Below are 57,671 nucleotides of genomic sequence, written 5' to 3' on the forward strand. Positions count from 1 at the left end.
TCTTCTAAATGCATCCAATCATTGTTTAAGGATGCCATACCATAAATGTTTTGGCTAGAGATTTTTACATGTAATTCAATAATAGTTTTGAGTTTATCAATGCATGTGTTTTGAGACGACTGGATTAATTTCATTCCTTCTGTGAACTCTTCAGCTAATGAAATTATAATGGCATTTAATATATCTTGCTTTGAGTTAATATGATTGTAAAGGCTTGCAGCTTTTATACCCATTGCCGTTGCCAAATCGCGCATAGTAACAGCACTATAGCCTTTTTCTTTGAATAGTTTAGCAGCTACTCTTACGATTTCTTCTTTACGGGTTTCTTCTTTCATTTTTTATCTAAAGCACTAAAATAGAAAGATTTTTAAGTTCTGAGTAAATCTAATGTAACTTTGGTTACTTATTATGCCAAGTAGTTTTCGGAATTTTACTTTAAAAAAAAATACAATGGGACTATTAAATGCTTTATTTGGGAAATCGACTATCAATGTAGCTGAATATATTGAAAAAGGTGCTATTATTTTAGATGTTAGAACGCAAAGTGAATATGACGATGGACATATAAAAAATGCTTTACATATTCCAGTTCAGGAAATAGGCAATAGATTTAATGAGGTTAAAAAACTAAACAAACCTCTTATCGCTTATTGTGCGAGTGGTATGCGTTCTGGTAGTGCCACGAGTATGCTGAAATCTAAAGGCATCGATGCTATTAATGGAGGCGGAATGGGAAGTTTGAAACGGAAGTTAGGCTAAAGACTAATCCAAAATACCCTCTAAATTATTAAGTTGATTCAAGTCCTCAATAGGATTTTCATTATACTGCAATTTCCAACCCAAGGAATTAGTTAGAATTAAGAATTTTGAAAGCTCACTAATGAGTCGATTTTGTGCATTAGATTTTAAGTCTGAAGCTTCAATCTTTTTCATTATAGATTTATTGACAGTTTTCTTAATTTCGTTATAGTCTTTAGCTTCAAATTGATTTAAAAAATCCGCTTGAATATCATAATATTCAAAATCTGGACTAATTTTTATTTCTTCTTTCGGAATACTTACAATGTTTAACGTTTTAGTTGTTTCGTCTATTTCATATTCAATCTTACTTAAATCATATGCAATTGTCACATCTGCATTCACTATAACAATAGCGCGTTTTTCTACTTCTAACAAATCACCAAACACGAGTTTAGAGTTTTTATAGGTAAACACTTCACTAAAATGACCTTCGGTAACGACAAGCTTTCCAACGTTTTTAACCTGTTCTTGTATTAATGCCGTATTTTCTTGTAGTACAATTTTATCCTCTGTCTTATCTCCACAATATTTAAAAGTGAAGAGAACAATTAAAGTAATTATAACCCCAAATAGTATTTTTCGCATAGGCTAATTTAATAAAAATAGAACTTTATACTAGAAATTAATATCTTTAGCTTGCTTAAAGATATTCTAATATATAAATCAATTTATATGAAATCAAGATTTTTAATTTTAATTACTACAGCGCTAATGGTTTTTAGTCTTTTAGCCTGTTCGAACCCTAAAAGCGAGTTTGCTACCCTATTAATTTATGGTGGTACAATATATACTGTAGAGTCAACATCTGAAACCGTAGAAGCAGTGGCAACAAAAAATAATAAAATTCTTTTTGCGGGAAGTTCAGCTGAAGCTGAGACCTACAAAAATGAGCAAACTAAGGTTATTGATTTAAAAGGCAAAACCATGACACCAGGCTTAATTGAAGGTCACGGACATTTTATGGGCTTGGGCTATAACGAGCTAAACCTAGACTTAATGAACACGACAAGCTACCAAGACATTGTTGACGCTGTTGCAGCACGTGTTAAAACGGCGAAACCAGGAGAATGGATTACAGGACGTGGGTGGCACCAAAGCAAATGGGATAGTATGCCTTCAGAAACTGTACACGGTTTTCAAACACATCACTTACTAAGCGAAGTATCACCAGATAATCCCGTTTATCTTAGACATGCAAGTGGTCATGCTGGATTTGCCAATTCTAAAGCAATGGAAATTGCAGGACTCCAAGCATTAGTTTTAGATGGCACTAAAACATATGATGTAGAAGGAGGGGAGGTTCTTGTTGATGCTCTAGGAAGACCTACTGGTGTTTTTAATGAACGTGCTCAAAGCCTAATTACACAACATATTCCAGGAAAAACTCCAGAAACAGATATTAAAGCCTTTGAATTGGCAGTTGAAGCTTGTCATAAAAACGGAATCACAAGCTTCCACGATGCAGGAATTGGAAAAGAAACAATTTTGCTTTTCGAAAAAATGAAAGCAAAAGGAAAAATGAATACACGTATTTATGCCATGTTAACAGGTTGGGATGAAGACTTGCTTAACGAATGGTTTGCTAAAGGTCCGATGGTAGATACTGAACATCTTATGACTATTAGATCTGTAAAGTTAAATTGCGATGGTGCTTTAGGCTCTCGTGGAGCATGGCTTTTAGAACCTTACAGCGACAGACCTGACCATTTTGGGCACGAAACACTACCTATGGAGTTTGTTAAAAAAACTGCCTTAAATGGTCTAAAAAACGGTTTCCAAGTCTGTGCGCATGCAATAGGAGATAGAGCAAATAGAGAAATTCTAGATCGTTATGAAGCAGCCTTTAAGGAATTACCTCATTTAACTTCAGATCATAGATATAGAATAGAACATGCGCAACACCTGCACCCAGATGATATTCCTCGTTTTGCTGAACTGAAAGTTATTCCTGCAATGCAAGCCGTACACATGTCATCTGACCGACCTTGGGCGATTGATCGCTTAGGTAAAAAGCGCATCAAAGAAGGTGCTTACATGTGGCAAGATTTATTAAAAAGTGGAGTGCCTATTATTAATGGAACAGATGTACCTGTTGAACCTATTAACCCTATTGCTAGTTTTTATGCAAGCGTGAGTAGAAAAACCTTAAAAGGAATGCCCAAAGGAGGTTACGAACCAGAGCAAAAAATGACTAGAGCACAAGCTTTAAAATCGTATACACTAGATGCTGCATATGGTGCTTTTGAAGAAGATATTAAAGGCTCAATACAAGTTGGAAAGCTAGCTGATTTTACAATTTACAACCAAGATTTAATGACTGTTGAGGAAGATGAAATTCTGGACACCAAAGTTGTAATGACCATATTTGGTGGTAAAGTCGTTTATACTAAAAAATAAAAAGCATTAGTTTTCTTATCATAAAAAGCCTAGCTAATGCTTAAATAAAGATTAAAAGCAACGCAAATTTACTTAATACTTAAAGACTCTTTATTAATATAATATTAGGGGATATGTTAAGGTTATAATTAATTAAAAATTTTAAGCCTTACTACTCTACGACTTGTATGGCATATTTTTTCGCAAATCTAGACAAGTCGCTAATTAGCTAAATGTGTATATGGTAAAGAATCTTTCTAAAATAGACATTATTTAAAAACAGTTTAAACAAAACTAGAGATACGCTCTTCTTAAAGAGAACGATCTATTGATAGGGTTTAAATCTTTAATAGTGATTTTGAAAAAAATTTTGATGTAAAAATTAAAAAAGCTAAAATACCCTATCAGATATTCTTGTTGTTAGATTTGTAACAGAAATAAAACTTCATGATAAATTAATAATTATTACACTTTTAAGGCATGAACCTATAAATGAATTAATAAATATTGAAAATAACCCTGTTTTAGCTTCCCTCACATAAATCAAAAAAAGAAGAGAAAAAAGAAGAACAAATCACAACAATCATTAATACTAACACAATTACTTCAGATAACGAGACTAAATATAATATGGAAGGGGTTTTAACTGCTAACAGTAAATTTGTAAAACCAGCTGATAATATAAGACACTCTTACTGGATTATACATGAAATTAATAATGGTCATGGATCTCGAAAATTATGAGAATGGGCGACCTAGGATTTGTTTACCATATGATTGAACAAAAAAAAGTAGCCTTAAGGACTAAGTTAAGGAAATACAATCAATTAACCGTTTGGTAAGTTTATAATAGTTCTAAATTCTTTAGATATAAAAGAAGAGATCCTAATTTAAAGGAAGTGTCAGGATTTGACTTCTTTAGTTCTACTCCCTTATATAAATCTACTGGAACTATTTAAGAACTTATAACCTATTCTTTTTTTAGCTCTAGTTTCTCAGCAAAGTAATCACAAAAATCTTTCATAGTAGCTGTCATTTTTTCATCTTGAGTGGCGCGAAAAAATGTGTCGCTCATGGTCACCAAAGTTTGATGAAAAAAGAGTTTCATCTCATCTACTGGCATATCTTTAGTCCATAAATCAATTTTTAAAGTCTCTTGCGCCTTGCTGTCCCAAACTGATAACATTACCGCTTTAGCCTCTTCGTTATCTACACCACCATCTTGTGCAGTCCAATTTAACTTTTCTGGCACGCGGTTTTCGTCAAGTTCTACGTTTAGTTCTATTTTAGATTTTATAATCTTAGACATTACTTTTTTGGTTTAAATTTTGATTTTCTAAATAATTCTTCAGGTTCTGTTTGCATTATTTGCATCATATCTTTTCCTGATGTTTCTGCATAAGCTCTTAAAATTTGCCACCCAATATATTGCCCTAATCTCCCAGGTGATTCATTATCTAATTCTAAATAAAATTTAGTAAATGGAGCATCTGCAATAAAACGATTTGAGAGTTTACTATCTGTACTGTACAATAATTCTTTTTCAATAAAATAAGACCAAATTGCACTTTCGTTTGCACCTGCCCATTTCATTTGTTCTTCAGTATAGCCTATTCTCTCTGCTTCTGTTTTAAGCGGAAGTATTACATCCTTAAAATATAATAGTTTACCAAAATAAATCATCTCATCTAATAAGGTCTTTCTGTTTGTTTGAAAGATATATTTTTGACCATAACCGTTAGTCATGTCTACTACAATTTGCTCCTTTCTAAAGTTTTTAGCTAAATATGACGGAATGTTGCCATTTACATAAAACTTATGATCTTCTCCCAAATAATTATCTAATGCTATCAAAGCTATAGTATCTGTTATAATTACTTTATCTCTATATTGAACAGTATTAGTTAGTGTTATAACCCTTGGTATTGAGAACACTTTATCATAGTATTTAATATGCTGAAACATAAGCTCCAACTCCTCTTTTGTATCTTTAAAATTTTCAAAGGTTTTGTTAACCTCTTGCAAAATTTCATTCTGTAAAGAATCATTTAATTTATTTACCCAAATTGAATCTGGTGTATGCTTAGAAAATAAAAATGGGTAGGCTTCTTTAAGTCTTGGTAAATCTTTTGATGTTGCCTTTGAAGATGCAATATCAAAACGTTCTACGACAAAATCAGCTTCAATCTTAGCAATATCATTTTCTAGCTTAGAATCATCATCACAAGAGACAAAGCATATTGCCACTATTAAAATAAAGTAAATTCTTAAATGCATTTTATAAAACATTTTTAATCCTAACACTATTAAGCTATTTTTGTTTTGCAAAGGTACACTTCTTTAAATTAAATTATAAATATTATGCAAATAGAAAAGGTCGTAAATCACATTGTAGATTGGCTAAAAGATTATGCCACAAACGCTAAAGTTAATGGTTTTGTAATAGGAATTTCTGGTGGTATTGATTCTGCAGTAACCTCAACACTTTGTGCTAAAACAGGTTTAGAACTTTTATGTATTAAAATGCCTATACATCAGGCAGAAAGTCATGTAACAAGAGCAGAAGAACATATTACACAATTAAAACAACGATTTACTAATGTAAGAGATACTAGAGTCGATTTAACACCTGTTTTTGAAGAATTTAAAACCGAAGTCACTTTAGAAGGCAAACAAACAACTGTAGATATGGCTCTAGCAAATACAAGAGCACGTTTAAGAATGGCTACACTCTACTACCATGCTGGCTTACAAGGCTTATTAGTAGCAGGTACAGGGAATAAAGTTGAAGACTTTGGTGTTGGTTTTTATACAAAATATGGTGACGGAGGTGTCGATTTAAGCCCTATTGCTGACTTATTAAAATCTGAAGTTTATAAAATTGGTGAATACCTAAAAGTACCTGACTCTATAATGAAAGCAGCACCTAGTGACGGCTTATTTGGAGATGCACGTAGTGACGAAGACCAAATTGGAGCCTCTTACCCAGAATTAGAATGGGCAATGCAAATGAAAGATGAAGGTAAAACTGCAGATGATTTTGAAGGACGACAAAAAGAAGCTTTTGAAATATTCCTTAGATACAATACGTTAAACAAACACAAGATAATACCTATACCAATTTGTGATATTCCTAACAATTTGAGATAAATCGTGTAGTTTATCGATTAAATTGTGTGAAATTCTTAATTTTTAGTTATTTTTGTTTAACGAACCCCTTGATTTTCAGTATCTAGCTCAGTTACAAACCCTAACCATAACCAAAAATCAATTTTAATGATACAAATTTTGATTGTTGACAATCATCCTATCGTAAGAACTGGATTAGAATTATTTTTAAATAGTAAACCCGATTTTAAAGTCGTAGGTAAATTAAGCAGCGGAATAGAAATTTTTGAATTTGTTAGACGCCATAATGTAGACGTTATCATTTCTGAAATTGACTTACCAGAACTAAATGGTATTACTGCATTACGCGCTATTAAAAAAGAAAACAACTCTGTGAATGTCTTAATGTTTAGCCATCAACCAGAAGAAATTTACGCTATTAGTACATTAAAAGCTGGAGCTTCTGGCTATTTAAATAAAACTGCAGACCTAGAAACTATTGAAGCAGCTATTAGAAAAATAAACCATGGGGAAATTTATTTAAGCGAAAAGATGGATAAGCACTACCGTTACGAAGATACTCGTAAGAGTAGAAGTCGCTTGTTTAAAAAACTATCTACGCGAGAAGTTGAAGTTCTAAAACTACTATCTATAGGTAGAAAAAATAAAGAAATTGCACAAGAACTAGATATCAACGAAAAAACGGTAAGTACCTATAAAGCAAGACTGTTTAAGAAGTTAAATGTAACTAATATTGTAGATTTAATTCACCAAGCGAAACATCATAACTTGGCTTAATATTTCCTTACCCAATTACTTTACCAAGTTTACGAGATAACAACATCTTTAAACCAACATAATCTTTTACGTCCTCTATTATAGTGTGTGTGTCTGATGTGCCGTTTAAAGTTTCATTTTTGTATTCTGCCACTTTCTGATCTATAAGATGACATCTTAAGCTCAATATGGTCTGACTTACTAACTGCGATACAGAATGCTCTTTTTCTTTTGGAATGATATTATTACGATGCCAATCATGCAGGTTATATTTTTCGTCATCCATCAAAATGGTTGTAACCATACTTGCAGATTCTTGGTCTAACTGATTGATAAAGTTCTTAGTTGAAAAATCTTTATCTTGATTTAATTTATCAATTATAGAATAATATAATATTTTAAACTTTTCATTAGTAAACTGCATTTCATCTTCTTGAAGATCTAAATACAATTTTTCAAAGACACGTGTTTCGTGTATTGTAGGTTCTAATACTAAATCACCAGAAACTTCATCTTCCTTTAAGATTAAATCTTCAAATTGCTCAGTCTTATCGCCATAAAGCATTAATATTTCAATAATTTTTCTTTCTAATTCGTACTGAATATCAATCTTTTGCTTGGGTTGTTCAACATTTTTTACGACCTCAAATGCTTTCTGTTCTTGTTTATAGCTTTTATTAGCTTCTTGAGCATCCTTTTTATTAATTTGAGCTAAAGTACTAAACAACACATTTTCACTAATATCCATAATGCGCCCACATTCTTGAATATAAACTTCGCGCTTTATCTGGTCTGGAATTTTAGAAATACTATTTACAATTTCGCGAATTGTTTCAGCCTTTTTTATTGGATCATTATTTGCCTCTTTAACTAATAACCCAGCTTTAAATTGAATAAAATCTTTAGCATTTTCAGTAAGATATTCAGTAACTTCTTCTAATGTATTAGATTTTGCAAAACTATCTGGATCTTCACCATCTGGAAACATACAAACCTTAACGTTCATACCTTGTTCTAGAATTAAATCTATACCTCTTATAGAAGCTCTGATACCAGCAGCATCTCCATCAAAAAGGACTGTAATATTATTGGTAAGACGATTAATTAATCGAATCTGATCTGAAGATAAAGCAGTACCAGAAGATGATACTACATTTTTGACTCCTGTTTGGTAAAACTGAATCACATCTGTGTAGCCTTCTACCAAATAACAATTGTCTTCTTTAGCAATGGTCTGCTTTGCAAAAAACAAACCATAAAGCACCTTACTCTTATGATATATTTCACTCTCTGGTGAATTAAGATATTTAGCTGCTTTCTTATCGTTAGTTAAAATACGTCCACCATAGCCAAGAATACGACCACTCATACTATGAATAGGAAACATAACTCTACCTTTAAATCTATCAAAACGCTTTTGGTCCTTGACAATAGTAAGACCTGTTGCTGCTAAAAAGTCTAGGTTATAACCTTTACCTAAAGCATCATCTGTAAAGGCTTGCCACTCATCTAAAGAGTATCCTAATTGAAATTTTTTAATAGTCTCTTCAGTAAATCCACGTTCTTTAAAATAGCTTAAACCAATGGCTTTTCCTTGATCTGTTTTATGCAATACTTTTTGAAAGTATTCATTCGCATATTCACTGACTAAATATAAACTTTCTCTAGCATCTTGTTGCTCCTTCTCTTCGTCAGTACGTTCAGTTTCTTCAATTTCAATATTATACTTTTTGGCTAAATACTTTATAGCTTCCGGATATGTAAAATGCTCGTGTTCCATTAAAAAAGTAACAGCATTGCCACCTTTACCACTAGAAAAATCTTTCCAAATTTGCTTTACAGGAGATACCATAAAACTAGGAGATCGTTCATCACTAAAAGGACTTAGGCCTTTAAAGCTGCTTCCTGATTTTTTGAGCTGCACAAAATCACCTATAACCTCCTCTACGCGAGCGGTTTCAAATACTTGTGCTATGGAGTTTTGTGAGATCATATTATTTCCTGCGAAAACAAGAATCTTATTAACGTTTTCTAAATTTTATATATCACTGCATGAGCAAAATAACATATTTGTAAATTTAAGATAAACAATTTGTTTTAAAAATTTATAGCCTAAATTAACTTGACTTTCTCATTTGAAACAACGAACTTATTGTAAAGCTTGATAAAAAACAGTGAAACGCTTTTTAATCAGAAAACTAATAGAAACTAAATTAATTAAAAAGCCTTAATCCAGATATAGGTTAAGGCTTTTTAAACTCAAATATTAATTAGTTTAGTCTAAATCCCATCTTAGACCTAATGAAATATTATTTTGATCGAAGGCTTGGTCTTTAAACAATGGACTTAAGTCGTACTTAGCATATATAGATAAATCTCCTACACCAATATAACCACTTAAACCATAAACGAAGTTAGAGGTATTAAAGTTGCGTTTTTCTTTAGTCCTAACTCTGTCACCATCCTCATCTTCATAAGTTATTTTTTGTAGCGAAGCCAATCTTACGCCTCCATAACCACCTAAACCAATTTTAAAGCTATTGTCTGTGTGATATCTGAGTTTATCTTTAAAGTCGCGCTTTTTTGAAGGTCCGAATTCAAAATGGATTGGCAGTACTAAATTTGTGACTCTAAACTTTGCTTTTTTAATATCTAACGGAAATTCTTGTAGTGTAGTCTCGTCTCCATTTTGCACAAAATATTTATTATTTTTAATATCTAACTTATTCCACTGAAATGAGAACCCGTAGTTAAGTCTTAAAAAATTGGAATCCTTAAGTAAGCGTGTTTGCCATACCCAACCAAGCTCTACAAATCCAGAGCCTCCTAATTTATAAGGAGAATCTTCTAAACTTTGTTCATCTCCAATTGCATTATTAAATCCTATTGCTAGAAATAGTTTGTTAGTTGTTCTGATATCATATTTGGGTGGTTTATCACTTTCCCCTAGACTAAGACCAATAGAAAAGCTCCCTTTTCCATTTTCTCTAACACCAATAAAAGAATCCCCATTATCTCCATAACTATCATAACCATTTCGTTGTAATAAATCAATCCTGGAGTCTATAATTGCAATTCTATTTTCAATATTTAAGGCAGCTATTTTTGATGCTTCTTTTTTCAAATCTTCTGCTTCAGAAGCCGTAATTTCTTTATTATCTAATTTTTTATTAATCTCTAAAATTCTAAATTTTAAAGCTGATTTTTCTTTATTTTCAATTTCAATTTTCTCATCTTCTAAAATTTTGATTTTATAATCTTTTGTAGCTTTCTGAATTGAATCTTGTTTTGCATCTTGCCCTTGCATTGAAGCAAAGCTGAATGAGATAATTAAGTACACTACTAGTCTTGTAATTGTATTCATAACTGTTCGTTTTTTGATTTATTGATGTTAATTTGATTTTTGTTTTAATTCTTGCGGTCTACAACTGCTGTTTTAACAGTTTTGTAACCACCCTTTAACGCCTCAAATACTTTACTTCTAAACGATTGCCCCATGTCTTCTTCTACACTTAATAGTAACGCATTAGCATCAACCGTTTTTATTGTTTTCTTTTTTAATTCATTCTTAAAGAGTTCTTTACTTGCTACTTTTAATAATGAATCTACTTCTCTATCTAGAACCAATTCATTTTCTGATTTAAATTCTTTTAAAGTAGTTGCAACTACTTTTTTAAGTATTGATACGCTAGTTATTTCTTGAGGCTTCATAACACTTATATCATTAATAACTTTGCTGTTATTAGTGGTTAAATTACTACCTTCTACAAGACGCTTTTTAGCCTTAGACGTATTATACGTTACTTTTTTATAATCTATAATTTGTGATTGCTCTACCGATGATTTAATCTCTTTTTCTACTTCAATCGCTTCTTCTTCAATTGCTAACCCAGTACCTTTTAAATCTTGTTGCTTTAACTCTTTACCCTTTAATTGCTCATCTTTAACTTGTTCTTCAACAAGTGCTGGCATTATTTTTTGAGTTTCATCTTTATTAAAAAACTGAATAGAAACTGCTAGCATAATTATTAAACCCGCTGCTATACTCAGCCACCAATACATTGGCTTTTTAGATTTATTATTATCTTCATCTAAACGGTCAGACAATTTAGACCAACCACCTGCTGATGGATACAAGGTGCGCTTATCTAGCTTGTCTTTTAATTGTTCTTCAAATTTAATTGGTGCCATAACTCGTGTTATTTAATTCCTTTATTTTGTTTTGTAGCATCTGTCTCGCTTTAAACAATTGCGATTTCGATGTTCCTTCAGATATTTTTAATAATTCACCAATTTCGTGGTGTTTGTAACCCTCTATTGCATACATCACAAATACCATCTTGTAACCTGCTGGCAAACTGTCTATGACCATTTGTATTTCGGCAACTTCGATATTTGTTTTTATATTGTTTGTATAATCGTGTTCTAAATACTCATCTTCTCTAGCAAACTCAATATTTTTTTTCTGTCTTAAATATGAGATTGCTTCTCTGACCATTATTCGTCGTACCCAACCTTCAAAACTCCCTTCATTCTTAAATGTTTTTAAATATTTAAATACTTTAAAAAACCCGTTTAACATCACCTCTTCTGCCTGGTGCACGTCTTTAATATAGTATCTACAAACACTCAACATTTTAGGCGCATGTAACTCGTACAATACATGTTGTGCTTCGCGATTTTGTTTCGCAGCTCTCTGTATAAGTTTAGTTTCGTTTTTATGAAGTTGAATAACTTTCATTGTATTGTTTACGATTGTACCTCTATTTATAAAGACGCAAAATTACTACCAAAGGTTGTCTGGGACAATAAAAAATAGTATAAATTATTTATAACTATCTGAAATAGAAGTTTTTAATTTTATTTTTTTCTGTCAATCACGTAGTCCACCATAAGCTTTAGAGATGCTTTATATACAGATTCAGGGTAAGTACTAAGCAGTATTAAAGCTTCCTTTTGAAATGCTTTCATTTTTGAAACCGCATAGTCTAAACCTCCATTTAGTTTTACAAAGCTAATAACTTCCTTAACGCGTTTCTTATCTTTATTATGATTCTTAACAGAATTGATTAACCAAGATTTTTCTTTCTTTGTAGAGTTATTAAGAACATATATTAAAGGCAATGTCATTTTTTGTTCTTTTATATCTATACCTGTAGGCTTACCAATAGCTTCTTGTCCATAATCAAATAAATCATCCTTTATTTGAAATGCCATCCCAATAAGCTCACCAAATTTTCGCATTTTTTCTACATCTGACGAATTTGGTTTAACAGATGCTGCTCCAAGACTACAACATGCAGCAATAAGTGTTGCTGTTTTTTGTCTAATAATCTCATAATAGACGTGTTCTGTAATATCTAGTTGTCTGGCTTTTTCAATTTGAAGTAATTCACCTTCGCTCATTTCTCTTACTGCAACAGAAATAATCTTTAGCAAATCAAAATCATTATTATCTATAGAAAGTAGTAATCCTTTTGAGAGTAAATAATCTCCAATAAGAACAGCAATTTTATTTTTCCAAAGTGCATTGATAGAGAAAAAACCACGTCTTCTGTTACTATCGTCAACAACATCATCGTGCACTAAGGTTGCAGTGTGTATTAACTCTATAACCGAAGCACCTCTGTAAGTTCGCTCACTCACCTCACCATTATTCATCATTTTAGCTACCAAAAACACAAACATAGGTCGCATTTGTTTGCCTTTACGATTTACAATATAATGTGTAATTCTGTTGAGCAGTGCTACTTTACTCGCCATAGACAATTGAAACTTTTGTTCAAAAAGTTCCATTTCGTAGGCTATGGGTTTTTTTATCTGTTCGGTTATTTTCATTAATAATATAAAAGCTCTACTATTAGCACATAATTACAAATAAAGGCTATTCTTTATTGCGAAAGATTGAATAATGCCGCTTTAACACTTTTTAAGAACTAATATGTGTAATTTTAGAGCATTAATTCAAAAAACTAAAATCATGAAAAAAATTACTTTATTAACATTTGCTTTGTTTACTCTAATATTAAGCAATGAAGCTAATGCACAATGTACAGATTTCTCTGGAGGAGGTCCGTACACCAATTTTAACAGCCTTTTTGGTGGAGCACCTTGTGATGATGGCACTGGTTGTCCTTTTAATGAAATAAGCACATTTGAAGCATGGGCTGATGAGTCTTATGTAATGGACAATATAGTTGTAGGTCACACCTATACATTTAGTCTTTGTAACGGACCAGGAGCTGGTACATGGGTACCTAGTTTTTCAATTATAGCACCATCTGGAGCTATTGATGCTTTTGGTTTAGATGTTGGTTCAACCTGTTCTTTAACTTGGACAGCTACAGAAGCCGGGACATATACCATTGGTATTTCTGAAGCAGGCGTACCTTGTGACTCATCAACAAACGCTACTACTAATAATGGATTTCCTGCAATTACTTGTACGAATGGAGATACATGTGAGGCATGTATTGTAAGTGCACCAGATGCCGTTGCTTCTGCTGTATTACCAGCGGATGGAGCTACAGATGTAGAAATTGCATATGGTGAGGCAAACAACAATTTGGGTCCTTTTGAGTGGTTAGCTGCAACTACAGGTGATCCAGCAGACGATTTTAATATTAGCTTTGGAACTAATCCAGCAGCTGATAACATTGGTGGACTATCCGGTTTTGCTAGTGGCGGAAGTATTAACTTTGGTTGGTTGCCGAATACGACTTATTTCTGGACTATCGAAGCCGTTAATTGCGCAGGTTTAACACCAGGTCCTATTTGGAGTTTTACAACTTCTGCATGTACAGATACTGCAGCTCCTGCTGGAGTAAGTGCACCAGTTCCTGCTGATGCAGCACCTAACGTTACACTTAATGCAGATGGAAATGCTTTATTATTTAATTGGACTGAAGGTGATCCTAATGCTACTTTTACTTTAAACCTTGGTGTCACTAATCCACCAACTCAACCTTTTGTTAATTTTGAAAATGGAGCACCTATAACAGGTTTAGCTGAAAACACAACATACTTCTGGTCTGTAGATGCTGTAAATTGCTTTGGAACAACAGCTGGAACAGTTTGGAGTTTCACAACTGGTATTGCCTTATCCGTAGAAGAAAATCAAATTGAGACGTTTAGTGTTTATCCTAATCCAACTTCTGCTGTTTTAAATATTAAGACAACTAAAGAGATTGATAATGTTACAGTTTTTAACCTTTTAGGTCAGAGTGTTGCAACGTATAGTAAGAGTGATCTTTCTAACGATTCAATAGATTTATCTAAATTATCTAATGGTTTATATTTAGTTAGAATATCTGCTGAAGGTACAACGCAAACAATCCGTGTTACTAAAGAGTAATTACGTATTTATAATTATAAAAAAAGCGGCCTATGGCCGCTTTTTTTATGTCTAAATTTAATTATACTGTAAGTTTTAACTTTTATTAGCCAACTGCCCACAAGCGGCATCAATATCTTTACCTCTGCTTCTCCTTACAGTAACTGTAATATTATTAGCTTCTAGCACATTCACATACATATCTAAAGCTTTTGTATTGGCTTGCTGAAACTCACCATCATCAATTGGGTTGTATTCTATAATATTAACCTTGCTTGGCGCAAATTTGCAAAATTCAACTAAAGCATCTACATCTTTTCGTTGGTCATTAATACCTTCCCAAACAACATACTCATACGTAATTCTGTTCTTTGTTTTTGCATACCAATATTCTAAAGCTTCACGCAAATCATTTAAAGGGAACGTCGCATTAAAGGGCATTATTGAAGTTCTTATCTCATCTATTGCAGAATGAAGCGATACAGCCAATTTAAACTTTACCTCATCATCTGCCATTTTCTTTATCATTTTTGGCACTCCAGATGTAGAAACTACAATACGCTTTGGCGACATGCCTAAACCTTCTGGTGAGGTTATTTTGTCTATAGCTTTAATAACATTATTGTAATTCATGAGTGGTTCACCCATACCCATAAATACAATATTACTTAATGGTCTATTATGATATAAACGGCTTTCATTATCTATTGCGACTACTTGATCGTATATTTCATCTGGATTTAGATTACGCATGCGCTTTAACCTAGACGTTGCACAAAATTTGCAATCTAAACTACAACCAACCTGAGAAGACACACAAGCCGTTGTACGAGACCCTGTTGGTATTAACACAGATTCTACAATTAAATCGTCATGTAATCTTACAGCATTCTTTATAGTACCATCAGAGCTGCGTTGCATCTGATCTACCTTAATATGATTAATCACGAAGTTATCCTCTAAAACTTGACGCGTTTCTAAGGACACATTAGTCATATCCTCAAAGCTGTATGCTGACTTTTTCCATAACCACTCGTAAACCTGATTACCTCTAAAAGCCTTATCTCCTTGCTTTACAAAGAATTCTCTGAGTTGCTCTTTAGTTAGTGCGCGTATGTCTTTCTTTTTAACTTCCATCTGTTGCAAAAATACTTAAATGCATTGGTTTACTTCACAAATAAAAAAAAGCCTCAATTAAGAGGCTTCTTTTATTCTTTATAATTCTTAATTAAATGATAAGCATAGCATCACCATAAGAATAAAATTTATACTTTTCTTTTACAGCTTCTTCATAAGCCTTTTTCATAAAATCATGACCTGCGAAAGCAGATACCATCATTAATAAAGTAGACTTTGGTGTGTGGAAGTTAGTAATCATAGCATTAGCAATACTAAATTCATATGGAGGAAAAATAAATTTATTAGTCCATCCTTCATAATCATTTAATCTACCAACAGATGATACCGCACTCTCTACAGTTCTCATAGATGTTGTACCTACTGCACAAACACGTCTCTTGTGTTCAATACCATTATTGACTATAGCTGCAGATGCTTCTGTAATAATAATTTCTTCACTATCCATTTTATGCTTAGATAAATCTTCAACCTCAACTGGGTTAAATGTACCTAAACCTACATGTAAAGTTACTTCTGCCAGTTCTACACCTTTAATTTCTAACCGTTTTAACAAGTGCTTAGAAAAATGCAATCCGGCTGTAGGAGCTGCTACTGCACCTTCATTTTTTGCATATATAGTTTGGTAACGCTCTTCATCTTCTGGCTCAACCTCTCTATTTATATATTTTGGAAGAGGTGTTTCACCTAATTCCGTCAATTTTTTTCTAAAATCATGGTAAGAACCATCATACAAGAAACGCAATGTACGTCCTCTAGACGTTGTATTGTCAATAACCTCTGCTACTAAAGTTTCGTCTTCACCAAAATATAACTTATTACCAATTCTAATCTTACGTGCAGGATCTACTAGAACATCCCAAAGACGTTGATCTTGGTTAAGTTCGCGCAATAAAAATACTTCAATCCTAGCTCCTGTTTTCTCCTTGTTACCATAGAGTCTTGCAGGAAAAACTTTAGTATTATTAAGAATCATCACATCACCTTCATCAAAATAATCGATAATATCTTTGAACTGCTTGTGCTCAATGGTTTGCTTTGCTCTATTAAGCACCATTAATCGCGACTCATCTCTGTGTTCTGACGGATGCTCGGCTAATAATTCGTCTGGAAGATCAAAACTAAAATGTGATAATTTCATGTGTATGTTTTATTTTTTTAGAATTGCAAATATACAATCTCGAGATAGGCCTTGTCAAGTAAATAGATGTTTATTTTATAATGAAGCCTACAGCCTTTAAATCTTCCCAAAATTGTGGGTATGATTTAGACACCACATTAGCTTCTTTAATAGCAATAGAAGTCTTTAATGCTAAAGGGGCAAATGCCATAGCCATTCTATGATCTTTATAGGTTTCTATCTCAATAGCGCTTACTATAGTATCTGAAGCCTTAAGGAGTAATGAGTTCTCTGTAATAACAACGTCTGCACCTAATTTTTCCAACTCGGTTTTAAGGGCTATTAATCGGTCAGTCTCTTTTATTTTTAGCGTATGTAAACCTTTCATATGACAACCAATTCCTAAACCAAATGCTGTCACTGCAATGGTCTGTGCAATATCTGGTGCATTTGCTAAGTCTAAATCAATTACTGTTTTAGAATTAGTAGTCGCTAATTTTTGGAGTATAACCGTAGTACTCTTAAATGTTGTTTGAACACCAAAACTTTGATAAATCTCAGCTAAAACTGCATCTCCTTGTAGTGATTTTTCTTTGTAAGAGGCTATTGTAATCTCTGTACCTAAATCACTTAAAGCTACAATACTATACCAGTAAGATGCAGATGACCAATCTGACTCTACAGTTAACACCTTAGGTTTTAAAATATCTTTATTGGGCTTTACTGTTATGATATTCTTTTGAAAACTTGTCTGTACATCTATCTCATTCAACAAACTCAAAGTCATGTTTATGTATGGTACTGAAGTTATTTTTCCATCTAAGACTAACTCTATTCCGTCTTCAAGTTTTGAAGCTATTAACAGTAAAGCCGAAATATATTGACTGCTTACATTGGCTTTTAAAGTTACTTTATTATTGGTTAGTTTTCTACCAATTATTTTTAATGGCGGAAAACCATCATTTTCTAAATATGAAATATCAGCTCCTAGCGCTCTTAAAGCATCTACCAATATTTTTATTGGTCGCTCTTTCATACGATCAGAACCTGTTAACGTAATTTCTCGTCCTTCTTGCACAGAAAAATAAGCGGTAAGAAATCGCATTGCTGTACCTGCATGATGAATATCTATAGTATCTTCTTGAGACTTTAATGCCTTCTGCATTAATACAGAATCATCTGAATTAGATACATTATCTATACTAATTTGAGGATATAAAGCTTTTAATAAAAGTAAACGATTAGACTCACTCTTTGAGCCTGTTATTTTTATTGATGATTGACGATTTGCTATTGAAGATTTATGAATTTTAATATCCATTAATTTGAAAAATATGAGTTCCGCACTAACTAATTTTAAGTTACAAAGCTACTTCAATTTCTCATTATTATGATGCCTATCGTGATCGCGTTTTGTTTTTTTATCTAATTTTTTATCAAACGCTTCCTGTAAATCTATACCTGTTTGGTTGGCTAGACATAACACCACAAACATAACATCTGCCAATTCCTCACCTAAATCCTTATTTTTATCGCTCTCCTTTTCACTTTGCTCTCCATAGCGCCTTGCTATAATTCGAGCTACTTCACCTACTTCTTCTGTTAATTGAGCCATATTGGTTAACTCATTAAAGTATCTTACCCCATGCTCTTTAATCCAATTATCAACTTCGGTTTGCGCGTTTTTAATATCCATAATTATGATTTAGTGAGTACAATTTGTTCCGCTTGCTTTTCTATAGTTTTCTCAAAAAATGCTTTGAAATCGCTATAATCAGAAGGCTCTATATAAGGGTTGTTAATTTGAAAATCTACTTTGAGCTGTAGGTATTTACCATTTAATTTAGCTAGGTATACAAATCTAGCCTCACCGCCTTTAAATTCTATTGCTAAAGTTTGTGGAAGTGACTCTACTTTATAGCCTTCTGGCAAAGCAATATTAACTAAATATTTATCTTGGTAAGAAACTACAAAATCTATAGGATAACTGCGTTCTTCTAACTTAAACAGACTCTCTTTAGTGCCCATAAATAACAAAGGAGTAAAATATAAGTTACCACCAATGTCGTCTACCGCATCAGTTAACTCATAATCATAAGATACTTTAACCGATTGTGATATGTCTTTATCATTCTCGTAATTTAATTCGCTTATAACTAAATCCCCTTTATCAGCTTCTAAAGCCTTAATGTGATCCTCTGTACTAACGTTAGTATATCTTTTTCTATAATTTAATGCTGAATATGATGTCATATTTTGTCTTACTTTACCCGTTGCTGATAAATCAGCATTTAAAGTAACATTAAGCATTGAGCTTTCTGTAGATTTCTTGTTAGACTTCAAGTTTATCCATCTAGAAGAACCATCTTCATCTAAGACACGACCTTGCCAATTTAATACACGCATCGGTAACACATTATTTGTACTGTAAGGTTCTGTAGCATCTATTAACAGATAGTTATCTCCACTCTGAACCATACAAATAACATAGTTAAAGCCTTCTCTTGTTGGAAATAAAGGAAATCCATTATTTCTTGTACTTACCAAAACCGGATTTGCATTTACACCTTGAGAACGTAACATTGCCGTTACTAAAAGGTTGATATCTGCAACATTCCCCTCGCCTTCCTTATAAGCATTTCTTATTCCTTTTTGCGCATATTTACCATAAGTACCATTCCACTTCACTTTAGATTTAACTAAATTTTCTACTAGAAATGCTTTTTGAAAATCATCTTCAACACCATCCGTAAGCGCATTTAAATCATCTTTAAAAAAACTAGACTTATCTAATTGTTTTCCAAAATTATCGCTTTCATAGATTGTTTTTGAAACCTTATCCCAGGTAGATGTGAAGGATTTTGTTATTACACCATCAGCATTTACAAATGCAGATAGCTCCATACTAAGTTTAGCTTTGTAATTATTTATATTACCTGCAAAAGACTCTGCAGCTAAGGAAGGTATATCTACTTCGTTAAGTTGCACAATAGTTTCTACATAATCTACTGAGTTTACACCAAAAGAACCACCTGTAGTATTATCTGAGCGTGTAGAGGTTGAGCCAGAGCCACCTGTATTAATATTTTTTTGCTTAATACTTTCCGTCATTTGAGCTCTAAATATAGCCTTAGGGTTTAAAAACCTATTGTAGCTACGAAACTGTGGAGTCGCAATTTTAACATCTAGCTTATTCAATGGTACATTATACTGTAAATCGATATCATCTATAAGCGGAGAGCTTGAGGTTACTTTGTATGTGTATTCTAAAACAGAGCCTACTTTAACATTAGGTAAAATAAAAGACTCTGCTGAATAGTTCTCTGACATTTCTTCTTCAAAAACAGCACTCCCCTTTAACTTATCTTTTTTTATTTTGCCTTCTTCTAAGTTATAGGTGCATCCTTTTAAACCTTTAACATTTTCTTTAACAGCACTGCTACCCTTATAAAGGTAAACTTTTTTGTTAGCCCAATCAAAACCGTCTTCATTATAAATTTTTATTCGCATTTGAACAGTACGCTCCTGTACAAAACCTAAATTCTTATTATAAACAAACGAAATCTGTTCATTTCTATATAATATAGCTGCGTTTGCAGCTGAGTCTTTTGGGTGAAATTTTTCTTTTAGTTCTGTTTTTGAAACTTTACCAAAATCATAATTTTGTCCTTGTAATTGACTAAATGATAAAGTAATTGTGAGAATAAATATTAGTTTTTTCATAATAGGTGGTGATGTTGATTTTTTAGTTGATTAAAGCTTAACGAATACGATTTTAGACTTATCGTTTTTTACGATTTGTTTTCTAAAATCTCTGTAAGCCGAATAATCTTCTTTGTTGTAGTTTCCTTTATTAAGGATATAAGTTCTTGTATACTTTAATTTATTTCCATCTAGGGCTTCAAGTTTGTATTTATAGATTCCGAACTTAGTTTCGATTTCTTCACCATCAGACATAGCCTCTACTTTTAAACTCTCTGGGTATTGAATTATAAATTCATCGACATCTTTAAAAGCACGATCTATCTTAAACTCTAATTTTCTATTAGGATATCTTGGAGGAATATTTGTAACTCTATTAAACATATTAGGTTGTAATATGAGCCTGCTACCTGTTTTTGATGCATAATTATTAGATGCTAATTTAATGTCTTCTGTATAAATTACATTAGCCTTGTCATTAACAATGTTAATTGCGCTGATACTTATGTTGTTGATATTATCCCAATAGTCTTTATAGTGTAATTGTTGATCTCTTTCGGTTTTTTTCTCAATACCATCATGTAAGCCATATTGAAAACCTGTTGTTTCAATAGTAACTGAAGCTTCAAAACCACCTGTTTCGTCTAACGTTACTGATGCATTTGTTTTCTGTACGCTATCATCTGCCGCATATATCTTTGTGTGAACAATTTCACCACCTTCGGGCTTAACTAATAACACGTCTCTATCATCTGTAAAACCAGCAGTAAATCCGAATGGATTTGTTTGACTTGTGCACTCTAAAAATATATTTTCATCATCATTAGGCACACATAAAATAGCATGATTTCCTTGAACAGATGAAAAATCACTATCTAAATCTCTAATACTTTTACCACCATAAACCAAAGTGTAATAAGACGGTACTTCTACAGCTTCTAAAAGTGCTTTTGTATAATTGGTAAGCCCCTTACAATCTGCATAACCTAGCTTATCTACGTCATCTGCTAACATGGGTTTCCATCCACCAATACCAACTTGTATACTAATGTAGCGTGTTCGCTCTTGCATATAATTATAGACTAGTTTGGCACGCTCTATTTTATTATCTATACCAGCTGTTAAATCCCTAACCTCATCTATTGTTGCTTGTGGTATTTGGTCTGTTCCAGTTAATAATCTGTCGTACATCCATTTCCCAAAGTCCGTCCAATCATTATTTAAACCTTCTACACCCATCATATTAAACTTTCTAAGTGCAACCTTAAAACGTGGAACAATAACTAGTAAATCTGGTGTGTAGGCTTCATATTTAATGCCTTCAATATTTTTGGCAATGAAGTGATTTTGAGAAACTTCTTCGATATTAAAATTTATAAAGTTTTCTTTTTTTGTTTTAAGTTCTAAACCAGCCGAATTAATTATTTCATACTCTGCATGTTCTATACTTACAAAATAGCTATCTACAGGTGTCCAATTTGGGAAAAAGGCTGTAGTGCTTGTTACAACTTCAGAGGTGTATTCTACCGTGTAAGGATATTTATTCGGAGTATAGCTCATGTACTTAACGCGATCATCTTCGTAAATAGATATATCGCTAACAGCACTAGCATCAACAAAATCCCTTTCTTTAACTTTTTTTATCTCTTCACCAAAAGCATCATAAATACGAGCTTCCATTTTTACTATCTTCCTATTATCATCGTAAGATTCTGCTGCATTCACTCTATTCTTACCGTATTTATTAAAAACTGTAACAATACGCTTTGTCTTTACATTAATTTGGTCGTAGCTAACAATTTCTACTGTTTGCTTTTCAAATCTAACAACGGCATTGGCTTTTGCTTTTAGCTCGCTTGAAATAAATAAAGAACTATAATCTTTATCAGATTGCGAAAAAATAGAAAACGAAATACAAATTAAAATAAATGAAAGTACTGGTTTTAATCCTGGCATATAGAGAGTTTCAGTTTAGGAATTTAAATATAAAGAGGATTTGTATATTACCAAATAATTCTTGTGACATTTTACCTATATTTTTTTAAACCTTAGAAATACACGATTAAGTTCAGGTCATTATATCCTGTTGTCTCTTTTAAAAAAAAAAAACAACAATTAAAATAATAAAACATGGTATGGCAATATACTTTAACTCACTCAAAATGACATTTATTCCCCATTCTGAAAAAAACTTTTCAATACCTATTGGAGGCACTTTAATTTCTCTGAATGGAAAAAAGTAACTCGAATTATCAAAAGGAATAAAAAAGCCAACTCCTTTACCTCCAGAAGTCATAGCATCTAAAACACCGTGAGATAGTGTTGACAGAAACAACACTATAACAAAAATTGTTTTTGGTTTTTTCCAAATAAAAGGGATAGTAATCCACTACAAAGAACTGCAAATACTATAGAATGTGTAAAACCTCTATATCCTAATGGATGCGAATAACTGATGCAAAAATTAAATACCAAAACATCTGAATCTGGCAGTATTGCGGAACCGATTGCTAAAAATAAAAGTAATTTATTTGATTTTGAATCTATAACTTTGCCGCTGTGTACGCTACTAAGCCGTGACCAAAAATTGATGCCATTATGCCCTGTCTTTAGAATCTATAATTAGAGTAACAGGTCCATCATTAACCAACTGCACTTTCATATCTGCAGCAAATTCTCCTGTTTGAATTTGCTTTTGTAATTCGACCTCAAGTGTTTCAATAAAGTTATGATATAATGGAATTGCAACATCTGGTTTTGCTGCTTTAATGTAACTCGGACGATTTCCTTTTTTTGTACTTGCGTGCAGCGTGAACTGACTGACTAAAATAATATCTCCATTAGCCTCAATAATAGATGCATTCATAACGTTATTTGAGTCCGCAAAAATTCTAAGATTTACTATTTTTTTACAAAGCCAGTCGATATCTTCTTTTTTATCTTCTGGCACAATACCTAAAAGTATTAAAAGACCTTTTTTTATAGACGCTACTTCATTATCATTAATTACAACCGAAGCTTCAGTAACTCTTTGCACAACTATTCTCATTCGTTATCCCAATTATCAGTTCGATAATGCTCATCTTCTCCTTCTAAAATCTGAACATAACTTTTATATCTTGAATACGATATAACATCATTCTCTAAAGCATCTTTTACAGCACATATTGGCTCTTTTAAATGCAAACAATTATTAAACTTACAGTCTTGTTTTAGTTTGAAGAATTCAGGAAAATAATCACCTATTTCTTCCTTTTCCATATCAACAACTCCAAAACCTTTTATACCTGGAGTATCTATGATAACGGCATCGAAGCTTAAATCGAACATCTCTGCAAATGTCGTTGTATGCTGTCCTTGCATGTGCTGCTCAGAAATAGCCTTAGTTTTTAGATCTAGACTAGGCTCAATGGTATTTACAAGAGTAGATTTACCTACACCAGAATGGCCGGCAAACATACTCACTTTACCAAGCATCATTTGTTTTACCTCATCTATGTTTTGTCCTGTTATTGCAGAAATCTCAATACAGTCGTAACCAATTTTTCTGTATATACTCTCTAGATATTTTACCTCTAGCAAAGTCTCTTGGTCATAAGTATCTATTTTATTAAATAACAAAACAGTTTTTATAGAATAAGCTTCTGAAGTCACTAAAAACCGATCTATAAAGTTTGTAAATGTTGGTGGATTATCTATAGTTACTAATAAAAACACCTGATCTATATTAGAGGCTATAATATGAGTTTGCTTTGATAGGTTTACTGATTTACGTACAATGTAATTTTTACGTTCTTCAATACGATTAATAATACCTGTTTCTGTATTGTTTTTTGTTTCTAATTCAAATTCAACTGTATCACCAACAGCAATAGGATTAGTGCTTTTTATACCTTGTAATCTAAAGCGACCTTTAATGCGGCATTCGTAGAATTTACCGTTCTTTGTTTTAACGGTGTACCAACTGCCTGTAGATTTATATACTATTCCTGTCATTTTATTTATTAGCCTTTAGCAAAGAAACGACTTTGTCGTAAAATATCATTAATTTAGAACTACTAAAAATTAAATCAAAATATCATAAAAAAAATCCTACTATCTATCGGATTACTCACTATTGGATATATTTCCTTTTCTTTTATTACTAAAGAAAACCAAAACCCCAAATAGAGTATAAAGTTGTTACCAGCGTAGAATCTATAGTTCCTAATGGTTTAGGGCGTTTTCGCTTAATATCTTCAAATGAAGACAGAAACTTTGAGGATTATACATCCGAACGCTCTGATAAAGATGATAAAAGAAATAAATCTAAAAGAAAAAATATTCGCGTTAAAGATTTTGAAGAAACGAAATTATTAAATTTCTATAATATTGGTGGTATTCGCTTTCAGAATATCGTAGCGAACGATGCCGTAATTACTTCTAAGTTAATAGCCATGGCAAAAGAAGGTTGGGAACTAGCCTTTGTTAGTAGCTCACCTGAAAGTGATGCTGGTCAAGGTGATGGACAGGGAATTTTTGTGACGCGTTATATTTTTAAACGACTTAAGCCCTAACAATAATAATCAACTGATTTAGTCTGTTTTGGGTAAACTATACTCAGAATTTCAATATTAAAGCTTGTATTTCTCTATCCTACAACTTGTATTTCCTTATCCTACAAACATATACATATCTTTGTCATACAATTATTTATATCTATTTTTACCACACTTAACAAAACCTAACCGAATGCGTTCTTACTTGTTACTTGCTTTTTGTCTTATTTTCACTATAGCTAGCTTTAGTCAGACTAAAATCTATAAAATCGGCTTCCTTCTCGATAACAATTCTACTGAAATTAACAGCCTATTAGGAGAACTTTCAAATGAAATTTCTGCCGTAGTTGGTGAAGACGCTATCATTACATTTCCCGAGGCTAGTAGATTGGTTAACAACTTTAATACAATAAAAGCATTAAGTAATTACAATGTCTTAGTGCAAAACGATACAGACATAATTATTGCCTTTGGCATTGTTAATAATGCCGTAATTTCTAAAATTGGGACTTACCAGAAACCAACAATTCTTTTTGGAGCTTTAAGTGAAGAATTAATAACTGATCAAACACTTGTTTCTAATATAGAAAACTACACATCTATTATTACATCACAGTCCTATACTGAAGATTTAAAGTTTCTTAAAAAATTAGCAAATCCTAAAACTGTAGGTGTTGTTCTTGAAAAAGCATTCACAGATAATTTACCAATAGCCGAAACATTCAGTAAAATAGGAAAGGACTTAGACATTGAAATGCGTCTTATCACATTTGAGTCTTTGGCTGACATCACTTCAAATCTTGATAACATAGATGCAGTATACTTAGCAGGCGGGTTTTACTTTTCTGAAGAGGAAATAAAACAACTTGCAGAGGTATTGATTGAAAAGAAACTGCCATCATTTTCAGCAAATCCTGTAAAAGATGTGAAGAATGGACTTCTTGCTACAAATCACGATCAGTCTCAATTAAATCAATTTTTTAGGCGTATTGCTTTAACTGTAGAGTCAGTGGTTAATGGAAATGGCTTATCTGGCTTAAGTACCAAGCTCGAATCTAAAAGCACCTTAACTGTTAATTATAATACAGCAGAAAAAATAGGTCTACCGCTTAAATATAGTTTAATTGCCACCACAAGTTTTGTTGGTAACCCTCAAGAGATTGTGGCAGATAAAACGTACACACTGGTTAGTGTTATGCAAGAAGCTATAGCTGAAAATCTTGAGTTACAAACGTTTCAACAAGATATTAAACTTTCTCAAAAAGACTTACAATTTGCAAAAAGTGATTATTTACCAGACATTACTGCAAATGCATCAGGAAGTTATGTCGATCCAGGATTAGCTGAAGTGAGTAATGGTCAAAATCCAGAACTATCAACTTTGGGTAATATCACCTTATCACAAACTGTGTTTTCCGAAGCTGCAAATGCAAATATTAGTATCCAAAGATCGCTTCGTGACGCACAACAAGAAAACTATAATAGTGAAGCCCTCAATACAGTTTTTAATACAGCAACAGCTTATTTCACAGCTTTAATCTTAAAAGCGAATTTAAATATTCAGAATCAAAATTTAGAATTGACAAAGTACAATTTGAAAATTGCTGAAGAAAATTATGCGGCCGGACAAGCTGGTAAATCTGATGTACTACGTTTTAAGTCCGAAAAAGCTCAAAACACGCAACAAATGGTTGAAGCTATTAACCAGTTAGAACAAGGTTATTATGCCCTAAACCAATTATTAAATAATCCTATTGATACTAAAATTGATGTTGAAGAAGCTGAATTACGAAAAGGTGTTTTTAGCAATTATAACTATGAGCAGTTTGGACAGTTTTTAGATGACCCAAGATTAAGACTACCTTTTGTAAAGTTTTTGGTGCAAGAAGCTATAACAAATGCACCTGAGCTAAAAGCGTTAAACTATAATTTACAAGCTACAGAACGAAGTGAGCGTTTATTTGGTGCTGGTCGTTTTTTACCGACTGTGGGCTTACAAGGTCAATATAATTATGAGTTTTCAAGGTCAGGAGCAGGTGCAAATTTTATTTTTGGCGACCTTCCCCAAAGTTATTATACGCTAGGACTAAATGTATCACTTCCTATATTTAATCAGAATAAGCAGAATATAAACAAACAAATTGCTTCGATTCAAAAAGAACAACTTGAGATTTCTAAAGACAACATAGCTTTGAATATTGAAAAAAACATTAATGATTCGGTTTTAGAACTAGTGAATCAAATTTCAAATATTCAATTATCCGAGGTGTTTGAAGACACGGCAAAAGAAGCCTTAGATTTAACACAAACCTCTTATGCAAGCGGTGCTGTTAATATTGTTCAATTATTAGATGCTCAAAATAACTATTTACAAGCACAGCAGGCAAGCGCAAATGCCACCTATAATTACCTACAAAGCTCAATGCAATTAGAACGTTCTTTAGGATTGTTCTTTTTACTACAAGATGAAAGTGAACGCGAAGCTTTTATTCAGCGCTTTTTAGAATTCACACAAACTAATGACTAACCTTTAACACCTGTATGATAATGCTATCTAATCGAATCTTTAAAATCAGCAGCCTAGCCCTGGTACTTTTACTTGTGAGCTGTGGAGAAAAAGAAGTCAAAGAAGAAGTGATTTTACGACCCGTAAAATATAGCGAGGTTTCCTATTTAGGAGGTGAAAAATCCAGACAGTTTAGTGGTACTGCGCAAACTGAGAAAATTATAAATCTAAGTTTTAGAAGTAGTGGTATTGTGACTAAACTAGACATGAAACTTGGCCAAAATGTAAAAAAGGGGCAATTGTTGGGCACCTTAGATAATGTCTCCGCAAGACTAAGTTATGAGTCATCAATTTCGTCTAAAAATAGTGCGGAGTCTCAAATGAATACGACCAAACTATCCTTAAATCGAATGCGAACTTTATACGAAAAAGGAAGCTCTTCTTTAAGTGATTATGAAGCAGCTAAAAACTCTTATAGAACTGCAGTTGCTAGTTTTGAATCGTCAAAACGAAGTGTAGCAATTCAACAAGATCAAATTCAATTTGGATATCTATATGCACCTGAAGATGGTATTATTGCTTCTGTTACTGCTGAAGTTGACGAGAATGTATCTCCAGGACAAGCGATAGGCATTTTAAATGCCGGAACTGCTATTGAGATTTCTTTGGGCTTACCTGAATCTGTTATTAATGCGGTTAAAAAAGATATGAACGTTAAAGTGTCATTTACTGCAATTGAAGGTGAAACTTTTAAGGCTGTTATTACAGAAGTGGCTCCTGCTTTAGATGCAAACACATCGACATATCCAATTACTATTATGGTAATAGATACTGACGAACGCATAAAAAGTGGTATGGCTGCAAATGTCCTTTTTGAGTTTGTTAACGAAGACTTGGCGAAAGATATTATTGTTGTTCCTGCGAGTGCAGTTGGAGAGGATGGTAAGAGTAGATTTGTTTTTTTAATTGAAGGTGATTCAAATAAAGCGACAGTAAAAAAACATCCCATTACGATAGGAAGCCTAACTCCAGAAGGTTTTGAAGTAGAATCAGGGCTTAAGATTGGTCAAAAAATTGCAATAGCAGGTTTACAAACCTTATTAGATGGACAAGACGTAAAATTAAACTAAGCGTAAATGAATTTAGCAGCCTTTTCCATTAATAGAAACCGAATTACGTTTACAGTTCTTGGTACAATTATGATTCTTGGTATGGTATTTTACCAATCCTTATCACGAGACAGTATGCCACCTTATACGGTAAGAGTGGCAACCATCGTATCTTCATTTCCTGGATCTAGTCCAGAGCGTGTTGAGCTACTGGTTACTGATAAAGTTGAAAAAACTGTACAAGAAATACCAGAATTAAAAGAAGTAACGAGTACATCACGTTCAGGATTGTCTGTGGTCACTGTAGAACTCAAAGAACAGGTTAAGCCAGAAGAACTGCAAGCTGTTTGGGACAGGCTAAGAAGAAAGTTAACTCAAATTCAAGGATTACCATCTGGTGTCAAACCTAATTTAGATGATGATGGTATCGGAGAAGTCTTTGGTATTGCCGTTGGTTTAGCGATAGATGGCTTTTCTTATGCTGAAGCTAAAGATTATGTCGATGCTATTAAAGATGACTTTATTAAATTGGATCTTGCCGCTAAAGTAGAGGTCGGTGGTGTACAAGATGAACGTGTATTTATAGAATTTGATAATGCACGACTAAAAGAGTATGGTTTATCTGCTTCCAAATTACAAAGCATAATTGGTGCAACTAATATTTTAAGCTCTGGAGGTCAGGTCAATCTAGGAAATGAACGTATCATTTTAGAACCAACCGGAAATTTCAATTCTGTAGAAGATATTAAACAAACTCTAATTCCAGTTGGAGATGGTTCGCAGTTAGTATACTTAGGAGATATTACCACAGTGAGACAAGATTATATTGACCCACCAAAACAAGTGGTTACGGTGAGTGGACAGCCAGCTATTTCTATGCATGTGAGCCTAAAAGAAGGTGCTAATGTTATTCAATTAGGTGCTGATATGGATGTTGTGATTAAAGAGTGGAAAAAACGTTTACCAGTTGGATTAGAATTGAAGCGTTTATCATCACTTGACACTTATATTGAAGTTAAAATTAGTGCTTTTATAGTTAATTTAATTCAGGCCATTGCTATCGTATTAATTGTTATGCTCGTGTTTTTAGGGATGAGAACAGGAGGAATTATTGCCAGTTTAATTCCTATGGTAACGATTATGACATTAATGCTCATGGGCCTCATAGGTATGGGACTAAACCAAGTCACACTTGCAGCTTTAATTATGGCATTAGGGATGATGGTAGATAATGCCATTGTGGTTGCTGAAACTATAATGGTTAAAATGGAAAATGGCATAGACGCTAAAAAAGCAGCTATTGATGCCTGTGCCGAATTATTTACACCACTATTAATTTCTACCCTAACTACTTCTGCAGCTTTCTTAGCGTTCTATATGGCAGAATCGACAATGGGTGATATTGTCGGGCCCATATTTGTGGTCATCTCTTTAGCGCTATTATCTTCGTGGATTTTAGCCTTGACTGTAATCACATTGCTGTGTTTTATGTTTCTAAAAGTGACCCCAAAAGCAGAGAAAAAAGATAGTTTTATTGACAACATTATTAATAAACTAAAGCTGTACTATAAAAATTTAATCTTATTCGCACTTGCATATAAGCGTATTGTATTGGTCGTCATTGTAGCTTGTTTCTTTTTGTCCTTAAAAGGGTTTAGTTATATACCTTTTATTTTCTTTCCAGATAGTGATCGTAATATGGTCACTGTAGATATTAATTTACCACAAGGGAGTCGCATTGAAGCGACACAAGGTGTCATAAAAAGGATTGAAGATTTTATCAATTCTGATTTATTGGTTAACAAAAATAGACCTAATGGTATTTCAGATTGGTCGTCTTATGTTGGAGCAGGACCTGAATCCTATGACTTAGGCTATACAACGGATGAACCAGACCCTAGTTATGCACATATGTTAATCAATACCTCTGATTTCATCTACAATAATGAGATGGTAGAAAAATTAGATACGTATTGCTTTAATAATTTTCCTAGTGCAGATATTAAAGTAGGCTTATTGGGCTCAGGTGGAGGTGGAACACCAATTGAAGTTAAAATTTCTGGTGATAATCCAGATGTGCTTGCTGAGTTATCAGAACAAACGAAACAAAAACTAAAAACAGTTTCAGGAACTAAGAACATCAAAGATGATTGGGGACCAAAGACTAAAAAATTCGCTGTGAATATTGATCAGAATAAAGCACAAATGGCAGGTATTACAAGTGCTGATATTGCAACGTCATTGCAAACGGTTTTAGATGGATTTCAAACTGGTGAATATCGTGAAGATGATAAATCTATTCCTATTTTGATGCGAAGTAATGAAAGTCAGCAGCAAACACTAGCATCTATTGAAACCTTAAATATTTATGCTCAAAACTCTGGTAAAAGTGTACCATTGCTTCAAGTCGCTAGTATTGAGCCACAATGGCAATATGCAAAAATTAAGCGCTTAGATATAGATAGAACGATTAATGTGAGTAGCGAATTAAATGCTACAGGAAATGCCTCTTCCATCATGAAAGAAATGACACCTTATATGGCTGAAGTCTCTCAAGAATGGCCAGAAGGTTATACTTATAAGTTTGGTGGTGATGCAGAAAATACAGCAGAAAATATGGGAGCAGTAATTGGTTATTTGCCATTGTCTGGCTTTATAATTATTCTTCTTTTGATTATTATGTTTAATTCGGTTCGGAAAACAATAATGGTTGCTGCGACGATTCCATTAGGAATTATTGGAGTGGTTATAGGCTTACTTATTTTTCAAGAACCCTTTGGATTTATGCCATTTTTAGGTGTGATTTCATTAGCGGGAATTGTTATAAATAACGCTATTGTTTTAATAGACCGAATTCAAATTGAAGAAACCGAAATAAAACGACCCATTCAAGATGCTATAATAGCAGCGTGTTTACAGCGTTTTAGACCAATATTACTAGCTACATTTACAACGGTTTTAGGATTAATTCCTTTATATCTTAGTGGCGGAGAAATGTGGGAAGGTATGGCTGTTAGTATTATGGTTGGCTTATTATTTGGAACAGTCATCACTCTACTTTTTATTCCATCATTGTATAGTATACTGTTTAAAGTTAATTATAAGGATTATGAATTTGACGAATCTATCATGGATGATTAATAGTTAAAAATGATAGACAAGCTCTACGCATATCGCTTTGAATTATTTCTATTTACACAGTTGTCTATTTTATTTGATTCCCTTATCATACCAGTTGCATGGTTTTAAAAATTGGATAATGCCAATATTATTGTTATGTAATATAGCTGCATTACTTTAATGACTATTGGTTACGGAGATATTTTACCAGTGACTCCAATAGCGCAAAAAGCCTCTATTTTTATTGGTCTAATTGGTCAGTTTTATTTGGTGATTTTAACTGCTATTGTTGTTAGTAAATATATAAACCAGAAGGGAACTATAGACTAGGAATCATTAAAGAAAAAAACATTAATTATTCCTCGAAAGATTAATTTCAATTATAGCTTTAAATGCTTCACCAAATCATTTATAGATTTCAATTAAATTTCTCATAACTTAGTAACTTTCAATACTACTTTTGACATGTAATTAAAAAACAATCATGAAAACTATCAAAACATTTTTTACTGTAATTTTTATTCTAACTCTATTTAATATAAATGCACAATCACAAAAACAAATTAACTTAGAAAAAAACAAAGTTCAAATTTTCTCTGTTGAAGAGAGAGCCAATCTTCAATTACACTTTTATAATAAAACAAAAGAAATGAATTTGTCTGAAGAGGTTGAAGAAGAATACTACAAATTCTTATTACACTATGTATTCGATATGCAACGTCTAGATGACAAGGATAAAGATTTTACTAATGATGAAGTTAAGGAAGAACTAGAAAAGCTTGTTACTAAAATGAACACTAAAATACAGCCAGTTCTTACAGAAGAGCATTATCAAACGCATCTCAACAACTTTAATGATCTATTAAAAAGCATTTATAGAAGAAATGGTTGGGAATGGACTAAATGATAAAACTAAAAAGGCTCGCAAATCGCGAGCCTTTTTTATAAAACCATTTATCTTCTAATGATTGATAATCTTTTCTTGGTGGTTAATAGATTCTTGATGAATCGCCTTAAATACTCTAAGAATAAATTCTTCACTAAGGTTTTTCTCTTCCCCTTGAAGTATCATTTTACCTAAGATCTCATTCCAACGTTTAGACTGTAAAACAGCAACATTATGGTCTTTCTTTAGTGTACCTATATCATCAGCAACATTCATTCGTTTACCAATCATGTCTATTAATTGATGATCTATAACATCTATCTGAGTTCTCAGTGTGTTTATTTTATTTTTAAATTCAGTGGCTTCACCAATTTCTTTACGGATACGTAAATCTTCAGTATACTTAATTAAAGTTTTTGGCGTAATTTGTTGTGCTGCGTCACTCCATGCATTATCAGGATCGTGATGCGTTTCTATCATTAAACCGTCGTAATTTAAGTCTAAAGCAGTTTGGCTTAAATCAAAAATAATATCACGACGACCAGCAATATGGGAAGGGTCTAAAATTAAAGGTAAATCTGGAAAACGATTTTGTAAATCTATAGCAATCTGCCATTCGGGATTATTTCTATAACGTGTTTTCTCATAAGTTGAAAATCCTCTGTGAATAACACCTAAATTATTAATATCATTAGTATAAAAACGCTCTACAGCACCTAACCATAAAGATAAATCTGGATTCACGGGATTCTTAATAAGCACCGTTTTATCAGTTCCTTTTAAAGCATCTGCAATATCTTGAACTATAAATGGACTTACTGTGGTTCTTGCTCCAATCCAAAGGATATCTACATCATGTTTTAAGGCTAACTCTACGTGGTTAGCATTTGCTACTTCCGTAGTAGTCATCATACCTGTTTCCTCTTTTGCCTTTTGCAGCCATTTTAAACCTAGCGCTCCGACACCTTCAAAATTCCCTGGTCGTGTTCTAGGTTTCCAAATACCTGCTCTAAAGACTGTAGCATCACTATCTTTTAATTGATGTGCGATTTTTAAAACTTGTTCTTCAGTTTCTGCGCTACAAGGGCCTGCTATAACTAGTGGATGATCTAGGTTAAATGCATCTAGCCAATTTCTTAATTCTTTTTTATTTTCCATCGTGCTATTAATCTTCTTTTTCTTTCTATTTATTGTATTCCGTTTAATATATCTGTTAGACGATTTGTCGTTTCCATTTCTTTATAGACTCCTTCAAAATCGTCATCTTCCATTAACTTTTTAAAATGCTTTAGATTAGTAATATACTCATCTAAAGTTTCAATAACGTTGGTTTTATTTTGTTCAAAAATAGGTGTCCACATTGCGGGAGAACTTTTAGCTAAACGCACTGTACTTTCAAATCCACTACCAGCCATATCAAAAATATCACGATCATTTTTCTCTTTTTCAATAACCGTTTTACCTAACATAAATGAACTTATGTGCGATAAGTGTGAAACGTAAGCGATATGCTTATCATGCGCCTTTGGATTCATATAGCGAATTCGCATACCTAACTCTGAAAATAACTTCAAGGCTTTTTCTTGAAGCTTAAATGCCGTTTCTTCAACTTCGCAAATAATGTTAGTCTTATTTTTGTACAAGCCATGTATTGCTGCGCTTGGCCCTGAATATTCTGTACCAGCAATAGGGTGTACCGCTAAATAATTTCTACGCTTTGGATGAGCTTTAACCTTAATGCAAATATCTTCTTTTGTAGAGCCTGCGTCAAAAACTATAGTGTTATCAGAAATATAATCTAACACATCTGGCAATACCTTTAATGTTGCATCTACAGGAATTGCTAAAATCACAAAATCTGCATTTAACACATCTTTTAACGTTGCTTTTTCATCGATGACACCTAGTTTAACAGCCTCATCTAAATGTGCTTCATTTTTATCGATTCCGTAAATAGTGGTTGTTGGATATAGTTTCTTAATATCTAAAGCAAAACTGCCACCTATTAACCCAACTCCTATTATAAAAATATTATTCATGTCTATTTTACTCTAGCAATAGCTTCTTTTATTATTTCTTCTGATGCACATAATGAGAACCTAACATAGCCCTCTCCATTACTCCCAAAAACAGTTCCTGGTGCTAAAAATATTGAATGCTCTTTTAGTACTAAATCTGTAAATTCTTCTGACTTCAGATCTGGTGGTGACTTTGCCCAAACAAATAAACCTGTTGCATATTTATCGTAAGTACAATTTAGTGCATCGGCCAACTCCCATATGAGTTCTCGTCGTAGTTCATAAACACTGTTTAAGCTTACAAACCACATATCCGAGCACTGTAAAGCTTCAATTGCACCTTTCTGAATACCATAAAACATACCAGAATCCATATTGCTTTTTACCTTTAACACAGCATTGATATAATCATAATTACCAACAAGCATACCTACACGCCAACCAGCCATATTAAATGTTTTACTCAAAGAATTCAACTCTAAGCAGACATCTTTAGCATTATTATAACGCATAATGCTTATAGGCTTTTTATTTAAAATAAAGCTATATGGATTATCATTTACAATAAGAATATTATGACGTTTCCCAAAAGCAATAACCTCATCATAAAATTTGTTAGGTGCATTGGTCCCAGTTGGCATATGTGGATAATTAACCCACATAATCTTAACCTTACTTAAATCCATGCGCTCTAAAGCAATAAAATCTGGAAGCCAATTATTATCTTCTATTAGGTCATAAAATACAGGCTTTGCTTCTACTAGTTTAGTTACTGCAGCATACGTAGGATATCCTGGATTTGGCACTAAAGCCTTATCTCCTTTATTAAGAAATGCCATTGATATGTGCATTATACCTTCTTTACTACCTATTAATGGTAATACTTCCGTCTGCCCACTTATGTTAACTTTATAACGCGTTTCATAAAAACTTGAAATCGCTTCTCTTAACTCAGGTAGACCTTGATAACTTTGATATTTATTAGCACCTTCTTCTTCTAAACTATCTTTTAATGACCGTTTAGATTTAAAAGGTGGCGCTAAATCTGGGCTACCAATACCTAAATTAATAATTGGTTTTCCTTGTGATTTTAAAAATGCAACTTCACGTAATTTCTTAGAAAAATAATATTCTTCAACATGCTTTAAACGGTTTGCAACTTCTATCATATTCTCGCATTTTTATATTCACCTAATACTTTAAAATTCTCTGCCATTAATTGCATAATCACAATTGCTTTTTCGTAATCCTTATACGCATCAAAAGTAACATCTATAAAGAAGGCATACTTCCATGGAGTGTCAATTTTTGGTAAAGATTGAATTTTAGTTAAATTTAGTTTACAATCACTAATTACATTAAGCATGGTAGCTAAGCTCCCACGCTTATGATCTAATTCAAACTTTAGAGACGCCTTATTCAGCGCTTTGATTTCAATCTGATTATTTTGACGCTCAACAATAACAAAGCGTGTTTCGTTATGCTTTATGGTCTGAATACAAGATGCCAAAATAGTAACACCATACAAATCTGCAGCATTTTTACTTGCTATAGCGGCTATACCTTTAAGGTTCTGTTCAGAAATTTGCTTAGCAACACCTGCGGTGTCCTTAGCTTCAACTAACTTTATTTGCGGAAAATTCTTAAAAAATTCCTTGCACTGTAATAATGCCATTGGATGTGAATGCACCTCTTTAATATCTTCTATAGATTGTCCTTGTGATGCTAATAAATTATGCTGAACATCTAAATAATATTCACCAATAATCTTTAAATCATTATCATCAATTAACGCATAATTAGGAATAATTGAACCAGCAATAGAATTTTCTAATGCCATTACAGCAGTATCTGTTTTACCATTTAATAAACTATCTACAGTGTCATCAAAAGACAAACATTCAATCACATCTGTATTTACATCAAAATACTTCTGAGCAACTTCGTGATGAAATGATCCTTTAATTCCTTGTATGGCTATTGGCTTATTCAAACTTTATTATTACACATTAGATATTAAAACTACACCTTTAATTTACTGATTGCGATGATTTTAGATTATTTCAGTTTTAAAAAGTTAAAATAAAAAAAGTCTCGATTAAATCGAGACTTTTAAAAACTATATTTTGATTAAAACATACTAAGCCTCGTTCCTTTTTGTAAAAAAGAAGTAATACCAGTTGTAATATGCTTTAGATAAATTCATCGCTTAATTATGAGGTAAAAGTAATTATAAATATTAAAAAACAAAACCTATTAAACCAATTTTTATATTTAGGCGTTCTGTAATTGACTATTTTTACAAAAACATACCATAATATGTCTATAGAAGTTAATAATATTACAAAAATATATAAAAATCAAAAAGCTTTGAATGACGTTTCATTTAAAGTAAAAGATGCTGAAATTGTAGGGTTTCTTGGCCCAAATGGTGCTGGAAAATCTACAATGATGAAAATTCTAACCACATATATAGAAGCTTCTGAAGGCTCTGCAAATGTGAACGGTTTTGATGTTACTGTAGATAAAAAAAGTGTACAAAGTAGTATTGGGTACTTACCAGAACACAATCCTTTATATACAGATTTGTATGTTAGAGAATATTTAAACTTCAACGCTAATGTTTACGGCACACCAAAATCTAGAATAGATGAAGTGATTGAATTAACTGGTTTAACACCAGAAGCACATAAAAAAATAAATCAATTATCTAAAGGCTACAGACAACGTGTTGGTTTAGCAAATGCGTTATTACATAATCCTGAAGTTTTAATTTTAGACGAACCTACCACAGGCTTAGACCCAAACCAATTGGTAGCTATTAGAAATTTAATAAAAACTATTGGTAAGGAAAAAACGGTTTTCTTGTCTACGCACATTATGCAAGAGGTAGAGGCCATGTGCGATCGTGTTATTATTATTAATAAAGGAGAGGTTGTTGCAGATAAATATTTAAAAGATTTAAGAGACGGCCAAGAACAAATTGTGATTGTAGAATTTGACTATAGAGTTGAAGACACCTTTTTATTAAAACTTCCTAAAGTGAGCTCTGTAAAAAACACGCACGACTTTATTTACGAGATTACATTTTCTACAAAAGATGATATGCGATCTCATGTATTTGATTTTGCTCACGATAATGAATTGAAGATTCTGCAACTGAATCAAAAAAATACTAGTTTGGAAAGTTTGTTTCGGGAATTGACTAGTTAAAAATTAACTGTCCAATATAAAAACGCTCTACATCTACTAAAGGTGGTTGATTTACCGAAAGCAAATCACCCGTTCCTCGTAATTCTCCGGTAATTGATTGTACTGGGTTAACAACCATATCATTACTACTACGATGAAAAACATCAACATTTTGTGCTATTAGATTTTCACCTTCAAAACGTCCAGAGCCTGAGAAGAAACCAACGAATAAATTTTCTACTGATCCATCTATGTAAAAAATTGATATGTTATTAGAAGAAATAGTTATGTTTTCTGAGGCTACTGATAATCTAAAATCACCAACGGTAAATTCACTTCCTCCGTTAAAATCTTCAGAAAATAAGGACAGCATATCATAATTTAAAATACCATCTGAGGAGATTTCATATTGAGACGACGTTCTAATCTCAATTAAATTTGGCGCTTCAACATAAACTTTGGTAATACCGAAATCTCTAACATAGTTACAACTGTTATTATCTGTGAGTACTAATTGGTTACCAATAACATTAACCTCTACATCATTTATTAAATTTTCACCAGTTTGAATAGTCACTTTATATTCTGGCGCTTCTTTTATAATAAGCTCAATATCTCTGTTAACAAGAATTCTTTCGAAACTAGGTATATCTACTGTTTCTTGAATGATAGATCCTGCAGTTTGAAAACAATCACCAGCATCTTCGCTATTACAAGCAAAACACAGCAGCATACATATATAAACTAATTTTTTCATAATCTAACTCCTATTCCTAATTCAACAGCTTCGGCTTTTGCCCCATGCGATTTTAAGGTTACTGCACCAAAAAAGGTTTTTCCAAAATAACGCTTAAGCCCTAATCTAATATAAGTACGCCCTTCAAAATCAAAAGGATAATGCACATAATAACCTAATTGCGTTACGACAGATATTTTATTGATAAACAATTCATGACCAACAAATAAACCAACGCGTTTATAATCTTCATCACCACTTACGTTTTCTTCAGGAAACGAAACCGATTGGTAATAAATTAATTCTTTTAAAAAATTAGAGAAAAAAGCGTCTACCCCAAACTGAATAGCACTTGTATGACTCAGTCGTTTATCTGCATAGGCAGAAACAATATAAAAAGGAAATTGACCACTCCTAATAACATCACTTTCATTAATACCTGTTCTAAATGCTAAATTATACCTAACGGGTTCTGTGAATTTTTCATCATCAAGATTATCAATATATTCTGAAACCTCATCATCGAGATTATAGGTTAAACCGACATTTAAAGCTATCGTATTTACACTGGTATTTGGTGCTTTTACATTGGCATTAGAATAATGAATTAAGGATACACCAGCCTGCAAGCCAAAACGATCAAAAATTTGCTCTTTTTTATAGCTTAACATTAAATATGTTGAGCTTAGAATATCCGAACCAAATGCAACGTTTTTAGGGTTATCAATTTTATCATAAGGATTTGTATTATAGGCTAATCCTTGCGCAATACGTAACATTACATTCCGCTTAAAGAAGTAGAAGTTGTAATGTGCATAAAGCCCAAAATTCTCACCTAGCTTAGTATTCTTTAGATCTTGATAGACAAAAGAGGCTCCATAATCCGGGTAATTATAGCGTTGCTCCCAATCTTCATTTCCAAAAGTTTTTTTATTCCAACTAAAAATAAAACCCTCTGGACGACCAGTAATTAAATGTAATATATCATTATTATGAAGCGCAATATTACCTCCAAAATAATTTAAATCGAGATAAGAATCTGATGTTAAACGCTTTTGAGCACTTAATAAAAAACTAATTAAAAAACTAAAACCTAAAAGCCAATACTTCATTTATAATCTATTACCGACAAATGTAATAGATTAATTAATTTAAAAATAATGTTGCACATAAAGATACTCCTGTTATTAATAATAACTGAAGTACAAACCGAAGTTCTAATTTATATTTTTTCACGATTTGAGTTTAATGCAAATTTCTTTTAAACTTATTATAAGCAGTTTACAGCCAAAGCAACAAATTGTTAATTAAACATTATAAAGATAGCCTCAATATTAACTTAATGTAATTGAGAGGCTAGTTTTAAAATATCAGACAATACACCTCTAGCGGTAACAGATCTACCAGCACCAGCACCTTGAATTACCAAAGGTTGTTTATTGTAAGATTCAGTATAAAATTCAAATAAGGTATCGGCACCTTTTAACTGTCCCAATACAGAAGATTTAGGCTCCGAGATCAATTTTACTTCTAATGAATTATTTACAGTATCTAATTCACCAATATATCTTAATACAGACTCGGGTTTCTGGACTTTTTTACTGTTTTCGAATACGATGTTCAACTCCCCAGAACGTTCATTAAACTGTTTTAAAGTTGTTTTTCCATTAAGCTGTTTAGGCACTAACGATTCTATTTTTACTTGATGCAATTCGTTTTTCAAACCAAGTTCTCTAGCCAATATTAAAAGCTTTCTAGCAACGTCTTTTCCAGATAGATCATCTCTTGGGTCTGGTTCAGTTAAGCCTTCATTAGCAGCACTATTTAAAATCTCATCAAATGGTAATTCTTCTTCTGAAAATCTATTAAAAATATAACTCAACGAACCCGAAAATACACCTCTAATTTTTGTGATATCTTCACCAGATTCATGTAAACTTTTTACAGTTTCAATAACAGGTAATCCCGCACCAACATTAGTTTCGTACAAAAACTTTTTGTTGTTCTTTTTTAGAACTTTTCGTAATCTTTCATAAAACTCGAAACTCAGTGTATTTGCCACTTTATTTGCTGAAATAATATGAAACCCATTTTCGATAAGTTCTTCATAATTCTCAACAAATTCGCTACTCGCTGTGACATCTATTGCCATGCAGTTTTCTGCACTTATACTTTTGAAATAGTTGATAACATCTTTAATTTTATAAGGCTTTGAAAACAATTCAAAATCCATCTGCCAATTATATTCAGTGTCGTTAGCATAAAAGGCCAAGTTCGAATTTGTTATTACAGGTATCTTAATTTTAATATTTTGCTCTTTATATAGTCTTGTTTTAAGAGCATTTATTTGATTGATTAATGTAGAGCCTACATTACCAATTCCGAATATAGCTAGATTTATAGTTTTCATTTGTTTTGTTATTTAAATTAAAAACTGGATGTAAGAGTTTGGTTAATTGCTGAGATTCTATTAGAAAAGCATCATGTCCATCGTTAGATTTTATTTCTCCAATAGTCACATTTTCTTTAATTGTTTTCAATTCCACAAACGTGTTCCAGTTTTCAACGGATGTAAAAAGTAAATCTGAATTTATAGTTATAATATGTATATGAGACGTTATATGTTTTGTAGCGTTTACAAAACTGATTTCTCCATGAGTAATGTCGATAGTTTTCAAGATTTGATTCATCATTTTATATGCTGAAAGTTTAAAACGACCATTTAGTTTTTCTCCATGATGTTTGAGCCAACTTTCAACATTAAATTGATTTCTAGAAGTCTTTGTTCTATTGAATTTAGCCGAAAATGATTCTGGCGTTCTGTAAAATGTCATAGCATGTAATCGTGCATCACTTACAGGATTTGAAGAATGATTCAAAATTTTATCTTGAATAAAACAATTCCCAATTACCCAATCTGTAGATTTCCAATCAGCAGCAATAGGTACAATATAATCTGCCAAACTTGGACGTAAAGCAGCCAATTCCCAAGTAATACCTCCACCAACAGATGCTCCAATAACGGCATGCAAGTGCTGAATATTTAAGCGATTCAGACCTTCAGAAAAAAGTCGTGCTATATCTCTAGCTGTAAACTCTTTATAATATTCTGAAAAAGTTTCGCCTAATTCTTTAAATCCATTCCCAGGACAGTTGAATGCTAAAACTGTATATTCATTTGTATCGATAACTTTATTTTCGCCTACGATAGTATTCCACCAACCATTCTCGCCTGTTACTTCAGAATTTCCAGTAAGTGCATGATTTACCAAAACTACAGGATTATCATATATTGATTTACCAAAAACCTGATAGGAGAGTCTAAGATTAATTTGTCTGCCACTGCATAGTTCAAAGTGGTCAAAATCTATATATTGAAGTGTATTCATTGTAATTTTATATTTAATAGTCCTTAGTGCAAATTAATAAACCAAACTGAGTAAAAAAATTACTCAGCTTGATTAATACAATACTAACATATTAAGGCATTAAACCAATTGCGGATTCTTAACAAGTTTAAAAGCTTCTTTTAAATCCGCTTTTAAATCTTCAATATGCTCTATACCAACTGACAAACGAATTAAATCTTTGGTAACACCTGTACTTTCCTGAGCTTCGTCTGGCAACTGTTGATGCGTTGTACTTGCCGGATGGATAATCAATGATTTTGTATCTCCGATATTGGCTAACAATGAAAATAGCTTCGTTGTATCTGCAACCTTTTTTGCAGATTCGTAACCACCTTCTAATCCAAATGTGACAATACCACTTTGCCCTTCTGGCAAATACTTTTTAGCTAATTCATTATAAGGGCTAGATTCTAAACCTGGATAATTAACCCAAGATACTAGGTCTTGTTGCTCTAACCATTTGGCTAATTCTAGCGCATTTTCACTATGTTTTTTAATGCGAAGTTCTAATGTCTCTAAGCCTTGTATAATTTGAAATGCATTAAACGGACTCAAAGCTCCTCCATAATCTCGCAAACCTTCAATTCTCACTTTTGCGATAAAAGCAGCTTCTTTTAGAACATCGCTATAAACCAAACCGTGATAACCTGCTGATGGCTCTGTGAATTCAGAGAACTTGCCGTTAGACCAATCAAACGAACCAGCATCAATAATAATTCCACCTAAAGCTGTACCATTTCCGTTGATATATTTAGTCAAAGAATGAATAACAATATTTGCTCCGTATGCTATCGGGTTTAACAAGTAAGGAGTTGCTACTGTATTATCTACAATTAGAGGCACTTTATAGGCTTTCGCTTCTTTCGAAATCGCTTCAATATCTAAAACATCTAATTTTGGATTTCCTAAGGATTCAATAAAGAATACTCTTGTATTTTCTTGAGCTGCAGTATTAAAACTTTCGGGATTTGAAGGATCTACGAATGTGGTTGTAATTCCATGTCTTGGCAATGTAACACTCAATAAATTGTATGTTCCTCCATACAAACTGCTGGATGCTACAATATGATCACCTCCTTTTAATAATGTCAATAATGTTGTTGCTATTGCAGACGTACCAGATGCTGTGGCAACTGCAGCAATACCGCCTTCTAAAGCAGCTAAGCGTTGCTCAAGAATATCATTGGTTGGGTTGTTAATACGTGTGTATATATTCCCTGGTTCTGCTAGCGCGAAAAGATTAGCAGCATGGTCGGAGTCATTAAAGACATACGCTGTAGATTGATAAATTGGAACGGCTCTTGTCCCTCCATTTTTTGCGACATCATGTCCTGCATGCAAGGCTTTTGTTGCGAAATTTTGTGTACTCATTTTTCTAGTTTTTTGAATTAAAATAAATTAAACCAAAAGCCAAATAAGCCTCATTTTGAAGCATACTTAATAGAAAAATATTATAAAGAAAACGCTAATTACAAATGAGTAATTAGCCTTGGGTTATCTATCCAATAGTTCGATAAATGAATCGAAAATTAAGTAGAATTTAGCACCTTCTTAATAAGTTTAAGGGTTGCTAAGGCTTCAACGGGTCTATCCCCTCCACCTTTCTTGATAACATTTCAGTAAGTGTTTGAATTTTGTATGTGCAAATATTGCGTTACAAAAATTTAAAAACCTAATAAAATTTCATATTTCTTATTTTTTTAACAGAAAAGAGGCTTCTATTGAACTTAGTATTTAACGGATTTAAAACTATTTAAATAAAATTACCACTAAATTTATAGGGTTAAAGTTACGAATTATATAATTTTTAAGTCATATACCCTATTTTATATAGGGTATAAATTATATTTAATTATTTTAGCTCATAAATATTTTTTTTATGAAAAAGATCGAAGCAATAATTCGAAAGTCCAAATTTTCTGAAGTTAAAGAAGCACTGCACGACGTTGGAGTTAATTTCTTCTCTTATTGGGATGTCACAGGTTTAGGAAATGAAACTCATGGATCAGTTTATAGAGGAGTTCCCTACAGCACTAGCGATATACAAAGACGCTATTTATCTATAGTAGTTAATGATGATTTTGAAGCTATTACTATTAAAACCATTCTAGAAGCTGCTCAAACTGGACATGTTGGAGATGGTAAAATATTTGTTTCAGACATTAACGAATGTTACCGCATAAGAACTGGAGAAAAAGGAGGTTCAACACTAAATTAATCAACTATGGAATTATTGACTACAAATAATGTTTGGATGATGATATGCACAGCCTTAGTGTTTTTTATGCACATGGGTTTTTCTTTACTAGAAATTGGATTAACCAGACAAAAAAATACGCTAAACGTACTTTTTAAAAATATTTTTATTATCACTGTTGGATTGCTACTATATTACATAGTTGGCTTTAACCTTATGTATCCTTCAGAATTTAATGGTTTTATTGCATGGCCAGATTTTGGTATTGGCCTTGGCGATATGCAAAACGCCTATACTAACGCAGACGGATCTGCTTATGGCGATGGAGGCTACACCTATTGGACCGACTTTTTATTTCAAGGCATGTTTGCAGCTACAGCCGCCACAATTGTTTCTGGAGCTGTTGCAGAACGAATTAAAATAGGACCCTTTATGATTTTTGTAATACTGTATGTTGGCATTATTTACCCTATTGCTGGCTCTTGGAAATGGGGAAAAGGCTTTTTAGACCAAATGGAAACTCCGTTCTATGATTTTGCTGGCTCAACGCTTGTTCACTCTGTTGGAGGATGGGCAGCACTTGTCGCCGTTTATCTTTTAGGCGCACGAATAGGGAAATTTAAAAATGGAAAACCTCAAGTTATTTATGGTCATAGCATACCATTAGCGACTTCTGGAGTTCTTATTCTTTGGCTAGGCTGGTTTGGTTTTAATGGTGGCTCTGTACTTTCTGCAAATCCAGAGTTGACATCAATAACTTTAGTTACCACATGTTTAGCTGCAGCTTCAGGTGGTGTTTTTGCTGCTATGACATCTTCTTTTTTATACAAGAATTTAGATTTAACTATGTTTTTAAATGGCATTCTCGGTGGTTTAGTCGCTATTACAGCTGGAGCCGACATCATGTCACCAGGTAATGCTATTGTTATAGGTTCATTAGCAGGTGTTTTTATTGTTTTTGGAATTGCTCTAATAGACAAATTAAAATTAGACGACCCAGTTGGAGCCATTGCTGTACATTTAATTTGCGGTCTTTGGGGTACTTTAGCGGTTGGAATTTTTGGAGAACTTGCTGGTTGGAATCAATTTCTGAGTCAATTAATTGGCATAGGTAGTTATGCCTTAATTTGTGTGATTTCTTCTTTCATTATAATTTTTACACTAAAAAAGACTGTCGGAATTAGAGTGTCTGAATTAGAAGAACTAGAAGGCTTAGACATCCACGAACATGGTATGAGCGCTTATCCAGATTTTAGAATGAACGACCATTAATACATTTTAAGATATCCTTATGTTTTAGAATTTTCAATCCTCATTTTAATACGTACTTTTGTGTCTTATTAAAAGAGGAAGATTTGACTGATTGCAACCTCTGCAAAAAAAATGCTAAAGACAGTGTTATGCTTTCCTTACCATTACGTCAAATCTAGAATAAAAATAAAATTATATGGCGTATTTATTTACCTCAGAAAGTGTTTCTGAAGGACATCCAGATAAAGTAGCAGATCAAATTAGTGATGCTTTAATAGACAATTTTTTAGCCTTTGATCCAGAATCTAAAGTAGCTTGCGAGACTCTAGTTACCACCGGACAAGTTGTACTAGCAGGAGAAGTAAAATCTAACACTTATCTCGATGTACAAAAAATTGCAAGAGATACCATCAACAAAATTGGCTATACAAAAAGTGAGTATATGTTTGATGGAAATTCTTGTGGAGTATTTTCTGCAATACACGAACAGTCAGAAGATATTAATCGTGGTGTAGATCGTGCTTCTAAAGAAGAACAAGGTGCAGGCGATCAAGGCATGATGTTTGGCTATGCAACGAGTGAAACGGATAATTACATGCCATTAGCTTTAGACCTTTCTCATAGAATCTTAAAAGAATTAGCAGAATTACGTCGCGAGAACAAAGCTATTGACTATTTAAGACCAGACTCTAAAAGTCAGGTTACCATAGAATATAGCGATGATAATACACCTCAACGTATTGAAGCAATAGTTGTATCTACACAGCATGATGATTTTGATGAAGATGATACTATGCTAGCTAAAATCAGAAAAGATATTGTTGAAATATTAATTCCTCGAGTTGTGGCTAAATTACCTGAAAATATTCAATCGTTATTTAATGATGATATTAAATACCACATAAATCCAACAGGGAAATTTGTGATTGGAGGACCTCACGGAGATACAGGATTAACAGGTCGTAAAATAATTGTGGATACCTATGGAGGAAAAGGCGCACATGGTGGTGGAGCATTTTCTGGAAAAGACCCAAGTAAAGTAGACAGAAGTGCAGCTTATGCAACCAGGCATATCGCTAAAAACCTTGTAGCTTCAGGTTTATGCGAAGAAGTTTTAGTACAAGTTTCTTATGCGATTGGTGTTGTAGAACCTATGGGAATCTTTATAGATACATACGGAACCTGTCCTTTCAATTTAACCGATAGTGAAATCGCAAAAAAAGTATCTAGCATATTTGATATGAGACCAGCCGCTATTGAAAGTCGTTTAAAATTAAGACAACCAATGTATAGCGAAACCGCGGCTTACGGACACATGGGACGGGATAACGAAGTGGTTAGTAAAACATTTCAACAACCAAATGGAGCACCTGTGACTATGGATGTAGAACTTTTCACTTGGGAAAAATTAGACTATTTAGATAAAGTTAAGTCTGCTTTTGATATCTAAAAAAGATAAATTAAAATCAACTCAAGAACCCTCATGATATTATTTATGAGGGTTTCCTTTTGTCGAATATCCTGAAACTTAGGTAGGAGTTTAAATCATACATCTGTTTTATAGTAAATAGATAAACCAAACTCAATTTAAATCAACACATTATGAACAACATTAAAAAAATCCCAAATCTTATTTTAATGCTATTGTTTTCGCTATTCATTGTTACCTCTTGTCAAAAAGATGAAACCAACTCAAGCGGAGGCGAACAACAAGAAAATATTCCAAATACATTTAGCGAATATTTTGGCAATGACATTTCACGAGACTTTCTTGGTAACGTCATAGACACCAACAAAAACCCTATTGAAGGAGTTACAATTACCATTGGTAACGAAACAGCAACAACAGACAGCAACGGTGTTTTTATAATTAATAATGCCAATGTAAAAGAACGATTTGGTTATGTAAAAGCTGAAAAAGAAGGTTATATTCATGGCTCGCGAGCTGTAGTGCCCTCAAACGGAACAAACAAAGTCACTATAATGTTACTGGAAGCTACAGTTGTAGGTACGGTAAATAGCGGAACCGCACAGACAGTAGCCATGGGAGATGGTAGCTCTGTAAGTTTTGAAGGTGATTTTATTAAAGAAGATGGCTCTGAATACACTGGTTCTGTAGATGTAATTATGCATCGTTTAGATCCTGCAGATGAGGACATGCCAATGCAAATGCCAGGCATGTTATATGCCGAAAATGAAGAAGGCGCAGAACGTATGCTACAAACGTTAGGAATGCTCGCTGTAGAATTAAGAGGAACAAATGGTGAAGATTTAAATTTACCTGAAGGCTCAAGTTCTGAGATTAGAATTCCTTTAGACCCAAGTCTTATGAGTATTGCACCTACAACAATTCCACTATGGTATTTTGACGAAGTGAATGGGTATTGGAAAGAAGAAGGTCTAGCGACTTTGCAAGGCAATATGTATGTTGGTTCAGTATCTCATTTCTCATTTTGGAATTGTGATATCCCAGCCGAAGCAATTACACTTTGTATTTCTGTTTTAGATAATCAAGAAAATGCATTAAGCAACTTATATGCAACAATCACAAGTGCAACCTTTGGAACACGAGGTAGTTTTACTAACGAAAACGGAGAAGTTTGTGGCTTTGTCCCTAGCAACGAAACGTTAGAACTAAATATCTACAGTTATGATTTCTGTGGAAGCGAACCATTATATACAGAATCCGTTGGACCTTATACTATGGACTCTAATATTTCGGTAATTGTCCCTGACAATACAGATATTATTTCAGAAACAGTTACTGGTAGTTTTAACACTTGCGATGGTAATTCTATCACAGATGGTTATGTACAATTAACTTATGGCAACCAAACCTACACTAACATTGTTACAAATGGTAGCTTCGAAATCAGCTTATTACGTTGTGAGGCAGACAATACGTTTGCGATTAAAGGTTATGACTATATAAACCTTCAAACCACAAGCACTATTAGTTATACATTCACTACAGCATTAACAGATATAGGCACTATTAGTGCTTGTGATACTGTTACAGAATTTATACAATACACTATTGATGATAATGACCAAGTGTTCATACTAGAAGGTATTTCTGCCAATTTTTATTCTGAAGGACCAAATGCTAATGGACCAAACTTAGATATTTTTGGAAATGGAAATGACCAAGGCACAACATGTTTTTACATATACGGAGTACTTAACGATCCAGACTATTTAGGAACCTATGATAATTATCTTTTTAATGAAACTGATGATACAGGTTTCTTTATTGGAGAATGTTTAAGTGTTTCAGATACAAATAATAATATTACTTACAACTTAAGTACACTCGGTGAGGTTGATGATTATATTGATATCAACTTCTCAGGTTCTTATGAAGATTTCAATAACGTACCACATACCATTACTGGTGTTATCCATGTTTTACGCGACCAATAAAAATAGTATATAAAATTAAAAAAGCCTACGATTCTAACGTTATAGAATCGTAGGCTTTTATTTGTGAGAATTTTAACGCAAAAGTTTTAAGGTTTTTTTAAATTTACTCATCATCAATCATCATATCCCTGCTCTAAAACTGCAGAGTATACAATCAAAAAATGAAATCTATTAAATCAATCTTTAAGGTATTGACTATGTGCCTTATTCTCACTTCAGCTTGTAAAACAGACGGTGATTATTCAGACAATAATACACTAAATACAAGTCCTAAGTATTTATCTGAATACTTAGGTGAAAATAAATCTAAAGATTTTACTGGCTATATATTAGATGAAAATAAAACCCCTCTTGAGGGTGCCATCGTTAATGTTCATTTCGCTTCTCTTGAAACAAAAAAGCATGGTTACAAAAACAATACACGAAGCATCATTCCTAGTGACAGTATCATAAGTGTAAAAATACAATTACAAAAAGAAAGTGATTTGTGCTTGCATTGGTTCTGCAAGCACAATCATTCACTACCTGATCCTAATAATTAATTACTTTTAGTCTTTACCACCATCGCGCTGTGGCGAACGTGGTTCTGGCCACGTGCGTTGTTCGCCTGTTCTAGAATTAATAGGTAATATAATTTTTTCTCTAGACGTTTTCTCATCATCTTCAGAAGCCATGTAGGCTAAAATTGCAGTTAAAATAGCATTGTTTCTAACATCATCGAATATAATTTTGTCGTAAGTATCTCTGTTGGTATGCCATGTATAATTCCAATATGACCAGTTCAACGCACTTAAATTAAATGCTGGCGCACCAGCTGCAACAAAAGACGCATTATCAGAACCTCCTCCACTTGGGTTACCAGGGAAACTAGTTTCAATATGTTTTGTAATATCTCTTGGCACTGCATACAACCAACGCGATAAATAATCATAAGCATGCAAAAAGCCAGCTCCCGAAATATTTACAACACGACCTGTCCCGTTATCTTGATTAAATAAAGCTTGCATATTCTCAACAATTTCTGGGTGATCTTCTACAAAAGCACGAGATCCATTTAAACCTTGTTCTTCACTTCCCCAATGACCCACCAAAATAGTTCGTTTAGGGTTTGGGTAGTACTTTTTAAGTAAACGCATGGCTTCCATCATTACTAAAGTCCCAGTACCATTATCTGTTGCGCCTGTTGCTCCATCCCAAGAATCGAAATGTGCTGAGAGAATAATGTATTCTTCTGGTCTTTCTGAACCCTTTATTTCTGCAATCGTATTAAATGTTGGTACGCGGCCTAATTCCTTAGATTGTGCAACTATTTTAAGTTTTGGTGTATTGCCAGATTCTGTCATACGATATAACATCGTGTAATCTTCTAATTCTAAATCTACAGTCGGTATTTTCTTTGTTCTAGCACTAAAAATTTTGTTAACACCAAAACCCCTAGACCAATTACTTGCTACAATACCAGCAGCACCTGCATCTTCTAATACCGTAATTATAGATCTAGAAGTAAAACCAGTTCTACCAATATTAGTTCGCCATTCTTTAGATTGTGCATTACGCTCATCTTTCATTTTTTGAAAAGAGTCTTCCGTTGCAAACTCTTCCCAATTATAATCTGGACGACCTGTTGGTTGTTTCATAGATATTAAAACAAACTTACCTTTTACCTCTGGTAACCATTTTTGAAAAGACAATGAATCTTTAATATTTTCTGGTAGTGTAATAACATCTGCAGTGATCCCTTTTTCTGAGGTACTTGGATTCCAAGCCAATTGCATACCACGTAAACTTTGTACACGAGGCGAAATCATATCTATGTGTGTGATGCCACGTTCCCAACCACGCCATTCTCCCCATTTTTCATTTCTTGCAGTAACTCCCCAAGATTTATATTTTGCAACAGCCCAATCGTGTGCTTGTCGCATTTGTGGAGTTCCTACTAATCGAGGCCCAATAACATCTAGCATTTCGTGGCCAAGGTTTTCTAATTGTGAGTTTTCATTGGCTTCTGTAATTATGTTCTCAATAACAGGATTTTTGTCTTGCGCTTGTAAACTACTAAAGCAAAGACCTAATACTAAAACAGTGGTAAATAATAGTCGTTTCATGTGTTTATGTTTATTGTTTTTAATGGTAATATGCTGCTCGCTATTAATCATTCCCTTGAGTGATAAAACTTTTAGCATGCTCGTTTCATTTTTTGTTGGTTTAGATTTTTAAATTACAACTTTTGAGTGGAACGCTATGTTAAAATGAAAAAACCCATTGAAATTTATTTCAATGGGTTTTTAATATTAAAAATTGTAATTCTTACAACGTGTACGTTAATCTAAACGTAACAAATCGTGGTTGTACAAAAGTTTCTTGGCTAGAAACCGATATATTACCTGCGCTGTTATTAATGTTAGCATCTATATTTAATAAGTTAGACGCTCTTAGAGAATATTCCCATTTAGCATCTCTTCCTTTTCTATAACGTAATGTTGCATCCCAAGTTTTAAAAGACTCTTTCACAACACCATTATCTTGCTCAGAGAATGTAAAATCTGTAACAAAGGTTAAAGCATCCCATATATAAGCATCAAAACGAACAGAAGGTGCATGTGTAATAAACGTATTAGAATTAGTTCCTTGTTGACTGTCTCTAATAATATAGTTATATCTAAACCTAACGTTTGGAGCTTCTCTAAAATTTGTTCGTATTTCGGGACGGTAGCTTTGAGTAAACGTTTCATTCACAGCTGGTTCACCTTGTACAAATTGATTATTTAAACTGTAATTAAAGTTAGCGCTTAGACCTGCTCTTATCTTACCAAATGTGCGTTGCCAAGAACCAAAAGCAGTTACACTTTCATCTGCAAATTGCGAATTAAAGAAGGTACTGGTTCTAATCACACTCTCGAAGTTAGTTCGTGATCTAATTTGATCAATATTCTTATTGTAAGCTATTCTTGCAACTACATTAGTATAATTAAATAAATTAAAACTTCTATAGAATAAACTCACATTATGAGATAAAGCATTCTGTAATTCTGCATTACCAAAACTGATGTTGTTAAAGCTATTCAATACCAAACCTTCAGCCAAGCTAGCAACATCTGTAAAGTTATTTGTCATTCTGTAAGTAAACGTTAAACTTTCACTCTTTTTAAATTGAACAAGTGTTTCAAATTCTGGTAATACCCTAAAGAAATTATCTTCGAATGTTTCACCAAACTGTGTATTTTTATTACCATAAGCATGAAAAGACAAACCAGGTGTAAACGTAAATTTACCAGATTTTAATCTGTAGCGTGCACCTAAGTATATATCGCTAAAGTTATACTCTATATCATTAGAATCTAAACCATTGTTAATTGTTGGTGTTGGGTTAAATAAAGCACCATCATCTAAAAATTGAAAGATATTAGAATTGAAACGCTGATTACTTAAAATAGTACCAAAGGTGATATTGATGTTACTCTTAGCATTTAAAATATTGTAATAATCTACTTTGGCATCTAATTGGTTGGTTTGTATGCGACGCTCTTGATTAAGATTATAACCAAATTGGTCTTGATCTAAACCTAAACCTCCAGCTGTTTCATCAAAAGCATCTCTATTGCTAGGATCAGGATCATCATTATTTGTTGGATCATTTACTAGTAGGGCATTGTAAAACGGATCTTCGTCACGCAACAAATGTTGAGCTTCTAATGCAAAAATATTATTCTCGTTAAGTGTATAATAATAATTTAAATTCTGATTAATACTATAAGGCTTTACCTCCCTCAATTCATTTGTAGCACCAAGAACAGAAGAGAATACATCTTGCTGTTCTTCTTCACTAGAAATACGACCTAATAAATCATAATCTAACTGGTTATTAGCATTAGGCTTGTAGGCTGCACTTAACTTAGCAATCGCTTGGTTAGTCGCTTCTCTACCCCTCGACACTGTGGTTTCATCTGGCGCAAGACTAGCAGATTCATCTACACCTATTGTACTTGGATCATCGTCTAATTCTACGTAATCTATAAACCGATCTTCTCGTGTTCTTAATCGGGTACTATTATAAATAACAAACCCACTTAAATCTAAAGCCTTATTAGGCGCATAGCTAAAGTTAGCTGCACCAAGTTTAGTTACTACCTCTTGTGCATCTCGAAGATTAGTTAAACCACCAAGACCGGTACTACCTAAGTTAATATTTGTACCACTAGTGGCACTTGGTCTTCTAAAACCACCTCCAAAGTTTCTTATATCTCTGTTAGTTAATACGACTTCCCCTATATTATTCATATCACCAATAAGGTTAATACTATATTTAGGACTGTAATAAAATAGCTTAGGTTGTACCAAGTATAACTCATCATTAGGTGAAGGTGCTTGTCCACCACCTGCGGTAACATCACCAAACCAGAAATTCTCTTTTCCTTCTTTTAACTTAATATTTATGGCGACGTTATTTTGATTATTTTGAACACCACTTAATTGACCAACTTCAGAATAATTTCGTAAAACCTGAATTTTATCTACAGCATTCGAAGGAATGTTTTTTGTAGCTAATTTAGTGTCTCCATCAAAAAAGTCTTTTCCGTTAACCATCAATTTACTAACGACGTTTCCTTCTACTTCTATTTGCCCATCTGCATTAATCTCAACACCTGGCAATTTTTCTAAAATATCTTCTAGTTTACGTTCACTACCATTTTTAAATGAATCTGCATTATAAACAATAGTGTCGCCTCTAATGGTAACAGGCATTTCGTAAGTTAACTCTACGGCATCTAGTGCGTTATCTGGCAAAAGCGTAAAGTCTTTTTTGATATCTACTTCTAGTGACGTTACAATCTCATCTAAAGATTTTAAACCAATGTAACTGACTTGGATTTTATACTTTCCGTTTTTTCCTAACTTCAATACATATTTACCATTTGCATCTGTAATTGCGTAAGACTCAAGACCACTTGTTTCTTGGTTAATTGCAATAACGTTAGCCAACTCTAATGGAGTGCCTAGGCTATCTTTTACAACACCTTGCATTTTAATTTGAGCAAAAGAGCTACCTGACACTACTATAAATAGTAGTATTAATAATTTTTTCATGTTCTGAATATTTTCGTTTGATTGGTTAATAAAACTGCCTACTCACAGCTATTTTATTTAATAAATTGGTATTATTAGTTTTTTCTACCACCTCTGTTACGACCTCCATACATCTCTCTCATCTCGGCCATTTTCTTAGTAATGATTTCTGTGTATTCTGCTTGCGTTACCACATCACCTTTTTCTGGCTTATCAATAGCCTCTTTTTCTTCAGGATTCATTACTATTTTTGTACACAGCATTATAGTATTGTCTGCTTTAACTTCTAAGATTAATCCAGGTAAACCCCAATAATCGTCTGGCCCTTGGTTAATCGGAATTTGTGGTGTGTACCAAGCTACTATCTCAATTGTTTTTGGAATTTCTATTTCGCTCATTGGATCATCACTTGCACTTGTTGTATCACCAGCCTTGGTAGAATCTTTTGCTTTCTCACCCTCTTTTTTATCATCACCTCCACGTCGTCTCATACTTCTCCAATCGAACTGGTCTACAGGTTTTGTTGCTGTAGCTTTAAAACAGGTATAATTTCCAATTTGCTTGGTTTCTGTTCCCATAACCCATTCAATGGCTTTTAACTCGTCTTTAATTAAAAACTGCTTTCCAAAAAATTCTTGATCTTGTAATAACTCTTTAGACTTTACATTTTTATATTTTGGACCACCAGAAAAACTACTTCCCATACCACCAAAGCCTCTTCCACCACCTGGTGCAGCTAATTTTTCATCTTCTTTATATACAGACTCCTCTTTATTGAATGTTAGTATGTATTGTTTTTCGAGAAAACTCTTCATGCGATCTTGCATTCGTTTTTTCTGATCAGGACTCATCTCACGACCTCCCCATTGATCTAAATCCATTGAGGTTTTAGTTTGGTAATAGGCTTTGCCTTGAAAATCTTGCGCAAAAGAAATAGCACTGATTAACAACGCGACTAGTAATAATGTAATTTTTAAAAATGGTTTTTTCATCGTAATAAGTTAATGTTGAATGCAATTTTGAAGTATTTATATCTTCGTTAAAAATGACATAACATGGGTTAAATTATAAATAAGACTACTAAGATGATTAAAAGTTAATTTTGGCTTCGTTAAACTTGTGTTAATAAATTAACCACGACTTCTTCCCATACGATTATTACGAAATTCTTTCATCTTCTCAACAACAGTCTTTTGGTAATCTTCCTTTGTAATTTGCTTCCCTTTTTCTGGTGCTATTATTTCTGTTTTTTCTTCAGGATTCATTATTATTTTAGAACACAACATTGTTGTGTCACCTGCGCTCACTTCTAATATTAATCCTGGTAATCCCCAAAATTCTGAAGGCCCATGACTTACTGGTATTTGTGGTGAATACCAAGCTACGATTTGTGTCATTGGAATTTCTGGCGTTTCGGCTTTAACACCTGTAGAATCGACTTTCGGCTCAGTTCGTCTTATCCTGTCCCATGAAAAATTGTACCATGACAGCTCATCAGACGGTAATAAAGCGCTTGCTTTGAAACAAGTGTAGTTTCCTATCTGTTTAGTTTCTTTTCCCAATTGCCAGTCAATTGCCTGAAGTTTGTCTTTTACTAAAAACTTTTTTCCATAAAATTCTTGACTTTGAACCAACTCATTATTTTTAACATTTTTATATGAATCCCCTTGAGTGAAATTTTTTCCCCAAGAATCTGTAGCTCCAGACATAGCGTCTAGTTTTTCGTCTTCTTTAAAAAATGATTCTTCTTTATTAAAACTCAAAACATACGTTTTTTCTAAGCGACTTTTCATGCGCGCTTTAACTTGCTTCTTTTGTTCTTCAGTGAATCTTGCTCCCCATCTCCCTAAATCCATTGATGATTTTGCAAAATAATAAGCTTCTCCTTGAAATTCTTGAACCTCATTTTCAACCACGGGTTCTTTAGTTGATAACATTGACGTTAGAAATGCAAGAGTAAAAAGGCTAATTTTTAGTAGTACTGATTTCATGGTAAATCGTTTTAAATTGAGTTTTGTTTAACGAATGTAGGCTTTAGATAAACAGACAAGTGTTTGTTTATAATAAAATTAACATTACCATAAAATACTACTAGTGAAAATCTAAAAATATTATCCTCCAATAATTATGCTATACCCATCACCCTTACGATCACCTTTTTTAGGTGCGTAACGCTCCATCATTTCTTTATTTTTTTTGTCCATAATATCGTCGTACTCCTTTTGATTAACTTCCTTTCCTTTTGTAGGTTCTTTAATCTCTACCTTCTCTTCTGGGTTTAAAACTATTTTACTACAAATGATAGTTAACTTTCCATCATGCACCTCTAATATTAAGCCAGGTAAACCTTGATATTTAGCAGGCCCATTATTCACTGGTATTTGTGGAGTGTACCAAGCCGTTATTATACGTTCTTTCATTTCTGGTTCCTTTTCAGCTTCTTCTCCTTTTTCTTTGTTAGTTTTAGAATTAACACTAAAACTAAGACCTTTTATTACTGGTACTTGTTTAGTGTATGTTGCTTTATAACATTGGTACTCTCCTATATATTTAGAATCAGATTCTAGTTTCCACTCTATTTTACCTATGCTATCTTTTACCAAGAAAATTTTTCCCATTGTTTCCTTTTGGTTAATATAGCTTTGGGTTTGCACATTTTTATAAAAAACATCCGAGCCACCTCCACCACCAAAAGAGACAACTTCAAAGCCTCCACCCATGCCAACAGACGGTTTTGCTAATTCTTCTTCCTGTTGATATATAGACGAAGACTTATCGAAAGAGAGCGTGTAAGTTTTTTGAAATTGCTTCTTCATCATTTCTATCATCTTGGTTTGCATGTCAGAATTCATCTTAGTGCTATCCATTTTAATATCAATTTTTTGTTGCGTTCTATACGTTGCAACACCTTGAAAATCCTGAGCATTAACACCAGAAACTACAAATGTTAATGCCAAAACTAAAACTCTAATAATTGTAACCATTTTGATTTAATTTTTGTTATTGTAATAATTTATGGCAGCTTTTCTTATTTTTTCAATACCAAATAAGAATGTTTCCATATCATTAGAGTTACCTTCTATTTTATAAGACACATGTGATTTCACTCCACTAGACATTTTTTCTCCATTACAAATGATTTTAAAAGATACGATTTCGTTATCACTTGAAGATTCTAAAATTTCTTTAATATCCTCAACCCTAAAGCTAGACTCAATTTCTTCAGCAGAATCTACTGTAACTGTAACTGAAACATTTTCTACTTTGGTTATTTCTTTAATAACCATTCCGTTCGTTGATTTTGATTGACTGAAACCTAATACTGTAACTATTAGAGCTAAACTTGTAATTAAATTCTTCATTATTTTTTATGTTTATTGATTAATACACTGCAAATATCAACAGACATTTCGTTGTTTTGAGTTAACTAGTGTTAACGTGTGTTAACCGATTACGTATAAGTAATATTTAACTTTTACTTTTGACCTATGAATGATAAACGCTACAAATGGATTTTATATACAATAGTTACTGTTATAGTAGCCACTATTGCAATTCAGATTTATTGGAATTATAAAAACTATCAGACAAACAAGCAGCAGCTTATTAACGATGTACAAGTAAGCTTAGATAAAGCTGTAGATGATTATTATACGGCCCTTGCAGAACGCACAACAGTTGGTATTTTTCTTGAAGGAGATCAGCAAAAAGACCTTTTTTCCGAAGGGAGTAAAATTAAACAATTCTTATCGGAAATAGATACAGTTAAAAATGAATTTAAAGACTTAGAGTCTACAGATCTAGAAGATATTGAAGGCATTACGGTTCTTAGAGGATTTAAAGTAGATTCTATGGTAAAAGAGAAAA

The 57,671-nt window shown here is 32.9% G+C and carries 50 protein-coding genes, 1 pseudogene and 1 riboswitch (1 of these 52 running past the window's edge); of the genes and pseudogenes, 18 read left to right on the top strand and 33 right to left on the bottom strand.

Annotated features, from left to right (window positions below):
* Positions 1 to 335: TetR/AcrR family transcriptional regulator (locus tag B2U95_RS06675; RefSeq protein WP_296314037.1), on the bottom strand; the 335-nt coding region annotated here is incomplete at its 3' end.
* Between the two features lie 115 nt (positions 336 to 450).
* Here B2U95_RS06675 and B2U95_RS06680 point away from each other — a divergent pair.
* Entirely contained in the window at positions 451 to 759 is a 309-nt protein-coding gene (locus B2U95_RS06680; protein ID WP_296314039.1) for a rhodanese-like domain-containing protein, read from the top strand.
* 3 nt (positions 760 to 762) lie between these two features.
* On the opposite strand, the gene B2U95_RS06685 is transcribed toward B2U95_RS06680, so the two are convergent.
* Entirely contained in the window at positions 763 to 1,386 is a 624-nt protein-coding gene (locus B2U95_RS06685; RefSeq protein WP_296314041.1) for a DUF4230 domain-containing protein, read from the bottom strand.
* Positions 1,387 to 1,473: 87 nt separating this feature from the next.
* On the opposite strand from B2U95_RS06685, the gene B2U95_RS06690 reads away from it, so the two are divergent.
* Positions 1,474 to 3,198 (top strand): amidohydrolase, encoded by a 1,725-nt coding sequence (locus tag B2U95_RS06690; RefSeq protein ID WP_296314043.1) that lies wholly within the window; start codon positions 1,474 to 1,476, stop codon positions 3,196 to 3,198.
* A 949-nt stretch (positions 3,199 to 4,147) separates the two neighbouring features.
* Here the strand turns inward: B2U95_RS06690 and gldC are convergent.
* Together gldC and gldB are read right to left on the bottom strand one after the other, a co-directional pair.
* A complete protein-coding gene (gene gldC, locus B2U95_RS06695; protein WP_296314045.1) occupies positions 4,148 to 4,486 on the bottom strand; it encodes a gliding motility protein GldC in 339 nt (112 codons plus the stop codon).
* Positions 4,486 to 5,454 carry a gliding motility lipoprotein GldB gene (gene gldB, locus B2U95_RS06700; RefSeq protein ID WP_296314047.1) on the bottom strand — a complete coding sequence of 323 codons (969 nt, stop codon included), beginning with the start codon at positions 5,452 to 5,454 and terminating at the stop codon, positions 4,486 to 4,488. Before gldB ends, gldC begins: the two co-directional genes overlap by 1 nt.
* An 84-nt stretch (positions 5,455 to 5,538) precedes the next feature.
* Here gldB and nadE point away from each other — a divergent pair, with 84 nt between their 5' ends.
* Together nadE and B2U95_RS06710 are read left to right on the top strand one after the other, a co-directional pair.
* A complete protein-coding gene (gene nadE, locus B2U95_RS06705; protein WP_296314049.1) occupies positions 5,539 to 6,327 on the top strand; it encodes an NAD(+) synthase in 789 nt (262 codons plus the stop codon).
* A gap of 126 nt (positions 6,328 to 6,453) precedes the next feature.
* The gene (locus tag B2U95_RS06710) at positions 6,454 to 7,083 is read left to right on the top strand and encodes a response regulator (protein ID WP_296314051.1); all 630 of its coding nucleotides are present in this window, start codon (positions 6,454 to 6,456) and stop codon (positions 7,081 to 7,083) included.
* Positions 7,084 to 7,090: 7 nt separating this feature from the next.
* Here the strand turns inward: B2U95_RS06710 and dnaG are convergent, their stop codons facing one another.
* From dnaG to B2U95_RS06735, 5 genes are all read right to left on the bottom strand, one after another.
* The gene (gene dnaG / locus B2U95_RS06715; RefSeq protein WP_296314052.1) at positions 7,091 to 9,055 is read right to left on the bottom strand and encodes a DNA primase; all 1,965 of its coding nucleotides are present in this window, start codon (positions 9,053 to 9,055) and stop codon (positions 7,091 to 7,093) included.
* Positions 9,056 to 9,337: 282 nt separating this feature from the next.
* Entirely contained in the window at positions 9,338 to 10,426 is a 1,089-nt protein-coding gene (locus B2U95_RS06720; RefSeq protein WP_296314054.1) for a hypothetical protein, read from the bottom strand.
* A gap of 44 nt (positions 10,427 to 10,470) precedes the next feature.
* Positions 10,471 to 11,253: a hypothetical protein gene (locus tag B2U95_RS06725; RefSeq protein WP_296314056.1), complete on the bottom strand. Its 783-nt coding sequence runs from the start codon at positions 11,251 to 11,253 to the stop codon at positions 10,471 to 10,473.
* Positions 11,240 to 11,803, bottom strand: coding sequence for an RNA polymerase sigma factor (locus B2U95_RS06730; protein ID WP_296314057.1), 564 nt, complete (start codon positions 11,801 to 11,803; stop codon positions 11,240 to 11,242). The genes B2U95_RS06725 and B2U95_RS06730 overlap by 14 nt, the downstream gene beginning before the upstream one ends.
* Before the next feature lie 119 nt (positions 11,804 to 11,922).
* The gene (locus B2U95_RS06735; protein WP_296314058.1) at positions 11,923 to 12,900 is read right to left on the bottom strand and encodes a polyprenyl synthetase family protein; all 978 of its coding nucleotides are present in this window, start codon (positions 12,898 to 12,900) and stop codon (positions 11,923 to 11,925) included.
* 142 nt (positions 12,901 to 13,042) lie between these two features.
* Between B2U95_RS06735 and B2U95_RS06740 the strand changes: the two genes are divergently transcribed.
* On the top strand, positions 13,043 to 14,416 hold the full coding sequence (locus tag B2U95_RS06740; protein ID WP_296314060.1) for a T9SS type A sorting domain-containing protein: 1,374 nt from the start codon (positions 13,043 to 13,045) through the stop codon (positions 14,414 to 14,416).
* Positions 14,417 to 14,491: 75 nt separating this feature from the next.
* Here B2U95_RS06740 and rlmN read toward each other — a convergent pair whose 3' ends face one another.
* The 9 genes and pseudogenes from rlmN to rsgA all read right to left on the bottom strand — a co-directional run bounded on the left by rlmN (position 14,492) and on the right by rsgA (position 24,350).
* Positions 14,492 to 15,532: a 23S rRNA (adenine(2503)-C(2))-methyltransferase RlmN gene (rlmN, locus tag B2U95_RS06745; RefSeq protein WP_296314062.1), complete on the bottom strand. Its 1,041-nt coding sequence runs from the start codon at positions 15,530 to 15,532 to the stop codon at positions 14,492 to 14,494.
* A gap of 91 nt (positions 15,533 to 15,623) precedes the next feature.
* Positions 15,624 to 16,673, bottom strand: coding sequence for a tRNA preQ1(34) S-adenosylmethionine ribosyltransferase-isomerase QueA (gene queA, locus B2U95_RS06750; protein WP_296314063.1), 1,050 nt, complete (start codon positions 16,671 to 16,673; stop codon positions 15,624 to 15,626).
* A 70-nt stretch (positions 16,674 to 16,743) separates the two neighbouring features.
* The gene (locus tag B2U95_RS06755; protein WP_296314065.1) at positions 16,744 to 17,973 is read right to left on the bottom strand and encodes a 3-phosphoshikimate 1-carboxyvinyltransferase; all 1,230 of its coding nucleotides are present in this window, start codon (positions 17,971 to 17,973) and stop codon (positions 16,744 to 16,746) included.
* Positions 17,974 to 18,021: 48 nt separating this feature from the next.
* Entirely contained in the window at positions 18,022 to 18,348 is a 327-nt protein-coding gene (locus B2U95_RS06760) for a nucleotide pyrophosphohydrolase (RefSeq protein ID WP_296314067.1), read from the bottom strand.
* A gap of 2 nt (positions 18,349 to 18,350) precedes the next feature.
* Positions 18,351 to 20,375, bottom strand: a complete 2,025-nt coding sequence (locus tag B2U95_RS06765; RefSeq protein ID WP_296314068.1) for a DUF3857 domain-containing protein — start codon at positions 20,373 to 20,375, stop codon at positions 18,351 to 18,353.
* Positions 20,376 to 20,405: 30 nt separating this feature from the next.
* Entirely contained in the window at positions 20,406 to 22,310 is a 1,905-nt protein-coding gene (locus B2U95_RS06770) for a DUF3857 domain-containing protein (RefSeq protein ID WP_296314070.1), read from the bottom strand.
* Positions 22,311 to 22,449: 139 nt separating this feature from the next.
* Positions 22,450 to 22,829: pseudogene (locus B2U95_RS16300) on the bottom strand (metal-dependent hydrolase).
* Between the two features lie 121 nt (positions 22,830 to 22,950).
* Positions 22,951 to 23,403, bottom strand: a complete 453-nt coding sequence (gene dtd, locus B2U95_RS06780; RefSeq protein WP_296314071.1) for a D-aminoacyl-tRNA deacylase — start codon at positions 23,401 to 23,403, stop codon at positions 22,951 to 22,953.
* Entirely contained in the window at positions 23,400 to 24,350 is a 951-nt protein-coding gene (gene rsgA / locus B2U95_RS06785; protein WP_296314073.1) for a ribosome small subunit-dependent GTPase A, read from the bottom strand. Before rsgA ends, dtd begins: the two co-directional genes overlap by 4 nt.
* A 170-nt stretch (positions 24,351 to 24,520) precedes the next feature.
* On the opposite strand from rsgA, the gene B2U95_RS06790 reads away from it, so the two are divergent.
* The 6 genes from B2U95_RS06790 to B2U95_RS06815 all read left to right on the top strand — a co-directional run bounded on the left by B2U95_RS06790 (position 24,521) and on the right by B2U95_RS06815 (position 32,534).
* The gene (locus B2U95_RS06790; protein WP_296314157.1) at positions 24,521 to 24,910 is read left to right on the top strand and encodes a hypothetical protein; all 390 of its coding nucleotides are present in this window, start codon (positions 24,521 to 24,523) and stop codon (positions 24,908 to 24,910) included.
* Positions 24,911 to 25,085: 175 nt separating this feature from the next.
* Entirely contained in the window at positions 25,086 to 27,419 is a 2,334-nt protein-coding gene (locus tag B2U95_RS06795) for a TolC family protein (RefSeq protein ID WP_296314075.1), read from the top strand.
* Positions 27,420 to 27,493: 74 nt separating this feature from the next.
* Complete coding sequence (locus tag B2U95_RS06800; RefSeq protein ID WP_296314077.1) at positions 27,494 to 28,528, top strand: efflux RND transporter periplasmic adaptor subunit; 1,035 nt, start codon at positions 27,494 to 27,496, stop codon at positions 28,526 to 28,528.
* A 6-nt stretch (positions 28,529 to 28,534) separates the two neighbouring features.
* Positions 28,535 to 31,648: an efflux RND transporter permease subunit gene (locus B2U95_RS06805; protein ID WP_296314078.1), complete on the top strand. Its 3,114-nt coding sequence runs from the start codon at positions 28,535 to 28,537 to the stop codon at positions 31,646 to 31,648.
* 150 nt (positions 31,649 to 31,798) lie between these two features.
* Positions 31,799 to 31,957: an ion channel gene (locus B2U95_RS06810; protein ID WP_296314158.1), complete on the top strand. Its 159-nt coding sequence runs from the start codon at positions 31,799 to 31,801 to the stop codon at positions 31,955 to 31,957.
* A gap of 154 nt (positions 31,958 to 32,111) precedes the next feature.
* A complete protein-coding gene (locus B2U95_RS06815; protein WP_296314080.1) occupies positions 32,112 to 32,534 on the top strand; it encodes a hypothetical protein in 423 nt (140 codons plus the stop codon).
* Between the two features lie 54 nt (positions 32,535 to 32,588).
* On the opposite strand, the gene B2U95_RS06820 is transcribed toward B2U95_RS06815, so the two are convergent.
* Genes B2U95_RS06820 through B2U95_RS06835 form a run of 4 tightly spaced genes read right to left on the bottom strand, consistent with a single transcriptional unit; the run spans position 32,589 to position 36,524 of the window.
* On the bottom strand, positions 32,589 to 33,671 hold the full coding sequence (locus B2U95_RS06820) for a bifunctional 3-deoxy-7-phosphoheptulonate synthase/chorismate mutase type II (protein WP_296314082.1): 1,083 nt from the start codon (positions 33,669 to 33,671) through the stop codon (positions 32,589 to 32,591).
* A gap of 29 nt (positions 33,672 to 33,700) precedes the next feature.
* The gene (locus tag B2U95_RS06825) at positions 33,701 to 34,552 is read right to left on the bottom strand and encodes a prephenate dehydrogenase (protein ID WP_296314084.1); all 852 of its coding nucleotides are present in this window, start codon (positions 34,550 to 34,552) and stop codon (positions 33,701 to 33,703) included.
* A gap of 2 nt (positions 34,553 to 34,554) precedes the next feature.
* Positions 34,555 to 35,700, bottom strand: coding sequence for a pyridoxal phosphate-dependent aminotransferase (locus tag B2U95_RS06830; RefSeq protein WP_296314086.1), 1,146 nt, complete (start codon positions 35,698 to 35,700; stop codon positions 34,555 to 34,557).
* Positions 35,697 to 36,524, bottom strand: coding sequence for a prephenate dehydratase (locus tag B2U95_RS06835; protein ID WP_296314088.1), 828 nt, complete (start codon positions 36,522 to 36,524; stop codon positions 35,697 to 35,699). Before B2U95_RS06835 ends, B2U95_RS06830 begins: the two co-directional genes overlap by 4 nt.
* A 326-nt stretch (positions 36,525 to 36,850) precedes the next feature.
* Between B2U95_RS06835 and gldA the strand changes: the two genes are divergently transcribed.
* Positions 36,851 to 37,744 (top strand): gliding motility-associated ABC transporter ATP-binding subunit GldA, encoded by an 894-nt coding sequence (gene gldA, locus B2U95_RS06840; protein ID WP_296314089.1) that lies wholly within the window; start codon positions 36,851 to 36,853, stop codon positions 37,742 to 37,744.
* On the opposite strand, the gene B2U95_RS06845 is transcribed toward gldA, so the two are convergent.
* The 5 genes from B2U95_RS06845 to B2U95_RS06865 form a co-directional block, all read right to left on the bottom strand.
* Positions 37,737 to 38,480, bottom strand: a complete 744-nt coding sequence (locus tag B2U95_RS06845; protein ID WP_296314091.1) for a head GIN domain-containing protein — start codon at positions 38,478 to 38,480, stop codon at positions 37,737 to 37,739. The genes gldA and B2U95_RS06845 overlap by 8 nt on opposite strands.
* Positions 38,477 to 39,571 carry an acyloxyacyl hydrolase gene (locus tag B2U95_RS06850; RefSeq protein ID WP_296314093.1) on the bottom strand — a complete coding sequence of 365 codons (1,095 nt, stop codon included), beginning with the start codon at positions 39,569 to 39,571 and terminating at the stop codon, positions 38,477 to 38,479. The genes B2U95_RS06845 and B2U95_RS06850 overlap by 4 nt, the downstream gene beginning before the upstream one ends.
* Positions 39,572 to 39,798: 227 nt before the next feature.
* Entirely contained in the window at positions 39,799 to 40,869 is a 1,071-nt protein-coding gene (locus tag B2U95_RS06855; protein ID WP_296314094.1) for an aspartate kinase, read from the bottom strand.
* Complete coding sequence (locus B2U95_RS06860) at positions 40,832 to 41,848, bottom strand: alpha/beta fold hydrolase (protein WP_296314096.1); 1,017 nt, start codon at positions 41,846 to 41,848, stop codon at positions 40,832 to 40,834. Before B2U95_RS06860 ends, B2U95_RS06855 begins: the two co-directional genes overlap by 38 nt.
* A gap of 99 nt (positions 41,849 to 41,947) precedes the next feature.
* The gene (locus B2U95_RS06865; protein ID WP_296314098.1) at positions 41,948 to 43,240 is read right to left on the bottom strand and encodes an O-acetylhomoserine aminocarboxypropyltransferase/cysteine synthase family protein; all 1,293 of its coding nucleotides are present in this window, start codon (positions 43,238 to 43,240) and stop codon (positions 41,948 to 41,950) included.
* Between the two features lie 120 nt (positions 43,241 to 43,360).
* A riboswitch (SAM riboswitch) is annotated at positions 43,361 to 43,484 on the bottom strand.
* A gap of 264 nt (positions 43,485 to 43,748) precedes the next feature.
* On the opposite strand from B2U95_RS06865, the gene B2U95_RS06870 reads away from it, so the two are divergent.
* The 5 genes from B2U95_RS06870 (at position 43,749) to B2U95_RS06890 (ending at position 49,282) form a co-directional block, all read left to right on the top strand.
* Entirely contained in the window at positions 43,749 to 44,087 is a 339-nt protein-coding gene (locus tag B2U95_RS06870; protein WP_296314101.1) for a P-II family nitrogen regulator, read from the top strand.
* Between the two features lie 6 nt (positions 44,088 to 44,093).
* Entirely contained in the window at positions 44,094 to 45,338 is a 1,245-nt protein-coding gene (locus tag B2U95_RS06875; RefSeq protein WP_296314103.1) for an ammonium transporter, read from the top strand.
* Positions 45,339 to 45,513: 175 nt separating this feature from the next.
* Positions 45,514 to 46,767 carry a methionine adenosyltransferase gene (gene metK / locus B2U95_RS06880; protein WP_296314105.1) on the top strand — a complete coding sequence of 418 codons (1,254 nt, stop codon included), beginning with the start codon at positions 45,514 to 45,516 and terminating at the stop codon, positions 46,765 to 46,767.
* Positions 46,768 to 46,919: 152 nt separating this feature from the next.
* The gene (locus tag B2U95_RS06885; RefSeq protein WP_296314107.1) at positions 46,920 to 48,740 is read left to right on the top strand and encodes a hypothetical protein; all 1,821 of its coding nucleotides are present in this window, start codon (positions 46,920 to 46,922) and stop codon (positions 48,738 to 48,740) included.
* Between the two features lie 161 nt (positions 48,741 to 48,901).
* On the top strand, positions 48,902 to 49,282 hold the full coding sequence (locus B2U95_RS06890) for a hypothetical protein (protein ID WP_296314109.1): 381 nt from the start codon (positions 48,902 to 48,904) through the stop codon (positions 49,280 to 49,282).
* Positions 49,283 to 49,288: 6 nt separating this feature from the next.
* Here B2U95_RS06890 and B2U95_RS06895 read toward each other — a convergent pair whose 3' ends face one another.
* The 6 genes from B2U95_RS06895 to B2U95_RS06920 all read right to left on the bottom strand — a co-directional run bounded on the left by B2U95_RS06895 (position 49,289) and on the right by B2U95_RS06920 (position 57,166).
* Positions 49,289 to 50,845 (bottom strand): M20/M25/M40 family metallo-hydrolase, encoded by a 1,557-nt coding sequence (locus tag B2U95_RS06895; RefSeq protein ID WP_296314160.1) that lies wholly within the window; start codon positions 50,843 to 50,845, stop codon positions 49,289 to 49,291.
* A 202-nt stretch (positions 50,846 to 51,047) separates the two neighbouring features.
* Entirely contained in the window at positions 51,048 to 53,825 is a 2,778-nt protein-coding gene (locus B2U95_RS06900) for a TonB-dependent receptor (RefSeq protein WP_296314111.1), read from the bottom strand.
* A gap of 74 nt (positions 53,826 to 53,899) precedes the next feature.
* A complete protein-coding gene (locus B2U95_RS06905) occupies positions 53,900 to 54,796 on the bottom strand; it encodes a GLPGLI family protein (RefSeq protein WP_296314113.1) in 897 nt (298 codons plus the stop codon).
* Between the two features lie 138 nt (positions 54,797 to 54,934).
* Positions 54,935 to 55,795: a GLPGLI family protein gene (locus tag B2U95_RS06910; RefSeq protein WP_296314116.1), complete on the bottom strand. Its 861-nt coding sequence runs from the start codon at positions 55,793 to 55,795 to the stop codon at positions 54,935 to 54,937.
* A gap of 120 nt (positions 55,796 to 55,915) precedes the next feature.
* Positions 55,916 to 56,788 (bottom strand): GLPGLI family protein, encoded by an 873-nt coding sequence (locus B2U95_RS06915; protein ID WP_296314118.1) that lies wholly within the window; start codon positions 56,786 to 56,788, stop codon positions 55,916 to 55,918.
* Between the two features lie 6 nt (positions 56,789 to 56,794).
* Positions 56,795 to 57,166 (bottom strand): hypothetical protein, encoded by a 372-nt coding sequence (locus B2U95_RS06920; protein WP_296314120.1) that lies wholly within the window; start codon positions 57,164 to 57,166, stop codon positions 56,795 to 56,797.
* A 126-nt stretch (positions 57,167 to 57,292) separates the two neighbouring features.
* Between B2U95_RS06920 and B2U95_RS06925 the strand changes: the two genes are divergently transcribed.
* On the top strand, positions 57,293 to 57,671 hold the 5' end (the start) of the coding sequence (locus tag B2U95_RS06925; protein ID WP_296314122.1) for a sensor histidine kinase. 1,187 nt of this gene lie beyond the right edge of the window; the window shows 379 of its 1,566 coding nt (coding positions 1-379); the start codon lies at positions 57,293 to 57,295; the stop codon falls past the right edge of the window.

The organism is Winogradskyella sp. UBA3174, from assembly GCF_002364335.1.
Classification (GTDB): Bacteria; Bacteroidota; Bacteroidia; order Flavobacteriales; family Flavobacteriaceae; genus Winogradskyella.

Coding starts and splice junctions, on each gene's coding strand:
- B2U95_RS06740 (WP_296314060.1), top strand. CDS start 13,043: ATGAAAAAAATTACTTTATTAACATTTGCTTTGTTTACTCTAATATTA.
- rlmN (WP_296314062.1), bottom strand. CDS start 15,532: ATGGAAGTTAAAAAGAAAGACATACGCGCACTAACTAAAGAGCAACTC.
- B2U95_RS06890 (WP_296314109.1), top strand. CDS start 48,902: ATGAAATCTATTAAATCAATCTTTAAGGTATTGACTATGTGCCTTATT.
- gldC (WP_296314045.1), bottom strand. CDS start 4,486: ATGTCTAAGATTATAAAATCTAAAATAGAACTAAACGTAGAACTTGAC.
- B2U95_RS06805 (WP_296314078.1), top strand. CDS start 28,535: ATGAATTTAGCAGCCTTTTCCATTAATAGAAACCGAATTACGTTTACA.
- B2U95_RS06795 (WP_296314075.1), top strand. CDS start 25,086: ATGCGTTCTTACTTGTTACTTGCTTTTTGTCTTATTTTCACTATAGCT.
- B2U95_RS06870 (WP_296314101.1), top strand. CDS start 43,749: ATGAAAAAGATCGAAGCAATAATTCGAAAGTCCAAATTTTCTGAAGTT.
- B2U95_RS06710 (WP_296314051.1), top strand. CDS start 6,454: ATGATACAAATTTTGATTGTTGACAATCATCCTATCGTAAGAACTGGA.
- B2U95_RS06845 (WP_296314091.1), bottom strand. CDS start 38,480: ATGAAAAAATTAGTTTATATATGTATGCTGCTGTGTTTTGCTTGTAAT.
- B2U95_RS06825 (WP_296314084.1), bottom strand. CDS start 34,552: ATGAATAATATTTTTATAATAGGAGTTGGGTTAATAGGTGGCAGTTTT.
- B2U95_RS06690 (WP_296314043.1), top strand. CDS start 1,474: ATGAAATCAAGATTTTTAATTTTAATTACTACAGCGCTAATGGTTTTT.
- dtd (WP_296314071.1), bottom strand. CDS start 23,403: ATGAGAATAGTTGTGCAAAGAGTTACTGAAGCTTCGGTTGTAATTAAT.
- B2U95_RS06855 (WP_296314094.1), bottom strand. CDS start 40,869: ATGAAAACTATAAATCTAGCTATATTCGGAATTGGTAATGTAGGCTCT.
- B2U95_RS06770 (WP_296314070.1), bottom strand. CDS start 22,310: ATGCCAGGATTAAAACCAGTACTTTCATTTATTTTAATTTGTATTTCG.
- B2U95_RS06815 (WP_296314080.1), top strand. CDS start 32,112: ATGAAAACTATCAAAACATTTTTTACTGTAATTTTTATTCTAACTCTA.
- B2U95_RS06735 (WP_296314058.1), bottom strand. CDS start 12,900: ATGAAAATAACCGAACAGATAAAAAAACCCATAGCCTACGAAATGGAA.
- B2U95_RS06830 (WP_296314086.1), bottom strand. CDS start 35,700: ATGATAGAAGTTGCAAACCGTTTAAAGCATGTTGAAGAATATTATTTT.
- metK (WP_296314105.1), top strand. CDS start 45,514: ATGGCGTATTTATTTACCTCAGAAAGTGTTTCTGAAGGACATCCAGAT.
- B2U95_RS06760 (WP_296314067.1), bottom strand. CDS start 18,348: ATGGATATTAAAAACGCGCAAACCGAAGTTGATAATTGGATTAAAGAG.
- B2U95_RS06900 (WP_296314111.1), bottom strand. CDS start 53,825: ATGAAAAAATTATTAATACTACTATTTATAGTAGTGTCAGGTAGCTCT.
- B2U95_RS06915 (WP_296314118.1), bottom strand. CDS start 56,788: ATGGTTACAATTATTAGAGTTTTAGTTTTGGCATTAACATTTGTAGTT.
- B2U95_RS06865 (WP_296314098.1), bottom strand. CDS start 43,240: ATGAGTACACAAAATTTCGCAACAAAAGCCTTGCATGCAGGACATGAT.
- B2U95_RS06725 (WP_296314056.1), bottom strand. CDS start 11,253: ATGGCACCAATTAAATTTGAAGAACAATTAAAAGACAAGCTAGATAAG.
- queA (WP_296314063.1), bottom strand. CDS start 16,673: ATGAAATTATCACATTTTAGTTTTGATCTTCCAGACGAATTATTAGCC.
- B2U95_RS06765 (WP_296314068.1), bottom strand. CDS start 20,375: ATGAAAAAACTAATATTTATTCTCACAATTACTTTATCATTTAGTCAA.
- B2U95_RS06755 (WP_296314065.1), bottom strand. CDS start 17,973: ATGGATATTAAAATTCATAAATCTTCAATAGCAAATCGTCAATCATCA.
- B2U95_RS06685 (WP_296314041.1), bottom strand. CDS start 1,386: ATGCGAAAAATACTATTTGGGGTTATAATTACTTTAATTGTTCTCTTC.
- B2U95_RS06680 (WP_296314039.1), top strand. CDS start 451: ATGGGACTATTAAATGCTTTATTTGGGAAATCGACTATCAATGTAGCT.
- gldB (WP_296314047.1), bottom strand. CDS start 5,454: ATGCATTTAAGAATTTACTTTATTTTAATAGTGGCAATATGCTTTGTC.
- B2U95_RS06850 (WP_296314093.1), bottom strand. CDS start 39,571: ATGAAGTATTGGCTTTTAGGTTTTAGTTTTTTAATTAGTTTTTTATTA.
- B2U95_RS06885 (WP_296314107.1), top strand. CDS start 46,920: ATGAACAACATTAAAAAAATCCCAAATCTTATTTTAATGCTATTGTTT.
- B2U95_RS06875 (WP_296314103.1), top strand. CDS start 44,094: ATGGAATTATTGACTACAAATAATGTTTGGATGATGATATGCACAGCC.
- B2U95_RS06895 (WP_296314160.1), bottom strand. CDS start 50,845: ATGAAACGACTATTATTTACCACTGTTTTAGTATTAGGTCTTTGCTTT.
- rsgA (WP_296314073.1), bottom strand. CDS start 24,350: ATGACAGGAATAGTATATAAATCTACAGGCAGTTGGTACACCGTTAAA.
- gldA (WP_296314089.1), top strand. CDS start 36,851: ATGTCTATAGAAGTTAATAATATTACAAAAATATATAAAAATCAAAAA.
- B2U95_RS06920 (WP_296314120.1), bottom strand. CDS start 57,166: ATGAAGAATTTAATTACAAGTTTAGCTCTAATAGTTACAGTATTAGGT.
- B2U95_RS06905 (WP_296314113.1), bottom strand. CDS start 54,796: ATGAAAAAACCATTTTTAAAAATTACATTATTACTAGTCGCGTTGTTA.
- nadE (WP_296314049.1), top strand. CDS start 5,539: ATGCAAATAGAAAAGGTCGTAAATCACATTGTAGATTGGCTAAAAGAT.
- dnaG (WP_296314052.1), bottom strand. CDS start 9,055: ATGATCTCACAAAACTCCATAGCACAAGTATTTGAAACCGCTCGCGTA.
- B2U95_RS06820 (WP_296314082.1), bottom strand. CDS start 33,671: ATGGAAAATAAAAAAGAATTAAGAAATTGGCTAGATGCATTTAACCTA.
- B2U95_RS06860 (WP_296314096.1), bottom strand. CDS start 41,848: ATGAATACACTTCAATATATAGATTTTGACCACTTTGAACTATGCAGT.
- B2U95_RS06730 (WP_296314057.1), bottom strand. CDS start 11,803: ATGAAAGTTATTCAACTTCATAAAAACGAAACTAAACTTATACAGAGA.
- B2U95_RS06910 (WP_296314116.1), bottom strand. CDS start 55,795: ATGAAATCAGTACTACTAAAAATTAGCCTTTTTACTCTTGCATTTCTA.
- B2U95_RS06720 (WP_296314054.1), bottom strand. CDS start 10,426: ATGAATACAATTACAAGACTAGTAGTGTACTTAATTATCTCATTCAGC.